Origin of the sequence: Paenibacillus agaridevorans (genome assembly GCF_003112455.1) — a bacterium.
Taxonomy (GTDB): Bacteria; Bacillota; Bacilli; order Paenibacillales; family Paenibacillaceae; genus Pristimantibacillus; species Pristimantibacillus agaridevorans.
The window spans coordinates 1-42,972 of the sequence record NZ_BDQX01000022.1 but is presented as its reverse complement, the minus strand read 5'-3'; the positions used below and the strand labels follow the sequence as shown (position 1 = coordinate 42,972).

The 42,972-nt window shown below is 50.6% G+C and carries 36 protein-coding genes; 29 read left to right on the top strand and 7 right to left on the bottom strand.

Annotation, left to right across the window (positions count from 1 at the left end; genetic code table 11):
- Window positions 1–567 precede the first annotated feature (567 nt).
- The 9 genes from PAT3040_RS01415 to PAT3040_RS01375 all read left to right on the top strand — a co-directional run bounded on the left by PAT3040_RS01415 (window position 568) and on the right by PAT3040_RS01375 (window position 16,155).
- Complete coding sequence (locus tag PAT3040_RS01415; RefSeq protein WP_181376385.1) at window positions 568–3,795, top strand: glycoside hydrolase domain-containing protein; 3,228 nt, start codon at window positions 568–570, stop codon at window positions 3,793–3,795.
- 121 nt (window positions 3,796–3,916) lie between these two features.
- On the top strand, window positions 3,917–5,572 hold the full coding sequence (locus PAT3040_RS01410; RefSeq protein ID WP_108991239.1) for an S-layer homology domain-containing protein: 1,656 nt from the start codon (window positions 3,917–3,919) through the stop codon (window positions 5,570–5,572).
- Window positions 5,573–5,740: 168 nt separating this feature from the next.
- Entirely contained in the window at window positions 5,741–8,032 is a 2,292-nt protein-coding gene (locus PAT3040_RS01405; protein WP_108991238.1) for an AraC family transcriptional regulator, read from the top strand.
- Window positions 8,033–8,253: 221 nt separating this feature from the next.
- Window positions 8,254–9,177 carry an ABC transporter permease gene (locus tag PAT3040_RS01400; RefSeq protein WP_258234780.1) on the top strand — a complete coding sequence of 308 codons (924 nt, stop codon included), beginning with the start codon at window positions 8,254–8,256 and terminating at the stop codon, window positions 9,175–9,177.
- Between the two features lie 47 nt (window positions 9,178–9,224).
- Window positions 9,225–10,103 (top strand): carbohydrate ABC transporter permease, encoded by an 879-nt coding sequence (locus PAT3040_RS01395; RefSeq protein ID WP_108991236.1) that lies wholly within the window; start codon window positions 9,225–9,227, stop codon window positions 10,101–10,103.
- Between the two features lie 69 nt (window positions 10,104–10,172).
- Window positions 10,173–11,792, top strand: a complete 1,620-nt coding sequence (locus PAT3040_RS01390; RefSeq protein ID WP_258234779.1) for an extracellular solute-binding protein — start codon at window positions 10,173–10,175, stop codon at window positions 11,790–11,792.
- A 131-nt stretch (window positions 11,793–11,923) separates the two neighbouring features.
- Window positions 11,924–13,555, top strand: a complete 1,632-nt coding sequence (locus tag PAT3040_RS01385; protein WP_181376384.1) for a polysaccharide deacetylase family protein — start codon at window positions 11,924–11,926, stop codon at window positions 13,553–13,555.
- 144 nt (window positions 13,556–13,699) lie between these two features.
- Entirely contained in the window at window positions 13,700–14,980 is a 1,281-nt protein-coding gene (locus PAT3040_RS01380; protein ID WP_108991234.1) for a DegT/DnrJ/EryC1/StrS family aminotransferase, read from the top strand.
- A gap of 611 nt (window positions 14,981–15,591) precedes the next feature.
- Window positions 15,592–16,155, top strand: coding sequence for a hypothetical protein (locus PAT3040_RS01375; protein WP_108991233.1), 564 nt, complete (start codon window positions 15,592–15,594; stop codon window positions 16,153–16,155).
- A 31-nt stretch (window positions 16,156–16,186) separates the two neighbouring features.
- Here PAT3040_RS01375 and PAT3040_RS01370 read toward each other — a convergent pair whose 3' ends face one another.
- Window positions 16,187–16,969 carry a class I SAM-dependent methyltransferase gene (locus PAT3040_RS01370; RefSeq protein WP_108991232.1) on the bottom strand — a complete coding sequence of 261 codons (783 nt, stop codon included), beginning with the start codon at window positions 16,967–16,969 and terminating at the stop codon, window positions 16,187–16,189.
- A gap of 625 nt (window positions 16,970–17,594) precedes the next feature.
- On the opposite strand from PAT3040_RS01370, the gene PAT3040_RS01365 reads away from it, so the two are divergent.
- The 9 genes from PAT3040_RS01365 to PAT3040_RS01315 all read left to right on the top strand — a co-directional run bounded on the left by PAT3040_RS01365 (window position 17,595) and on the right by PAT3040_RS01315 (window position 26,459).
- Window positions 17,595–19,208, top strand: coding sequence for an ABC transporter substrate-binding protein (locus PAT3040_RS01365; RefSeq protein WP_108991231.1), 1,614 nt, complete (start codon window positions 17,595–17,597; stop codon window positions 19,206–19,208).
- A gap of 79 nt (window positions 19,209–19,287) precedes the next feature.
- Complete coding sequence (locus PAT3040_RS01360) at window positions 19,288–20,238, top strand: ABC transporter permease (RefSeq protein ID WP_108991230.1); 951 nt, start codon at window positions 19,288–19,290, stop codon at window positions 20,236–20,238.
- 60 nt (window positions 20,239–20,298) lie between these two features.
- Window positions 20,299–21,150: an ABC transporter permease gene (locus PAT3040_RS01355; protein WP_108991241.1), complete on the top strand. Its 852-nt coding sequence runs from the start codon at window positions 20,299–20,301 to the stop codon at window positions 21,148–21,150.
- Window positions 21,151–21,181: 31 nt separating this feature from the next.
- On the top strand, window positions 21,182–22,198 hold the full coding sequence (locus tag PAT3040_RS01350) for an ABC transporter ATP-binding protein (protein ID WP_108991229.1): 1,017 nt from the start codon (window positions 21,182–21,184) through the stop codon (window positions 22,196–22,198).
- A complete protein-coding gene (locus PAT3040_RS01345) occupies window positions 22,188–23,180 on the top strand; it encodes an ABC transporter ATP-binding protein (protein WP_087572233.1) in 993 nt (330 codons plus the stop codon). Before PAT3040_RS01350 ends, PAT3040_RS01345 begins: the two co-directional genes overlap by 11 nt.
- Before the next feature lie 34 nt (window positions 23,181–23,214).
- Window positions 23,215–23,601, top strand: coding sequence for an OsmC family protein (locus PAT3040_RS01340; protein WP_087572234.1), 387 nt, complete (start codon window positions 23,215–23,217; stop codon window positions 23,599–23,601).
- Window positions 23,602–23,784: 183 nt separating this feature from the next.
- Window positions 23,785–25,038: a mechanosensitive ion channel family protein gene (locus PAT3040_RS01330; protein ID WP_087572235.1), complete on the top strand. Its 1,254-nt coding sequence runs from the start codon at window positions 23,785–23,787 to the stop codon at window positions 25,036–25,038.
- Window positions 25,039–25,123: 85 nt separating this feature from the next.
- On the top strand, window positions 25,124–25,618 hold the full coding sequence (locus tag PAT3040_RS01325) for a hypothetical protein (protein ID WP_108991227.1): 495 nt from the start codon (window positions 25,124–25,126) through the stop codon (window positions 25,616–25,618).
- 253 nt (window positions 25,619–25,871) lie between these two features.
- Window positions 25,872–26,459 (top strand): LysM peptidoglycan-binding domain-containing protein, encoded by a 588-nt coding sequence (locus PAT3040_RS01315; protein WP_108991225.1) that lies wholly within the window; start codon window positions 25,872–25,874, stop codon window positions 26,457–26,459.
- Here PAT3040_RS01315 and PAT3040_RS01310 read toward each other — a convergent pair.
- Window positions 26,456–27,292, bottom strand: coding sequence for a helix-turn-helix domain-containing protein (locus PAT3040_RS01310; RefSeq protein ID WP_108991224.1), 837 nt, complete (start codon window positions 27,290–27,292; stop codon window positions 26,456–26,458). The two genes, PAT3040_RS01315 and PAT3040_RS01310, sit on opposite strands and share 4 nt — an antisense overlap.
- A gap of 242 nt (window positions 27,293–27,534) precedes the next feature.
- Here PAT3040_RS01310 and PAT3040_RS01305 point away from each other — a divergent pair, with 242 nt between their 5' ends.
- The 4 genes from PAT3040_RS01305 to PAT3040_RS01290 all read left to right on the top strand — a co-directional run bounded on the left by PAT3040_RS01305 (window position 27,535) and on the right by PAT3040_RS01290 (window position 29,607).
- Window positions 27,535–27,894 (top strand): GIY-YIG nuclease family protein, encoded by a 360-nt coding sequence (locus PAT3040_RS01305; RefSeq protein WP_108991223.1) that lies wholly within the window; start codon window positions 27,535–27,537, stop codon window positions 27,892–27,894.
- 53 nt (window positions 27,895–27,947) lie between these two features.
- The gene (locus PAT3040_RS01300; RefSeq protein ID WP_108991222.1) at window positions 27,948–28,583 is read left to right on the top strand and encodes a hypothetical protein; all 636 of its coding nucleotides are present in this window, start codon (window positions 27,948–27,950) and stop codon (window positions 28,581–28,583) included.
- A 5-nt stretch (window positions 28,584–28,588) separates the two neighbouring features.
- Window positions 28,589–29,041: a GNAT family N-acetyltransferase gene (locus PAT3040_RS01295; protein ID WP_108991221.1), complete on the top strand. Its 453-nt coding sequence runs from the start codon at window positions 28,589–28,591 to the stop codon at window positions 29,039–29,041.
- Between the two features lie 89 nt (window positions 29,042–29,130).
- On the top strand, window positions 29,131–29,607 hold the full coding sequence (locus PAT3040_RS01290; protein ID WP_108991220.1) for a hypothetical protein: 477 nt from the start codon (window positions 29,131–29,133) through the stop codon (window positions 29,605–29,607).
- Between the two features lie 103 nt (window positions 29,608–29,710).
- On the opposite strand, the gene PAT3040_RS01285 is transcribed toward PAT3040_RS01290, so the two are convergent.
- Both PAT3040_RS01285 and PAT3040_RS01280 read right to left on the bottom strand, forming a co-directional pair.
- Entirely contained in the window at window positions 29,711–30,517 is an 807-nt protein-coding gene (locus tag PAT3040_RS01285; RefSeq protein ID WP_108991219.1) for a DUF4367 domain-containing protein, read from the bottom strand.
- A gap of 1 nt (window position 30,518) precedes the next feature.
- Window positions 30,519–31,088 (bottom strand): RNA polymerase sigma factor, encoded by a 570-nt coding sequence (locus tag PAT3040_RS01280; protein ID WP_108991218.1) that lies wholly within the window; start codon window positions 31,086–31,088, stop codon window positions 30,519–30,521.
- Between the two features lie 155 nt (window positions 31,089–31,243).
- On the opposite strand from PAT3040_RS01280, the gene PAT3040_RS01275 reads away from it, so the two are divergent.
- The 3 genes from PAT3040_RS01275 (at window position 31,244) to PAT3040_RS01265 (ending at window position 36,726) form a co-directional block, all read left to right on the top strand.
- Window positions 31,244–32,293, top strand: a complete 1,050-nt coding sequence (locus PAT3040_RS01275; RefSeq protein ID WP_108991217.1) for a M42 family metallopeptidase — start codon at window positions 31,244–31,246, stop codon at window positions 32,291–32,293.
- 580 nt (window positions 32,294–32,873) lie between these two features.
- Window positions 32,874–34,631 (top strand): ABC transporter ATP-binding protein, encoded by a 1,758-nt coding sequence (locus PAT3040_RS01270; RefSeq protein ID WP_181376383.1) that lies wholly within the window; start codon window positions 32,874–32,876, stop codon window positions 34,629–34,631.
- A complete protein-coding gene (locus tag PAT3040_RS01265) occupies window positions 34,618–36,726 on the top strand; it encodes an ABC transporter ATP-binding protein (protein ID WP_108991215.1) in 2,109 nt (702 codons plus the stop codon). Before PAT3040_RS01270 ends, PAT3040_RS01265 begins: the two co-directional genes overlap by 14 nt.
- A gap of 416 nt (window positions 36,727–37,142) precedes the next feature.
- Here the strand turns inward: PAT3040_RS01265 and PAT3040_RS01260 are convergent, their stop codons facing one another.
- Both PAT3040_RS01260 and PAT3040_RS01255 read right to left on the bottom strand, forming a co-directional pair.
- Window positions 37,143–37,997: an AraC family transcriptional regulator gene (locus tag PAT3040_RS01260; protein WP_258234778.1), complete on the bottom strand. Its 855-nt coding sequence runs from the start codon at window positions 37,995–37,997 to the stop codon at window positions 37,143–37,145.
- Window positions 37,998–38,045: 48 nt separating this feature from the next.
- A complete protein-coding gene (locus PAT3040_RS01255; protein WP_181376382.1) occupies window positions 38,046–38,918 on the bottom strand; it encodes an AraC family transcriptional regulator in 873 nt (290 codons plus the stop codon).
- A 112-nt stretch (window positions 38,919–39,030) separates the two neighbouring features.
- On the opposite strand from PAT3040_RS01255, the gene PAT3040_RS01250 reads away from it, so the two are divergent.
- The 4 genes from PAT3040_RS01250 to PAT3040_RS01235 all read left to right on the top strand — a co-directional run bounded on the left by PAT3040_RS01250 (window position 39,031) and on the right by PAT3040_RS01235 (window position 42,350).
- Complete coding sequence (locus PAT3040_RS01250) at window positions 39,031–40,566, top strand: sulfatase family protein (protein ID WP_108991212.1); 1,536 nt, start codon at window positions 39,031–39,033, stop codon at window positions 40,564–40,566.
- A 480-nt stretch (window positions 40,567–41,046) separates the two neighbouring features.
- Window positions 41,047–41,646 (top strand): DUF2087 domain-containing protein, encoded by a 600-nt coding sequence (locus tag PAT3040_RS01245; RefSeq protein WP_087569782.1) that lies wholly within the window; start codon window positions 41,047–41,049, stop codon window positions 41,644–41,646.
- 1 nt (window position 41,647) lies between these two features.
- Window positions 41,648–42,049, top strand: a complete 402-nt coding sequence (locus PAT3040_RS01240; RefSeq protein ID WP_108991211.1) for a secondary thiamine-phosphate synthase enzyme YjbQ — start codon at window positions 41,648–41,650, stop codon at window positions 42,047–42,049.
- A 19-nt stretch (window positions 42,050–42,068) separates the two neighbouring features.
- Complete coding sequence (locus PAT3040_RS01235; protein WP_087569780.1) at window positions 42,069–42,350, top strand: DUF2277 domain-containing protein; 282 nt, start codon at window positions 42,069–42,071, stop codon at window positions 42,348–42,350.
- A 191-nt stretch (window positions 42,351–42,541) separates the two neighbouring features.
- Here PAT3040_RS01235 and PAT3040_RS01230 read toward each other — a convergent pair.
- On the bottom strand, window positions 42,542–42,972 hold a 431-nt coding region (locus tag PAT3040_RS01230; RefSeq protein WP_258234777.1), incomplete at its 5' end, for a glutamate--tRNA ligase family protein.

The window sequence follows — 42,972 nt, the reverse complement described above, 5'->3', positions numbered from 1 at the left end:
GAATCCATTCAATATGCAGCTAGGGTATTTCTGAACGCGTTTATGCGCAACTGCTAGGTGGAAAGAATATCAAATGAGAGGTGAATGATGATAATGTTGAAGAAATTTAATTCTCGCATGTTCCTGTGCATAGTCTTGTGTTGCATGATTTGGATTGCAACCGCTTTCGCGGGAATGGCATCTGCTGAGGATTCACAAGCTCCAGCTTCTGCGGCGCCTTACATCAATTCTGCTAATCTGATTCCCAATCCAGGCTTTGAAGAGGTTTTAAGCGGCAAGCCTGCGAACTGGCTCGTATTCAACACCTCAACCTATCAATCGGCAACGGATTCCGTCTATCGAGGGAATTGGAGCGTCAAGCTCACGAATAACTATCTCGGCAATGGAGTTCGCAGTTCCAAAGTAGCAATAACACCAGGAATCAGCTACACCGCTTCCGTCCAATCGTATAATTTGAGCGGAACGTCGGAGCTCTATCTGGAATATTGGAGCAGCAGCAATAGCAGGGTCGGAGTCAAGTTAGCTTCGCACGCAACGCTCAATGAGTGGGGAGAGATAAAGGTTTCCTTGCAAGCTCCTCCAAATGCGGTTGCAGCAACTTTGCTGTTATATCAGAATGCAAGCAATAAAGGCGTTGCTTATTATGACGAAGCGTCATTAGTGATAGAACCTGCCATTCATGACTTCGCTAGTCTGAATGAGTTGTCTCGTTCTGACGGACTGGAAATCGTTCCTGTCGATCAAGCTTTGCTGTTTAAGGTTGTACAACCTGGACAATTTGCTGAATATGAGTTTCCCGTGACCGGAACGGGTTTATTCGATTTGCGACTTGAAGGGATAAGTTCTCCATTAGGAGGACAAGCGGAGGTATTCCTTGATGGAGCATCGATTGGACAAATGGATTTCTTTGGTCAAGGGAATGACGTCATTGAATTTAAAGCGGCCTTATCGTTATCAGCGGGACTTCATACGATCAAGCTGGTAAGCACAGGGAAACATACGGATTCGGGCGGCTTTGACTTGACTCTGAAGCAACTGAAGGTGTTTCTTGATTTAACGGCTCAGCTTCTACAGGAGGTGAACAGTAAACTTGACAGTGGTCTTGTCTTGCTGGAGGCTGCAGACTCAAAGCTTCTTCCAGGCAACGCAGCCGAGGATCAATATTTGCGACAGCAATCGGCAGAACTTGCAAATCGAATTCAGGTTATGCGAGACATCGCCGAACAGCCGGATATTGAATATGAAGCCGCCAAAGCATTGATTATCGATGCTGATGCGTTAGCATGGGAAATTAAGCGCTTTGCCAACTTTACGGAGGTGAGACAAGCTCGGCCCAATGGCAAGTTTGGCATAGCTACTTCCGATTCAATGAGCCTGGTCTATCCAATAGATCTGCCCTGCCAATGTTCTTCTGCTCCGGCGAGCTTATCGCTTGCACAAGGAGAATATGAGAATATACAAGCCGTTGTGATGCCTTATGGCGAGTCGTTAAACAATGTTGGCGCACAGATTGCAGCTGTAACGGGTCCAGATGATCAACCAGTCTCCCAGTCTTTGTTAGCCGTTACTGCCGCACCGGTTGGTTCTGTCAATGTCAAACCGTCCAGCCTCTATACACTGCCTGGATTGGTTAACAGTCCTGACAATTATTATGGATGGATTCCCGATCCGATTCGTTCGGATCTATCATCGGTGGACATCCCTGTCGGTACGATGCAGTCCTTTTGGCTTGAATTTTATGCAGACAAGCAGCTTGAGCCCGGTACTTACCAAGTAGCGATCGACTTTCAAGCGGAGGGAGCAGAACCTCAAACGCTAAATGTCAGCATCAAGGTCTGGCCATTTGAAATCGAGGATCGTCCGCTGCTTCCAACGTCCTTAACGACAAATCCGCTCAACATATTAGATGTATATGGTCTCAGTAATGAAGATCAAAAAGCGCAAATGTATGAAAAGTATGTTGATTTCCTGGAAACGTTCAAGATAGAGCCGGATAATATTTATCGCTCTACTCCGCCTACGGTAGAGGAGCTTTTAGCGCTTCAGAGCAAATGGGGACTTAAACAATTCAATATAACTTATATTGATCCGCGAACATTCGATCTTGCGCAACCTGCAACATGGCAGCCTAAAATCGATCAAATTATACAAACAATTGGAGATGCAATGACGGAATATGAGGCTGCCGGACTAGCTGACAAAGCATATGTATATGGCTTTGATGAGACGAGGGATCAATATTTCCCTATCGTGCTCAATATTCTTCAGCAGCTTAAAGCGAGTTTTCCGAATTTGCCTATCATGTCTACCATATTCGACGACTCACTCGGTACGAACACTGGATTTGCAGACTATATTGATATCTGGGTGCCGGGCGTGCACAAGATCAATGAAGGCGTGAAGAATGCAGCGCAGCAGCGCGGTGATCAAGTGTACTGGTATATCCATGCTGGAGTCAAGCAGCCTTACCCCAACTGGTTCAATGGGTATTCGCCAAGCGATACGAGAGTTCTCCTCGGTCCGTTGTCGCACAAAAAAGAAGTAGACGGTTTCCTCTATTATAATATCAACCGCTGGCTTGGCCGAGCTCCAATGAGTGATGATATCTTGAGCAGCTGGGATCCGCGAACTTATGCAAATGCGGATGGAGATGGGTCCCTGTATTATCCAGGACCAGACGGACCGCTTGCCTCTCAGCGTATCCAGAACTTCCGGGACGGAATGGAGGATTACAATCTTCTTGACCTATTGAAGAGTCGAATCAGTGATGCGCAAGGGGATCATGTATCGGTTGATCTCCTATCAGATGCCCAGGAGCTGCTTAATGCTAATACAGTAGCTGTGTCACAGACCAATTATACGAAGGATCCCGTTCTCTATCGCCAATGGAGAGAGAGTGTTGCCGCAATGATTGTCATGCTTTCGACGGACACAGGCGAAGGGTCTAGCATCGCAGCGCCGACAAATTTAATTGTTCATCCTGTTTCCGAAGCAAGGCTTGATCTGAGTTGGACAGCCTCTGAAAGCGAGGAAGTTGTGGGCTATAAGATTTATCGCGATGGTGTAGAGATTGGCGCTTCAACAACAACTACATTTATTGATAACCTGGAATTGATGCCTGGAACAACTTACACTTATACGGTAAGAGCACATGACGCAGAAGCCCTTCTGTCGGATGAAAGCAATGCTGTTCAGGGAACAACATTAATGGCGACAGGCGGCATGAGCGGACGATTGTCTGGTCCTGCGCAGGTGTTCCTGAATCGGGAGTTCGTTTTGAAGTTCGGCATCCAGGGATTAGTAGATGGCACTCATGAAGAAGTCAAGGCGATTGACCTTACGATACATTATGATCCGAATCTGTTGGAGTGGAAAGGAGTCAGTCCTTTAATCGAGGGTTTAACGATCATTCCGCAAGAGAGTCCGACAGCGGGAACGATGCGTATCCTTGGCGTTAAGATTGGCGATGTTGTAAATGCCAATAGCGACTGGCTTGAATTACAGTTCAAATCCAAATCATCCGCCGGCCAGGGACAAATCATGGTCGACCAGATTACGATATCCAATCCTGATGGAGATGAATTAGGCTTGAATCCTGCATCTGCGCAAGTAGCGATCATGAGTTATGATCTTAACGGCAACGGAAGCATAAGCATCGGGGATTTAGCTATTTTGGCTGCCGCCTATGGTTCAGTAGCTGGAGACAGTAATTGGAATCCGGCTGCTGATATGAATGTGGATGGTGTCATTGATCTCGATGATCTAGTCTTTTTGGCGTCGCTACTATTGGGTTAATTCATATCAAGCAATCATTTGAGTCGAAAAATAGGGAGGAATGACATGTCATTCCTCCTGATTTTCCATTCACGGGATTCGTTACATCTTGCTTGAGTGATATTGAAGGGAGTTTATCGTCATGAGTTTCCTATCCGTTGTGATGAAGTTTGGGTTAATATGCATTTTAATTTTTCCATTTGCTCCTTCAAGAACTTCCGCAGCAGAATCTCCTGAATTTACATTAACAGCATCTTCTGGGCCTATGAAAACGGGAGATAAGATTACCTACACGCTGGATGCCTATGGACTTCGGGATGCCTACGGCTATGAGTTTTCACTTGAATTCAACAAGGAAGTATTGCAATATGACTCCTTCAGTCCGATCGCGATAAGCGGATTCAGCTTTGTATCTAACCAAGCTGAGATTGCGAGCGGGAAGCTCGTTTTGGTTTCCACCAAGATGGGACAAGGTGGCGGCATAACCGGCTCGGCTTCACTGGCTGCGATTACTTTTACGATTAAGGCGGAAGGAACCGCAGTATTAAAGCTTGTGGAAGCAAAGATCGCAAATTCTCATGCTGTCAGTGAAAGCGCCGTACTCCATCTTGCAAGTCAGGTTGTGATAGGTGGTGGAATGGCACCGCCAGCAGGCAATACGAATTTAAATGGTCCGATTAACCATTCAATCAACCATCAACCTCGCAAAGTAGAGAAACGAGATTGGGAGTACATCCAGGGGGGCATTCAAGTCGGGATGCTGGATGGAGAATCGAAATTGGCTTTGCCTGTCGATATTTCTACACGATTTGATGGTCATATTGTGAGAATTAAGAAGGATTCTGCGACGTTAACGCTGCCCAAAGAAGTTTTGGAAGCGCTTGGGAACTTAGCTAGTTGGGAGCAAGAATCGTATATTGAAATCCAATTAAAGCCTGTAGAAGAGAACATGCCTCCTGTTCCATCAACTAATCATTCAGAGAAGTACAGGATGGTCCTGCCTTTGATGGATTGCAATCTGAGCTTGGTGCTGCAGGATGGTACGGTTAAGAAATTGCCTTCGTTCCCCGTACCCGTTGTACTCTCCTTTTCGCTTAATCAAAATACGGACAAAGATTTATTAGGCATATACCATTACAATGAACAGACTCGAAAATGGGGATATATAAGAAGTACATATTATCCAGCTGAAAATGAGATTTCTGCTTCATTATTTCACTTCAGTCCTTATACCGTAATGGAATATGTGAAATCGTTTGATGATGTTCCAGAGACGAATTGGGTATTCCGAACCCTGCAGATCCTCTCAGCCAAGTATATTGTGAATGGTGTGACAGAAACGGCTTTCCATCCAACTGGCAGCACTACGCGTGCTGAATTCACCGCAATGCTTGTAAGAACGCTTGGTCTTGATTCCGAATCCATTTCACTGCCATTCGATGATGTAGTTGAGGGCGTTTGGTATGAGAAAGATATTGCTGCCGCCTATAAGGCGAAACTAGTCAATGGCGTTTCTGTCAACCGCTTTGCACCTAACGCAAAGATGACAAGGGAAGAGATGGCTGTATTGCTCTTAAGAGCCTATCAATATAAGAATCCTATACAGGAATTATCCGATGAAACCTTATTACTGAGCTTCAAAGACCGGGATGAAATATCGAATTGGGCCAAAAAGGATGTAAGCAGAGCTATCGCCCTGGGCTTAATGCAAGGCAAAGGAAATGGCCGATTTGATCCGAAATCGGATGCTGCCCGCAGTGAGACCGCTAAAGCAATCTATAACTTATTAATGAAATAGTGCTTGAGTAAGTGAAAGATCGGTATAAGATCACTTTTATAGCGATCTTTCCTTATGACCCTGTGTCAGCCAATTGTAAAGGCACAATCTACTATTTCCAAAGGAGGCAAGCTATAATACATAGATAAGCAAATATATAGAGAATAGAGAAAGGAGAACGTGACGCTCATGTTTGCACGACTGCTCTCACGACTCTACTTTATACGCAAAACTTCGTTCAAGCGCAGAATGTTCTTCTATCTGCTTGCCGTTAGTGTTATTCCCGTACTTCTGCTCGGGGGGGCAGCTTCCTGGATAGCTGCGACTACAGTTCAACAGGAAGTAAACCGCAATCATCAAATTATTCTTACACAGATACAGGTGCAGGTGGATGAGTTAGTTAAACGGCTCGATCAAGTGGCTGTTCACTTGGCTAGTGACGAGCTAGTCATCAAAGCCGTTCAATTAGGACCGTCTCTGGATAGTGTCGGCAATGCGATGGAGATGGCGGAAAAAATTCAAAAGCAGCGTAATTATTCGGATATTCCCTTCCATATTGCCTTATGGCTCCGAGATTATCAAAAAGTGTTCACGACTTGGGACGGATTAATCAGCGAGGATGACTTCTCCTCTGCGCGATACATCAATCTGGCGCCAATGAATTTTATTTCGATGACGATTATCCCACCCAATTCCTATCCGAATCAATCAGAATACCTCCTCATTCGGCCAGTTCCAATGTTCGAGGAACATCCGGCTGGCATACTGGTCGTGAGACTCGATCAGAACCACATTACTGACATATTCAAACAGGCAAATCTGGGTAAGCATCGCAAGCTTCTTGTCGTCAATGGAAATGGAACCATTGTGGCTAGCCAACAGCAATCGGAGGTGGGGAGCAAGTTGACATCAACCTCTGAGCTGTATCGATTCTGGAACAATCCCGGCGACATCGGCGAAACACTGGAGTTAGGCGATAAGAAGTATAATCTATCCGCTCAACGATCAACGCTGAACGACTGGACCTATATCGCGCTTACGCCGTCGAAGGAATTGAAGGAGAAATCCAACTACATCCTAAATATGACATGGGGCTTCATTGGCATACTGATTGTTCTGTGGTTGATTGTGGTCTTTATCAGTTCCAACCGATTGTATATTCCCATTCAGCGGTTGACTAGCAAGCTGTCAGGGGGAGCTATGGATGAGAAGGCGCAAACAGGTGACGGGCTGAAGGAGATTGATTCCTATATTCAGCATATGGTTGTGACAAATGATCAGCTTCAATCGGTTATTGGCGTCTTGTTTCCAAGATTTCAAGAATCTTTGCTCCTTGGATTGCTGCGTGGGGAATTATCAGAACAAGAGATATTTTCTCATTCCAAGCTCTCTGAGCTCCCTATTTCCAGCAGTATGTTCTTCGTCTGCTTGGCCGAGATTGATGGTTATTCGGATTTCTCGAATACTTATAATGTGAAGGACCGTTCCTTGCTTCACTTCGCCTTTCGCAAGATGATTGAAGAACAGTTTGCCAATCACTTTGAAGTATTGACTGCTGCTCCGATGCAGGGACAGGTTGCGGCCGTTATCGGGCTTGAACATCCAACAGCAAGTACAGATGAGCAATTGCGAAGAATTGGACGCGATATATTGAAATTTGTCGCGGAATTCTTCTCCTTTGGTGTGTCGCTGGCAATCAGCAGCGCACACAAAGGATATCCGGGCATTCATAAAGCTGGCAAGGAAGCTGAGGGGTTGCTCAGCTATCGTCTGATGCTGGGAACCGGCAGGATGATCGCTCCTGAAGATATTGCGCCTGATTTAAAGCAATCGCGTTATGAAATTGTCAAGCGGCAGAAGCTGATCATTGAGAGTATCTCCGGCGGAGATCTGCAGGCAGCTCGAACGCAGCTAGCGGAGCTCGCAGATACCGTTGTTAATAATGTAAGAGATTCAAATACCGTTCGCGGCTTGTTCTCGCATCTCCTTGGAGAATTGGAATTTCTCATGCAAAGCTTGGGCCATGATACGGTGAAAGAGTTTGAGAGAGATCCCTATCGAGAACTTCATGAAATGACTTCAATTGAAGAGATCGTCAAGTGGTTCGACTGTCAGCTGTTCCCAGAGGTGATTAACCGCCTTCAGTCTCCAGGCAGACAAACGACATTGGTTCATCAGGCCATCTTATATGTACGAGATCATTTGGAATCCGATATTTCGCTCCAACTCGTCGCCGATGAAATTGAAGTTTCCACATCGCATCTAAGCAAGGTATTCAAAGATATAACTGGACAAAATTTCGTTGAATATGTAATTGAATGCCGTATGAAGCTTGCAATGAAGTGGCTGGCGCAGACTGATGTGCCTATTAAGGAAATTGCAGATCGCATCCGATATACCAATGTTCAAAACTTCGCAAGAACCTTTAAACAATACGCCCAGATGCCACCAGGTCAATACCGTAACCGTTTCCGAAGTTGAGCAAAGATAAATGCCTCCTGGTATGTCAGGAGGCATTTATCTTTTCTTGAACCGCATTCGTCATTTCTTGTCTCTATAGGGACCGTAAACTGATTATTGCGTGACAATAAGTCAAGATGAGATAGTTTGATCATCACAAGGAAACACTTTATGCAAACCGTTCAGAAGGGAGGTTATTAGCGATGGAATCACGAACGAATGTTTATTCGGGTCAAGCTAGTATGGAGCGAATAACATGGTGGAACAGGACCCGCAGAAGATGGTGGAAGGATCGTTATTTGTTCTTGATTGCTTTTCCAGGAATCTTATTCTATATCGTATTCAAATATGTGCCTATGTTCGGGCTTTCCCTTGCTTTTCTTGATTTCAATCCGTTTTTAGGGATATCGGGCAGCGAGTGGACAGGCTGGGATAATTTCAGACGAATTATCGATAATCCAGAAGTGTATCGTGTGCTTTGGAACACGCTGCTCATTTCTTTTCTACAAATCTTATTTGCTTTTCCCATTCCGATCTTGCTCGCTGTCATGCTTAATGAGCTGCGCAATGACTTTGTAAAGCGAATGATCCAATCTATTATTTACTTGCCGCACTTTCTATCATGGGTAGTCGTTGTAGGCATATGTTTCATATTCTTTCGTGGAGAAGGCATCATAAACGGTGTTCTCACAGGCTGGTTAGGCCTGGATGCCGTACCTTTTCTAACGGATCCGAGCTTCTTCAAGCCTATGGTGGTTGCCCAAGTCATTTGGAAGGAAGCGGGCTGGGGAACCATCATCTTTCTTGCCTCTCTTGCTGCTGTCAATCCAGAGCTGCATGAATCCGCTACCATTGATGGCGCAGGCCGATTTCAACAAATCTGGCATGTTGTGCTGCCAGCAATCAGGAGTACGATTGTGATTATGCTTATTCTAAGACTCGGCAGTGTTCTTGATTCAGGATTCGAGCAGATTTTCCTTATGCTTAATCCGTTTAACAGAGAAACGGGTGAAGTACTGGACACTTATGTTTTCACGAAAGGAATTGAATCATCTGATTACAGTTTTGCAACGGCAGTTGGTTTATTTAAAGGTGCTGTGGGGCTCATTCTTGTATTATCAGCAAATTCGCTTGCGAAGCGGTTTGGCGAGGAGGGGGTGTATTAGTTCGACCTCCATTTCCAAATTCATAGCCACTGCAAGGAGGTTCCCAAATGATCAAATACAGCTCGACCCGCGATAAGCTGTTTGACTGGACCAATATCGTTTTGCTTGTATTAACAGCTTTAATTATGCTTATTCCATTTTTATATGTCTTCGCGATTTCTTTCTCGACATATAAGGAATTTCTACAAAGTAATTTCATCCTCATTCCGAAAACCTGGACGGTGGAGGCCTATCAATTTATATTTGAATCTCGCGCATTCGTAAGATCGATCGGTGTCACTGTGTATATTACAGTTGTCGGAACATTAGTCAATTTGGCTATGACCGCTTCCTTAGCCTACGCACTCTCTAGAGATATTTGGGCGAAACGTTTGCTGTTATTCTTGGTCTTATTTACGATGCTGTTTTCAGCCGGCATGATCCCTACCTACATGGTGGTAAGAGAAACCGGCTTGTTGAACTCCATATGGGCGCTTATCTTGCCGTCGGCCATTAGTTCCTTCTATTTGATCGTAATGCGCCATTTCTTCTTAGGCATTCCGAAAGAAATAACCGAGGCGGCCATTATTGATGGAGCCAATGATCTTCAGATCGCCTCGCGAATCATTCTTCCATTGTCCAAGCCTGCGCTAGCCGCTTTCAGCTTGTTCTATGCGGTAATTCATTGGAATAATTATTTCTCCGGAATTTTGTACTTGAATACGCCAGAGAAGTGGCCGATCCAAGTGCTTCTTAGACAAATTGTGACGCAGAATGAAGCAAGTGCATCCTTGGCAGATGCACAAGTTTTATTAGAGAATCCGCCTCCGGCGGAAACCGTTCAAATGGCAGCGATTCTGCTGGCAACCGTACCGATTCTTATTCTGTATCCGTTTCTTCAGAAACACTTTGCCAAAGGAGTGATGTTAGGTTCGGTCAAGGGTTAACAATCCTGCAGTTCAGTAAGCAAGGTTGTCTACAAATTGAACGTACAATGAGTGAGAGGGGTAATCCAAATGAAAACGAATTTGAAACTCTTGGCTATGCTAGTTCTCATCACTGCAATCGTGCTCACCGCCGCAGGCTGTTCTTCAAATGGCAACTCGACTACCAACAAGAAGGATGACAACAACGTTGCGAACAGCAATGAGGGCAAGACTGCCGAAAATCCACCTGCAACTGACAGCAACAAAAAAATGACGATTACAGCAATGAAATTTGTTTATGGTAATATTCCGCCATCGGACGGAAAAGGGCTGGAAATGATCAATGAAAAATTCAACATTGAATATAAACCAACCCTGGTTGTGCAATCGGATTATGTGCAGAAGTTGAGCGCGGTCGTCGCATCAGGGAATATTCCAGACATTATTTCGATGGAAGCACCTGACTCTAATTTCTACAAATGGGCCAAACAAGGCGCCTTCTTGCCGCTCAATGATTTCATCAGCCAATATGAAACCTTCAAAAATGTGCCAGAAAACGTATTGAAGACATTTACTGTTGACGGGAATATTTATGCACTTCCGCATTACTTTCCTCTGACGTATACCTCTACGCCAATGATTCGTAAAGATTGGCTTGATAACCTTGGTCTGCAAATGCCTACAAACTATGAAGAATTAAAACAGGTCGCGATCGCTTTTACTACAAATGATCCTGACAAAAACGGACAAAATGACACATACGGTATCGCAATGTCTCAGAATATTAATCCTTCTATGGCGATGGGAGCATATTGGGACCCAGGTGCTTGGTACAACAAAGATGCTCAAGGCAATCTGATTCCTGGAATAATTTCGGATGCTCGTAAGGATGTAATTGCATGGTTTGCTGATTTGTACAAGGCAGGAGCAATCACAAAGGACTTTGCTCTTATGAATTGGGCGAATACAAACAAAGAATTCTATTCAGGCAAAGCAGGGATCTTCATTGCTACTCCACGCGGGATGAGCTCGGAATACATGTCCTCTTTAATTGAAGCTAATCCTAATGTGCAGTTGGAAATGATTCCTCCATTCGTTGCACCGGATGGCTCGCAAGGCTTCTCCTCAAGCAGCGGCTACTACAAGCAAGTTATGCTCAGCGCGAAATTGAAGGATGATCCGGAGAAGGTGAAACGAATTCTCGAGCTGCTGGATTATGGACGCAATTTCTATGCTGCGGATCAGATGACACAGGATAACAAGGATTTTGACTGGATTAATGGACTCTATGGCGTCGGGTACACCATCGAAGATGGTGTAGTCAAGAAGGAGAGTGAAGAAAAAGGTCTAACTCCGGCTGCATACTTCGACGCTATTCCCTGGGCGCCTAATGATGCTGCTAACGGATATTCGAAGCAATATAAAGTACCGCTTCTCTCGGAGCTTACAGCAAAAGCAGAAAAAATGCATGCGGAAACAAAACATTACTTGAATCCTGGTTCGCAGGTTTTCTCCGAAACGCGTGCAGCGAAAAGCACCGATTTGGATAAGAAGTTGTTTGATGACCAGACAAAAATGATCGTAGGCGAAAAACCAATCTCGGATTGGGACCAAATGGTATATGAATGGAAGAATATGGGCGGAGCGAAAATCATTACAGAAATCAATGATGCCGTCAAAGCAGCAAGTATTCAAGGCGAGTGGAAATAAACAATTGAAGCTTGATTGGAGAGGAGGGGATTTCGGTGGAGATGGCTCGCATCGGTATATTGCTAGATAATCGGGCTGCCGCACGAAAATGGGATTTTGGATTAAATGTATTCGAACGTTATGTTGGCGAGATGCTGTCGCATGCCGGAATCCCATTTCAATGGTTTGAAGAGATCGATATGTCGCAGATGAGTTCTTTCGATATGATAATCGTAGCGCTTGCCGATGAGACTGAACAAACACGAAACCAACTTTGGCAGTATGCTGTTTCAGGTGGGATAGTGATATCTTATGCCGAACTGAACGCTTTTGCCGGTAAACTTGGTTGCGAACCATCAAGAATCATTGGAGCTGGCTATGCGCGGATGGGATCTATGTATGAGAAGGCGGAAGCGCTCCGCTTTCTCAGCGCAGAGCCGTGGAGAATCTTGGCCACAACTGACCGATCAACGATTGCTGAATATGGAAGTCTCGTGCATGCCGGAACTGGTCAACAATCTCTAGGTGCAGCTCTCCAGAGCTTCAAAGTAGGCAACGGCTACTTCGAGCGTTGGGCGATAAACATGGCAAGCACGGTCGTCATGCTTCAGCAAGGAACTGGGCCTGTCTTGACAGACGGTGTACCAGCGCCCGATGGAACAGGTCCTGTTAACGATAATCTGCTTAAGGCCGATGATCGCATCGCGCAGGATTGGGAATACGATCGACTCCGTACAGAAACAGGTGCTTCTTACTTTGCCCATCCCTATGCGGATTACTGGCGTGAGCTTATGATCGGCCATCTCATTCGCACAGCAGCTCGCTTGGGCAAGATATTGCCCTTCATTGGATTTTGGCCGGATGGAGTGAAGCATGTAGCGCTGATCTCGCATGATTCTGATCTCAACGAGGATGTGCATGCAGAAGCAACATTAGAGCTTCTTAACGAATGTGATATTCAATCGACCTGGTGCATGCTTGAACCCGGATATTCCCCTTACCTCTATGAAAGATTGCTAGAGGATGGTCATGAGATTGGATTCCACTACAATGCGCTTGAAGCGGATGGCGGGGAGTGGAATAAGGAAGAATTCAGCCGTCAACTCGATTGGTTGAAGCAGGCTTCGGGAATAGAGACATGCTGCTCGAACAAAAATCATTATACTCGATTTGAAGGTTGGTCTGAGCTCTTCTCTTGGTGCGAAAATAACGGTTTGCAGCTAGATCAGACAAGAGGTCCCAGCAAGAAAGGGAATGTCGGATTTTTGTTTGGAACCTGCCAGCCATACTTTCCTATCGCATGGTCGAACGAGTCGAACCGTATGATTGATGTTGTCGAGCTGGGATTTTTAACGCAAGATTTGGATGTTTCTTCCATATGGGCGGATAGCAGCATTATTAACCCGATATTGGATGGGGTATGCAAGGTTGGAGGAGTTGCGCACTTCCTCTATCATCAGGCTCATATCCAAACGAAAGAGCCCGTGCGGAGGTCCTTTAGAAAGCTCGTGGAGGAAGCGAGAAAGCGGGATTTCAAGTTCTGGACGGGGGAACAGATTAATGATTGGTATCGCTCGCGACGGGAGCTTCGAATTGAATCATTGAATGAACATGGTTTAGCGGTAGTAAGAGGGCGAGAGCAATTACAAGCTGCAGTTGTCTGGATTCCAGTTATCATGTCCGAGGATGCTCAGGATGACAGTAACACGGATATACATTACGGCGTCAAGTGCAAAAAACAGCTTGTCGTCGTAGAAAATGAACAATCAACGATGACAACCTAAGCTTGTATCGAATGAACAAATGCGTACAGAGGTCATTTCACTTTGTGCGCTTTTTTCTACCGGCTAATTGGATCAAATCAACGTAAACAATTGAATTCACAGAGACTGAAGAATCAGGTCCCTAGTCATAAGGAGGACATATACATGAGCTCGAACAGTGATGTAACGGATTCGCAGCAAACTCTCGCGATTTTCGGCGGGCAAAAGGTAAAGAATACACCATTTGGCACAGGGAAGCGATTTGGCGATGAGGAAGTGAAAGAGCTTATTGAAGCATTGGAGCAGAATACGTTGTTCTATCATTCGGGGACGAAAGTCAAAACCTTCCTGAATGATTTCAATCATCTCTATGGAATAAAGCATAGCGTTGCAGTTTCGTCAGGAACAGCAGCTATACATGTAGCCTTGGGCGCTGCAGGCATTACGGTTGGGGATGAAGTTATCACTAGCCCTATTACAGATCAAGGTACTTTAGTTGGAATCTTGTATCAAAATGCGATTCCGATATTTGCCGATCTTGACTCAAATACGTATAATCTGGACCCGAAATCGATTGAATCCAGAATTAGCTCAAGAACGAAAGCTATTCTTGTTGTTCATTTGGCAGGGAATGCATGTGACATGGATCCGATCATGGAGATTGCCCGAAAATATGGACTTAAGGTGATTGAAGACTGCGCTCAGAGTTATCTTACTCGTTACAAGGGCCGACTTGTAGGTACAATTGGTGATTATGGCTGTTTCAGTACGAATGATTTCAAGCATATTTCAACTGGCGACGGTGGAATTGTAACCATAAATTCCGGTGACGAGCAACAATTCCGGAAAGTGCATGCATTCGCTGACAAAAACTATGAAAGATTCGGAGGCAGCGTCTCTCGTGATTTGCAGCTGCTTGCACCGAATTATCGTATGACAGAACTTCAAGGAGCGGTTGGAATTGCCCAGCTCAAGAAGCTTACAGATATATGTGAGAAGCGCAGCCGCTATGGAAACTTGATATCAGAGGGCATAGCAACTCTTCCCGGCATTAAGGCCCACAAGGTTGAGGAAGGAAATGAATGCACCTATTGGTTCTATATGCTGAGGCTTGATGAAGATGAATTGAATTGCTCGAGAGAGGACTTCTCGAAAGCTCTGGCAGCCGAAGGCATACCGAATCAACCCGGCTATATTCCCGATGTGGTTTATATGCAGCCGTTATTCCAACAACGTCATGCTTATCCTGATAGTACATTCCCATTTGATATAACTGGCGTCACTTATGAACGAGGTATTTGTCCGAATGCGGAGGCGATTTTGCAAACGGCTGTACGGATCGCCGTTAATGAATTTTTTACCGAACAGGATATTGATGAGATCATTCAAGCGATTCGAAAAGTATCCATGCATTACGCAAAGCAAGCTTATGAAAGAACCATTTGATCAGATGGGCAAAAGCCAAAGGAACAGGAAATTAGTGTGAGTCCGAAGTATCTGCGTTACAAGATACAAGCGCACGGGAAACTCAGGAGCGAGGAAGGGTATACGCTGTCCCTGAGATTCCGGCGTTGTCCGCTCCGAGGTCTGCCGAAAGTAAGCCTTGAGGTCGGGTGACTTCGCTCGCCCAATCTGCTCGAGAAGGAGGCAATAGATCAAAAATCAGAAATCAAAAATGGAGATGCAGGGATAACTTCCCGCATCTCCATTTCCTTTTTCGACCAGTTCCCGCCAAGCGAGCATTGATACTTTTGAGACAGCCTTGTCTTAAATGGCCTGCTTATAACCAGCTATCTCTTTTCCAATCGGCTGCTTAGGAGGTGGTGAAGGCGGTTCGCGAGCTCATCAGCATTTCTCCACCCAGTCTCGCATCGTCGTGCGAATTGCTGCTTGCTCACAACGGCGGCAAGCATAGACGTGTCGCACTTGCTCGACGACTTTCACTTCCGCCTGAATTGACAGAATGGCAGCAGAAGCGGTCGGCCTTAATTCGCCCAGTCGGCGCGAATCGTATAGAGGGCTGGACCCATGACAACAGACAGAGAGGATGAAGGTTAATGGACCCTATTATTATAACCGAAGAGGAGATGGTGTTGGAGACGGAGGAGTTCTCTAACGTATATCCCATTCTTATAAATCAAATTGATCATATTGAACAGTTGCGGGGGAAGCTCAACGACTTCCAACTGATGCTGGCCGTCTCGCGAGCAAAGGACGCCATGTCGATCTTGGGGTGGGAACGCCGGCAAACGGTGAATGCGATTCTGGAAAGATATGCGGGCATCTATCGGGAGTATGGCAGAGACAAGGCGGACGGTTGGGTACTAGCGACCTTTGGCTTCGTGCTCTTAGCGGGAGATGAGGGGGAGGAGAACGATGACGACAATGCGTTTCTAGAACAATCTGAAGCGACGGAGCGTCTTGAGCATGGCGATGAGGCGGAAGAACAAATAGAACAAGAAGAAAATGATCAAGAAGTCCAAGAAGTTCAAGAAGACCATGAACAAGAGAAGTTTATTCGTTTCACCATGCAGGAAATTTCCAGTCTGATCGCCGTCAAGGAGGCGGAGCTGCTCCAGCTCTATCGGGAATTCTATCGGTTGTCCAAGCCGAATTCCTGACAGCATCCGCCTACCTTCCGCTATGAACCCGCTATCTCTTCACGGCTGCAATCCGGATGCGCCGGTAGTCGGCGATCCATTCGCCGTCGCGGAACAGATGAGGGGCAAGATCATTAACGCATCGCGTAATAATGGCGTTCCGCTCTTCTTCCCGAAAGCCTTGCAGCAGCGGTCCCGCGAAGGCGCGCAGCCAATTGCGCATGCCTTCATCGCCGCTGCCGAGCGGGGTAGGACGATCATACAGCTCTGCGTAACGAACCTCGAAGCCTTGGTTCTCCAGCAGTGGGGCGTATTCGCCAACTGTGGGGAAATACCACGGAAACCGAGCCCTCCAATCCACGCGAGCCAGCTCCAGCTGCGCCGTCAGAGCCGCAATAATGGTACCGACATTGCCGCTGCCTCCGAATTCGGCGACGAATCTACCGCCTGGCCGAAGCGCTTGCCATACGGAGGAGATCACTTCCTGCGGTTTCAGCATCCAATGCAACGCAGCATTCGAGAATACGGCGTCGTACGGCTGTTCGCCCGCCTCTAATCGGAACTGCTCCCCGTCGGCTACGCGGAACGACAGTTCGGGGTATTTGCTCCTGGCGGCTTTAATCATATCCTCCGAGTAGTCGAGACCGACGCAAGCCGCGCCGGTATTCGCGATCTCTTGCGCAAGATCTCCCGTTCCGCAGCCAAGATCGATGATGCGTTCTCCTTGCTCCGGCTTTAGCAGCTCGATTAGTCCTTTACCCAGCCTCGATACGAATCCGATTCGATCGTCGTAATGTTTGGCATCCCATGCCTGGCCCTTCTCCGCCTGCCCCATATTTGCTCATCCTTTCCGTCTTTGATGTCTCTTATTATCTGCCTGCTTATGGCTAAGGGGAAATAGTTATTCGGAATGATCTTATAGGTAAAACGAATAAAGATAAGACTCTTTATTGAGAGAAAGAAAGGACTTCGCCACTTACTTAGTAGTTACTCAGTAGCCGTCGGAGGTTAACGTCGTCCGGCCTCTTTTTGGTTGGAGCAACAGTTATTGGAGAGCATTCACGAAATGGTCATGATTATGGAAAAGGTTAACACGTTTGCGCGATTGGGTCGGGTTACTTTCAAAACGGAAAGAAGTCCATAAAACATATCACGATCGAATCCACATCTTGTCAAGCCAATTAGATAGAATGATACAAGAATCCCATTATCTATGTGAATCATCAACAAAGTGAATCATTCGCATTGTCTCATTAATTCCATTATGAAATTAAGTTTAATTTAGTTCTAAAATGATTATATTTGAGCCAATAATATCGAAAATTCCGTCGTTGACAAGATCTATATCGTGTATTACGATTTCATCTATCTACTAATCCAACAAAACAGCTATGAATTATTGGTTTTAGCTTTTTCGGATGAAATAGGTTATCTCACATAGGATCGGGGTTGACAGAAGAATGACGAAGAACAGAAAAAGATGGGTGCAAGTATTAACGGTGGTCTTGTTGCTGGCAATCGCAACGGCTTGCTCCAAAGAAAACACACCATCTCCTTCGGCCACGGCCGCAAACGGAGGTCAGCAGTCGGAAGCGACGGCGGCGCCGGAGGAGAAAACATATCGCGATTCGCTTAACGTTGCATTGACGGCGCAGCCTCCGACATTGGATACGGCCATGACGGTATCCGCGGTGGCGCTCGATACGGCAGGGAATATTTTCGAACAATTGTACACGCTGAACGCGAATTACGAGCCCGTTCCCGTTCTTGCGGAGTCGGTGGAAATCAGCGAGGATGGTTTGACGTATACATTCCCTCTCCGCCAGGGAATCAAGTTCCATAACGGCAAGGAGCTGCTCGCCGAAGACGTGGTCGCGTCGATGAACCGTTGGCTGACGACATCTTCCCGCGCGAAGGTGCTGTTGACGAATGCCAAGTTCGAAGAAGTTGATCCGCATACGGTGAAGCTGACGGTGGAGACGGCTACTTCAGACGTACTCATTCTGATCGCATCGCAAGCCCAGTTCCCGTCGATCACGACGAAGGAAATCATCGATAACGCGCCTGCGGAGGGCATCACCGAATACGTGGGCACGGGTCCTTACAAATTCCAGGAGTGGAAGCAGGACCAATATATTCATCTGGTCAAATACGCGGATTACCAATCGCCCGAAGGCGAAGCAAGCGGCTTCGCGGGCAAGAAGGAAGCTCCGACGGAGAACCTGTACTTCCACTTCGTGACGGATCATGCCACGAGGATCGCGGGCGTTAAGACGGGCCAATACGACGTAGCCGACAGCATTCCGCTGGAGAGCTACGACGAGCTTGCTGCGGTCGAGGATCTGGAGCTGCAGTCCTTCCCGGGCGGCGCGCTGACGGCGTTCTTGAACACATCGGAAGGTCTGCTGGCCGACGTGAAGATCCGCCAAGCGCTTCTGGCCGCATTCAACAACGAAGAAATCCTGCTGGCGAGCTTTGCCAAGCCGGAACTGTATTCGCTGGCGCCGGGTTACCTGAATACGAACCAAACTTCGTGGTCGAACGAGGCCGGAGCGGAATACTACAACCAGTCGAATCCGGAGAAAGCCAAGCAGCTATTGGCCGAAGCGGGCTATAACGGCGAAGAAATCACTTTGCTGACGACGAAGGATTATAACGAGATGTACACGGCAACGCTCGTCATCCAGGAGCAACTGCGCCAGATCGGCGTGAACGTCAAGGTAGAGAACTTCGATTTCCCTACCTTCCTGGAGACAAAGGACGACCGGACGAAGTGGGATATTTTCGTAGCAAGCACGGGCTATCAATTGACGCCTCCGCAGCTGCTCGCGGTTAACCCCGACTGGGCGGGCTTGAACGACGACACCGTGAAGCAGGCGCTAAAGGACATTCGCAGCGCGGCGACGCAGGAAGCGGCAAAACAGGAATGGGAGAAGCTGCAAGGTTATCTCTACGAAATCGCGTCTTCGACCGTTATCGGACATTACAATGGCATCGTGGCCGTCAACAAGGCGCTGGAAGGCTTCGAATTGTTCGAGGCTCCGGTCGTATGGAACGCCAAGCTGGAACAATAAAGTCGGGAAGAGGGTGTTCGAAGTCGCCGGCGGCTGGAACGCCCTCTGCCGTTCATTAAAGCGCAAATGAGGGAATCAAGTGCTGGCTTACGTCGCTAAAAGGTTGTTGTCGCTCGTTCCTGTCCTGTTCGTCGTCACGATCGTGCTGTTTCTGATCATCCACGTGACGCCCGGGGGACCGGCCGCATCCATTCTTGGATTGGAGGCATCCGGGGAGGAGATCGCCGAGCTCAACCAGGAGCTCGGACTCGACCGTCCCATCGCCTTGCAATACGTCAGTTGGGTCGGAAAAGTGCTCAGAGGCGACTTGGGGAATTCCATCTTCATGAACCAGTCCGTCGCGCAGGCGATCCGGGAGCATGCCGGTCCCACGCTTTCGCTGGCGATTATCGCCCAATTCATCGCCATCGCGCTGGCGATTCCTTTCGGCATATGGGCCGCGTACAAACGGGGCACCGCCGCCGATTTCACGCTTATGGGCATCTCCTTGCTCGGCATGGCCGTTCCCGGTTTTTTGCTGGGGTTGTTCCTGATGCTGCTCTTCGGCGTCCATCTGCAATGGTTGCCGGTCGCGGGATACAAGGAGCTGAGCGCGGGATTCTGGGAGCATGTGAAACATCTGATCTTGCCGGGACTGTCTCTCGGGACGATCCAAGCGGCGCTCATTACGCGCATGACCCGTTCTTCCATGCTGGACGTGCTGAATTTGAATTATATCAAGACGGCGCGATCCAAAGGCTTAAGGGAGTCCGGCGTGTTGCTCAAGCATGCGTTCCGCAACGCGTTCCTGCCCATCCTGACCGTGCTGGGTCAAACGTTCGGCACTTTGGTCACGGGCGCCGTTGTGGTGGAGAGCATCTTCAACATTCCGGGTCTCGGCCAATTGATCCTGAATTCCATCGCGCGCAGGGATTATTCTGTTATTCAAGGCGTCGTGCTGGTCGCGACGCTCCTGTACGTGGGCATTAATCTGATCATCGATTTGCTGTACGGCGCCGTGGATCCTCGCGTGCGGCTGGACCGCAAATAGGGGGAGAAGCAACTGGAGACGACGGAAAGCAAGACATCTATAGCGGAATTGAGCAGAGCGATGCGCAGGGAGCAGAGGTCCTTGGCCATCCGCAGAATCGGCGGCAGCCCGGCGTTCGTCGCGGGAGCCGCGATCTTCCTTCTGCTGGCGGCGCTGGCGTTGTTCGCGCCATGGCTGACGTCCTACGGTCCTTACGATATGAAAGTGACGGAGCGGCTTAACGCGCCAAGCGGCACTCATCTGCTGGGGACGGACGAGTTTGGCCGCGATCTTCTCACTCGCCTGATGTACGGCGCGAGAGTGTCGATCGGCGTAGGGCTTGTCGTGGCGTTGCTGTCTTCGCTGCTGGGATTGCTGATCGGCGTTTATGCCGCCTATTACAAAACGCTGGACCACGTGCTGATGCGCATCTGCGACGGCCTGGTGGCCATTCCCGGCATTCTGCTCGCGATTGCGCTTATGGCGGCGCTGGGGGCGTCGGCGCTGAACGTGGTCATCGCGCTCACGATCGTGTTTACGCCCAATATCGCCCGGGTCGTAAGGTCGAGCGCGCTCATCGTTAAGGAACAGACCTATATTGAAGCCATGCGAGCGCAAGGAGCGGGCGATCTTCGAATCATCTGGCGTCATATCGTGCCCAATACGCTGTCGCCGCTGCTGGTGCAGGCTTCCTTTGTATTCGCGGAAGCCATTATCTCGGAGGCCGCGCTCAGCTTCCTGGGCGCGGGCGTTCCGGCTCCCGAGCCGAGCTGGGGCAACATCCTTCAAGCGAGCAAGCTCGTCATTTACAAGGCTTGGTGGATGGTCGTCTTCCCCGGCGCCATCATCGTGCTGTCGGTGCTGAGCCTCAATCTGCTTGGCGACGGGCTGAGGGACTGGCTGGACCCCCGGGTGAAGGGGAAACGAACTTAAACCGCGCGAGCGGACAAAGGAGAGGGGACGCATGCCGACGCCGCTGCTTGCCATCAATCAACTGAAAACCCACTTCCATACGGAGCGCGGCAAAGTAACCGCCGTTAACGGCGTAAGCTTCTCCGTGAAGCAAGGCGAAATTATAGGAATCGTCGGAGAGTCCGGCTGCGGGAAAAGCGTCATGTCGCAATCCATCGTCCGGCTGCTGGACCATACCGACGACATCAGCTACGAGGGGGAGGTCCTGTTCGACGGAAGGGATTTGCTGCGGCTGTCCCCGGCGGAGCTGAGAGCCGTTCGCGGCAACGACATCGCGATCGTCTTTCAGGATCCGCAGGCCTCGCTTAATCCGGTGTACACGATCGGAGAACAGATCGGGGAAGTCATCCGTCTGCATCAGGGACTGTCCAAGAAGCAAGCCCGGCAGAGAACGATCGACATGCTGCGTCTGACGGGCATACCTTCGCCGGAAGTCCGCGTCGACGATTATCCTCACGAGCTTTCTGGCGGGATGCAGCAGCGGGCCATGATCGCGATGGCTCTCTCCTGCGAGCCGCGCCTGCTGATCGCCGACGAACCAACGACGGCGCTCGACGTCACGATACAAGCCCAAATATTGGATTTGATCGTATCGCTGAACGAGCGGCTGGGGATGGGCGTGTTATTCATTACGCACGATCTGGGCGTCGTCGCGGAGATCTGCACCGGGGTCAAGGTGATGTATCTGGGGCAGATCGTCGAAGAAACGACGACGGAACGGCTTTTCGAGTCTCCGCTGCATCCGTACACGCAAGGGCTGATCGCGTCCATCCCCAGATTGGACGGAGACAGACGTGAGAAGCTCCATGTCATCGAGGGTTCCGTGCCTTCGCTGGCGAACGCGCCGAAGGGCTGCGGCTTCTCCACGCGTTGTCCTTACGCGGACGGGAAGTGCCGCGAGACGGAGCCCCCTTTGCGGCAGCACCGAAGCGATCACGGCGTGAAGTGCTGGCATTACGAAGCCATTGCCGAAGGCTGGAGAGAGGAGGCGGCAGGCCATGGTCGATAACGGCGCGGTCGAACCGAAGGTTCTTCTGGATGTGCAAGGCCTGGAGAAGAAGTTCCCCGTCTACGGGCCGTTCGGGAAGTGGCTGGGAACGAGCTCGCACGTCCATGCGGTGACCGATGTATCGTTCCGTTTGCACGAAGGGGAGACTTACGGCTTGGTAGGAGAATCCGGCTCGGGTAAAAGCACGACGGGAAGAACGGTGCTGGGACTTCTCCCCCCGACGGGCGGACAGGTCCGTTACAGGGATCGGAATCTGGTCGAGCTGTCCAAGGCAGAGATGAACAAACTTCGCAAGGAGATCCAGCTGGTATTCCAGGACACGTATTCATCGCTGAATCCTCGCAAGCGGATCGGCTCGATTCTGGAAGAACCGCTTATCATTCATAAGCTAGGAGACAAGGCGGAGCGACGCCGGCGAGTCTTCGACATTCTGCGTACCGTGGGGCTCCAGCCGGAGCATTATTACCGGTATCCGCATGAGTTTTCGGGCGGCCAGCGCCAGCGGCTGGGACTGGCCCGTGCCTTGATCCTGAATCCCAAGCTGATGATTTGCGACGAACCGGTGTCCGCGCTCGACGTCTCCATTCAATCGCAAATTCTGAACATGCTGCGCGACCTGCAGAGGGAGCTTGGGCTGACGCTCCTTTTCATCACGCACGACATCGGCGTCGTTCGTTATATTTCCGACCGGATCGGCATTATGTACTTGGGCCGAATCGTGGAAGAGGCTCCGACGGAAGCGCTGTTCGATCGGCCGCTTCACCCATACACCCGGGCCTTGTTCTCCGCCGTGCCCGACTTTGCGCGCAAGACGCTGAAGAAGCGCGTTATTCTGCAAGGGGAAATTCCTTCCCCGCTTTCGCCGCCGTCGGGGTGCGTGTTCCATACGCGATGCCCGCATGCGACCGAGACCTGCCGGAGCGAGGTGCCGGAGCTACGGGAGCTTGGCGAGGGGCGACGGGTAGCCTGCCATCTGGCTTGAGCGGATTAATCATACACAATGGGAGAGAGTAACGATGACAACGATCAAAGTAACCGACGGTCAAGATCACATTTTTAACGATGCCGGACTTCAATTAATCGGCAGCCGGTCTCCCAACTCGGAGGGGCTGTCGCCGCGGGAGCTGCTGGAAGCATCGCTGGCGTTATGCGTATCCATTTCTCTGCAGAAAATCATGGATTACGATGGCGTCGACTACGACCGCAACGAAATCCTGATCGAAGTTTCGGCGACGAAGCCGGAGGATAAAAGCAATCGCTTCAGCGATTTCAAAGTTACGGTAACTCTTCCTTCCGGTCTGGACGGGGCTTACAAGGAGAAGCTGAAGTCGGTGACGGAGCGGGCTTGCACCATCGGCAATACGCTTCGCGCGGGAGCGGTTGTCGAGTTGGTTGAGGTTTAGGATTTGAATACGACGGCGGCATGGGGGAAATCCTCGTGTCGCTTTTTTGTATGCTCTATATTGCCGAGAGCCTGGCCGAATTGACGCGGAAGGCAGGTTTCGTTAGGATAAAACGATACGGCATCGACGAGCCGAGTGCTTCGCGCAACCAGATTAGAACGTTCAAGTAGTAAGGAGGCAAACATGTCATACATTCTCGATTTTCTCATTGATTTAGGCATTCAGAAGAAGATGGCGAGTTATCTCGCGACGATTATCACGATTGCGGGGATCGCGCTGATCTGCATGTTGGCCAATTGGCTGACCAAGAAGGTCGTGCTTCGCGTAATCACGCCTTATGTAGGCAAGAGCAAGCTTCAGTGGAGACGTTTTTTGCTGGAACGAAGAGTCATCCATAAGCTTTCGCACATTGTTCCGGCCATCATTATTTATTATTTCTCATTCAGCTTCCCGACCTATCAGCATTTGATTGCTAAAGGCGTCATGATTTATATGGTCGTCGTTATGTTAATCGTCTTAGATGCCCTATTGGATATGCTGAACGACGTATACACCACTTACGATATTTCCAAAATGAGACCGATCCGAGGTTACATTCAAGTGGTCAAAATCGTCGTCTTCATTGTCGGGGGCATTCTGGTCATCTCGAGTCTGATCGGCGAAAGCCCGATTATTCTGCTTAGCGGAATCGGCGCCTTGTCGGCCGTTGTCATGCTCATCTTCAAGGATTCCATCCTGGGACTCGTGGCCGGCGTCCAGCTCACCTCCAACGACATGGTACGCGTGGGCGATTGGATCAGCATGCCGAAATACGGAGCGGACGGAGACGTTTTGGACATCTCTCTGAACACCGTCAAAGTGCAAAATTGGGACAAAACGATTACGACGATTCCCACTTACGCCCTGATCTCGGATTCCTTCATCAACTGGAGGGGGATGCAAGCATCCGGCGGCCGCCGCATTAAACGTTCCGTCCATATCGACGCCGCCAGCATCGGCTTCTGCACGCCGGAGATGCTGGAAAAGTTCAAGGGCATTCATCTATTAAGCGACTATATCCTCGACAAGGAACGGGAAATCCGACACTACAACGAGGAGCATGAGATCGATACGGCGAACAGGGTAAACGGAAGAGCTCTTACGAACATCGGCGTATTTCGGGCTTATTTGCAGCGTTACATCGAAGAGCATCCTAAGGTGCACAAAGGCTTGACCCGTATGGTTCGACAATTGGAGCCAGGGGAACATGGACTGCCGCTTGAAATTTACGCGTTCTCTAACGATACGGCATGGGCGGTCTATGAAGGCTTGCAATCCGACATTTTTGATCATATTTTTGCCGTGGCGCCCGAGTTCGGTCTTCGTATCTTCCAAAGTCCTTCCGGTGCGGATATGAGGGGAATGCTGCAGGGAGAACGATCCTCCACAAACTATTAAACAGAACGTTTGTTCCCTTTTTTGTTGACAAAAAAAGGTCGAATTATGGTATACTGGATCCAATCGCAGAATGGAGGTCAGGGTCATGTCGGAGCAGCTCACTCGAATCGAATCGTTGTTGGTCACCTTAACCGAGCAAGTCATGGACAAGTTCGACAAAGTGGATGTCAGGTTTGAAGCAATGGATCAGAGGTTTGAAGCAATGGATCAGAGGTTCGATGCAATGGATCAGAGGTTCGAAGCAATGGATCAGAGATTCGAAGCGATGGATCAAAAGTTCGAAGCTCGGTTCCAAGTCATGGATAACCGTTTGGATGAGTTGGATGGTGAAATGAAGCACCGCTTTCAGACGATGGATACTCGGTTTGACTCCGTGCAGGCTCAGCTCGATCGAATGGAAGAGGCACAGGCCGAGGATATTTTGGGCATTCTCCAGATGACCGACGCCAAGCTCGATACCGTGAAGGCGCTGTGCGAGCATACGTTAAAGGAACAAGCTTTGCTAAAGTATGAGCTGGACAGGCTGAAGCCATCCATTTTTTCGCAATCCAACAAGCTGTTTATGAACGATTTGGAATAATCCATTGATGATGAATGCAGTGAAATATAAGCGGGCAGACGCCTCCGACGTCTGCCCGCTCTTTTCTTTTTATGCGCGGTTGGAGTGGGAGGCTCGGGACGCAGTCCTTACGCCCCGAGTTTTGGGGACGTGTCCGGGCAGCCTGTTACGATTGGATTATTTTCCCGGGACGCTTGCGAAATTTAAAGGATTCTTGCCGTATGGCGGCGAAAGCAGTGAGCCCCAAATAATATGGCAGAAGGTGTGATGAAGGATGACGAGAATGCGAAAATGGGTCATTAGTCTGGCTGTACTCGCGCTTGCATCGTCGCCGAGTTTCGTTCAAGCGAAGAGCGGGCAGGCCGATGCGGGGATTAGCATTTATTACGGGGTCAAGGCCGGGGATACGTTATACGGCATATCGAAGCGGCATTATTTGACAAGCGACTACGTTAAGGTAGCGAAGCAGAACGGTCTCGATCCCAAGGCCAAGCTAAAAGTGGGCGCAAGGCTGAAGCTGAAGGATCCCCTTGTGCTGGATCATTATACCGTGGCCAAAGGCGACACTTTGTTTGCCATCGCCGGCAAATATTTTAGCCAGAGCAATTATATCGGCATCCTGATGCAGGTTAATGGCTTGACGGGAACCACGGAACTTAAGAAAGGCAGGACGCTTAGTATCCCCATGCCTTCCGGACAGCGTTCGTATCAAGTGAAAGAAGGAGACACTCTGCAAAGTATCTCCGCCAAGTATTATAAACAGTCGGATTACGTGGCCGCGATTGCCAAGAGCAACGGAATCGACGGCGTCTCCGGAACGATCAAGCTTGGGCAATCGCTGCTAATTCCGAATCCGTTCTAAAGAGAGGAGAGAGCCGCGACTTTCTTCGCGATGATCGTTGACATCGCATGTTGATGGGGAATGCCTGACGAGTTGCAGTCGAACACAATCTCGGAGCTGTCTTCGATATACCAATCGCGGTAGTGGGACAACAGCTCGCCGGAATGCCATTTGTAGGCGTAAGGCTCCTTCTCGGGCGGCGGCGCAATAAACGGCTTGTCGACAAACACGTTAAAGCAGTGCATGCCGTTTGGACTCGTGAAACGTTTGTAATTGTCGAAGATATCCTCTCTGAAGTCCGGCTTTATATAATGGAGCACGCCGCTGGAGTACAGAATGTCGTAGTGCGCATTCAGGCGGTAATCCAGAATGTCGGCTTTGAACACATTTACTTGGACGCCTGCCTGCTCGGCGAGACGTTTCGTCTTGCCGATGCCGGCGTCCGTCACATCGAACGCGGATACATCGTATCCGTTCCGCGCAAAGAAAACGGCATCTTTCCCTTCGCCGCAGCCAATATCCAGCAGCTTAAGCCTTTTTACCGGAGGCATCGCTTTTAGCACCTCGTAGCAAGCCGCATTCGGCTCCGTCCCCCAATAATAGTTTCCCGATTGATATTCTTCCTCGTAGATCGTAATCGATTTCTCCTGCAAGGCGTAACCCAGCAGCTTGTCAATGCTGACCTGAAGCGTCCTCGACAGCTCCGGCAGCAGGGCCACATCCGGCATGGATTGAGCGTTTTCCCACTTGGACACAGCCTGGAACGACAGGCCAAGTCTCCGGGCCAGCTCCTCTTGCGTCAAGCCTCTTTCTTTACGGTATATACTGATGTTTCTCGCCAACATTTCCTTCATGCAGTACGCTCCTTCTTTTGCTTTGTTCTCATTGTAGGCGAGAAGGATCTCCGGAACAATAACCTGTAAATTGAGCTTTTCGAAAATTCAACCCGGAGTTGAGTGATCATCTAAAGATTGATGGATTGACGATAAGAGGAAGTCGTTTTATAATAAACGAGTGATTTACTAAATTACTAAATTACTAAACTGAAATCCGGAATGCGATATGAGAAGGATAAGTAAGGAGGCTGGGAACTCTAATGGATCGGAATAGGCGGAAGGAATTGCAGGAAGCATATAAGGAAATGAAGACCTATATGGGCGTCGTGCAAATCAAAAATAAGGAGAGCGGCAAGTTGTATATTGCCAGTTATCCTAATCTCAAAAATAAATGGCCGAGCATAAAAACGCAGCTTGAGATGGGGAGGTTCAAGAATCTCGAACTGCAGAAGGATTGGCGCGAGCTGGGGGAAGCGGCGTTCGCGTTCGACATTCTGGAACAGAAGGATACAAGCGACATTACGGATATAAAGTGGGCGTTGAAGCAGTTGGAGAAGCCGTGGCTTCAAAAGCTTCAGCCATATGGCGAGAAAGGATATAACAAGCCGCCTCGAGAATGAGGACTGGAGCAATGCGGCCCGGTAGTGATATGATGGTAGTGGGTGATGCTGACATGTCTAAAGAGACGACCGAGCCGGAAACACAAGCGTCCGGCAATGACAATCAAACAAATGACAACAACGAAAAGATGGTAGAGCTGCTCAAAGCCGTATATCATAACGGCATGACGGCATTAAAAATGTTTTTCGAAGAGGTTGCCGGCCAGATCGTCAATCAGGAGCGATACGGGCCGATCTTCGTATTCCAAGTGCGGGATGCTTCAAAGAACGTGTACGCATGCGGATTTTTTCTGCAGGAGCTGATTCAGAGATTCCAATCGGGCAATGACCCGGCGCAGTGGCTGTCTTCCTTCTTCTTCGAGATGATGAAGCAGGAAGGCGGCAAAGGGCTGCCGAATCCGCCGTCGGGCGAAGAAGAGACGAAGGCGTTGATCGACAAAACGCTTGTCCCGCATTGTATTGCGGCCGTGCGCGAGGAATTCGCTCCAGAGCAGGTTCATGCGGGTTTGGGCTTCGTACCTGAACATGGCCCCGTATTCGAAGCGGGATTCCCGTCGATTAAAGATGGCAACAATGTATGCGCCATTCCGCTGCATGTTCTGATTACGCATCATCTGCTAAACCGCGATCCGGCAGAGATTCTGATCCAGGGACTGTATAATATTCGGGAGCAACACGGTCTGGAGTAACGACTATGATTCATCAGCTTGAGCACGGGAATTCAACGATCGCTGCCGCTATTCTGGACGTACAGTTTCCTGCTTATCGGATAGAGGCGGAGCTGCTCGGATTCGACGGCATTCCCGCGCTGCGGGACACCGTCGCGGATATTATGGCATGCAACGAAACTTTTGTCGGATATCGCGATGGGGAAAATCTGCTGGGACTTATTGCTTATGAGAAATCGGGGCCGGAGCTCGACATATGCCGACTGGTGGTCCATCCCTCGTCCTTTCGAAGGGGCATCGCAACGAAGCTGCTGGAGCATGTGCTGGAGCAGGAGGCGCCGGACCGTGCGACCGTAAGCACAGGCAGGGAGAACGCTCCCGCGATCGCATTGTACAAGCGTTTTGGATTTACGGAGAAGAGGGAGATAGAGGTTGCTCCGGGATTTTTTATTTCATCATTAGTTAGAGAGATGAAATAAAATATTTTTTGTAATTTTTACAACCTAAACCATGATTGCGGTGTTATACCATTGTAGGACTATTCTCATAAGAGAGAGGGATGGTAAACATGGCAACAAAGGGTCTTCGTAAGTCGTTTCTCCTAATTCTGGTCGTGCTCGTTACGCTTATGGCAGGTGGACAAGCTGTCTTCGCGGACAACGGGGAAACAAAGCCGCTCACAGCACCGCCGCCCGACATGATTCAGCCGCTTGCGCTCTATACCGGGTATACTTATTTGCTCGGCTCGTCGATTGCTGTACAGGATAATACCGGATCTATGCGTATCTCGGTAACGACTTCGTCGAAGAGCAGCGTGACCACTATAGGCGCGACGGTCCAATTGCAGCGTTATACGGGAACGGCCTGGATTGACGTCGGCTCATCGACAACGCGTACGGCCAGCAATACGAGTTATTTGACCGATTATGTCGACAAGGTGGTAAGCACAGGTTATTACTACAGGGCCAAAGTCACGCATTACGTCACGCATGGCAGCGTGAATGAATCCGAAATCGAATATTCGGTCACGGTTCTAGCTAGTTAACAGAAGGACTGCCCCGAAGCATCGTCTGCTCCGGGACAACTTTGGCTGGCCGATCGTTTGGAAGCCTCACGAAATTTTTTCGTGAGGCTTGTCTATTTTTTCGCTAACGCCATCGGATATTGCTGCCTATCTCCAAGATCACTTCCCGGTCCAAAATGCCGAAAATATTGACAAGCAGATCGTTCGCGAAATACTGAAGGCTCGCATATCCTTCGTTGGTGATTTGGAGAAAAGCCTCGTATCCGTTAATTGTGGTCATTTCCGATTCAATGTCGGGGTCGTCCGATGAAAGCTTCATTCGCTGATCTTTTTCCAACTTCCGGATGGAAATGCGATATAGGCCGCTCTCCCCCGACTCCCGTTCGTACAGAAGCGACAATAGATCGCCTTTGTTCGAATCTTGATGGCGGTAGGATATAATTTCGGTAAGCGCAAACGACTCCGGAACATGACCGATACTCGGCAATGCGAAATTCAGATGCTTCGCCGCTGCCTTAAGCGTATCATGTCGAATGGGATTCGTACCGCGGTACGAAATATCCTGGCCGTCGGACTTAATCGATCCGCCATCCTCCGCAATGCCGGGAGGGGGAGCCGTCTTGGGAAGCGTGCTGTTTGCCTTCGGTTGTCCGATTGTCATTTCCAGGACCCCGTCCTTGATTGTGGTAACCGCTTCGATGACGGGCTTGAAGGCAGTGGTTACAGCGGGCGTTCCGAACAGGTATGCTCCCAGCAGGAAGGAGGCGGCGATATAAGGTACAAGTTTTAAACGGCGTTTCAATACGGCCCTTCGGGCCAATTTCTTCTGAATTCTGGCCCAGGAAGGCCCGGGGTCGGGTACAAGCTGGGAGCTGTGCGCAGCTTCGTCGAAGGCTTGATCGAATAATTGATCGAATTCCTCGCGATTCATTCTATTCCCCCCATCTTTTCGCAAAATGTTTTTTCATCGCTTCTCTGGCCTTGTATAACTTGTACTTCACTTTGTCCTCCGTCGTATCGAGCTCGGCAGCCATTTCCTTGTAGCTGAGCTGCTGCTTCCACCTTAGCTCGATCAATGCGCGGTATTCCGGCTTGAGCTCCGTCAGGCAGGAGGAGAGCTCCTCCGCCATCAGCTTGATTTCGATCTCGTCCTCCAGCGCAGAGGAATCGGTTGCCAGTTCTGCATTTTCTTTAATATAAACACTGTCAGAATCGATTACGTTGCGATTTTTTTTATGTTTTCGAAAATAATTATAGATTTCGTTTTTGACGACGACCTTCATCCAGCCTTTGAGCTGCGCTTCGCTCTCAGCTTGCGGCACGTTCCGAATGATTTTCATAAACGCGTTCTGGATAATGTCCTCCGTCGTCGCATGATCTTGTACCATATAAATAATATTGGGGTATACGTATCGGTAATATTCTTGATAGATCTCCCTCTGGATATTTGGGGATAACACTTCAAAGCGTGCTGTGGTCAGGTGGAACATCGTGCTTTGCATCTAGCCTGGATACCCCCCTCTTTGGCATAGGCCGCTTCTCTGCGGCACTCTATCTTCCGTCATTATAACGTATCCGATCCCACTTGTGAGCGTAGATTTGCGTCCGTCAGATCGTGGCGATACAATGGAGGCTGATAAGAGGAAGGAGCGAGCCTATGACGAATTCGCTAAACCCAAGTTTAGACGGAGAATATATGGTGCGGCAGCTTGTAAAGCTTCTTGGTATTCCAAGCCCAAGCGGTTATTGTATGGAGATTATGAATGATGTGGGAGAAGAGGCGAGGAGACTCGGGTATGAAATGGAGCTGACGCCCAAAGGCGTGGGCATTATTACAATACCGGGCGAAGATGAGTCGACTGTAATCGGCATCTCCGCGCATGTCGATACGCTCGGCGCTATGGTGCGGTCGATCAAGCCGAACGGCATGCTTCGCTTTACGCCGATCGGCGGTTATTCGATGAACAGCGTGGAAGGCGAATATTGCCTTATTCATACGAGAGACGGGCGCAAGTACGAAGGTACCGCGCTGACGACGAAGCCGTCGGTTCACGTCTATTCGGATGCGCGCGACTTAAAGCGCGAGGAAGCTCATATGGAAATCCGGATCGACGAATCCGTGAAGACGAAGGAGGAAACAGAGAAGCTCGGTATCTCCGTCGGCGACTTTATCTCCTGGGATCCTCGCACGAGGGTGCTGGATAACGGCTGGATCAAGTCCAGGCATCTCGATGACAAAGCAAGCGTAGCGGCATTGTTCGGACTTATGGAATGGCTGAAGCGGGAGGGGAGAACGCCGAAGCATACGCTGAAGCTGATCATCTCTACGTATGAGGAGGTCGGCCATGGCAACGCCTACATCCCGCCTGACATTACGGAGCTGCTGGCGGTCGACATGGGAGCGCTCGGCGATGATCTATCCGGCTCCGAGCGGCATGTGTCGATCTGCGCCAAGGACTCCGGCGGGCCTTACGATTACGGCATGACGACCCGCCTGATCGAGCTTGCAAAGCGCGAAGGGCTGCCTTATGCGGTCGATATCTATCCGCAGTACGGCTCCGACGCCACGGCCGCGTTACGCGGGGGAAGCAACATCCGAGCGGCGCTGCTCGGACCCGGCGTTCATGCGTCGCACAGCATGGAGCGCACGCATAAGGAAGCCGTCATTAATACGGCGGCGCTGCTGCTCGCTTACGTCATGGAATAAAGGTGAAACGGCAGTCGCCGCCTTCTGGCGGCTCAGTGCGTAACATTTATGAGAATAGTAGGCCAAGTATGGAGAACATCTAACTGTCCTATTATTGCACGATATACGGTTAAGCCCGTTAAGGGTTTGGCCGTTTTTTGTTTTTCTTGCTCGGTTGGCGATAAACCTCTTCCCGTTAAACGTATGGATAATCCGAAAATAGAGGGAAAAGCTCCATCAAATCTTAAAAAATCGCGTTGTCGGGATGTTATAACGGGAAAAGCTCCCTATAATCGCGTGGGTTCTGTCCGAATGCGCTGATTCCGCCTGAATTAGTGGGAGGATTCCCCTCTAAAGCCCCCCAAGATGGTGAGGATGGGGAAATTAAGAGGCATTTTTCCCCTAATCCATAAAGAGCGATGATGACCTTCGAAAAGGAAGAAATCGCTATTGTTGGGAGCGGCATTTTGTGTCGAACAGCCAGCTTTTCCAGGTTCGAGTGAGCAGAATAATCCATAAAAGTGAGCTTGAATATCCATGTTTTATGAGGGGGATGAGGAGTAAACTTAATGCAATAGCAAAGAAAATAGGGGGCGTGACGGTGAAGTCCAAGCCATTGTTCAAAGAACATCTGATGAATCACAAAATGCAATACGTCTTTGGCGCGGTATTATTGTCCATATCATGTCTGCTGCAGCTTGTCATTCCGCAGCTGCTTGGGAGCTTCGCCGACCTCGTGCAAGAGGGCATCACGGCGGGTCAAATCCTGTCTATCGCCTTGTGGATTGTCGTCGTCGGATTTTTGGCGGCGTTTTTCCGTTCGACAGGGCGGATCTACTTGTTCCGGCTGGCGAGATTGCTGGAGAAGCATATCCGGAAGAGATTGTTTATGAAGTGGGAGAGCCTGCCAAGCGAATACTTCGGCAAGCAGCGGATCGGCGACCTCATGAGCCATGCCGTGAACGACATTAACATTATGCGCGAGGTAGGCATGATGGGTGTTTTCTCCACCATCGAGGCAACTGTGCTGATCGGCGTCGCCATCGCCGCGATGGCGGGCACCGTCCATATCGGTCTAACGCTGCTGGTGCTGCTGCCGCTTCCCGCGCTGACCTATCTTGCGTACCGGTTCCGGGGCGAGATCGAGCAGCGAACGACGCTTGTGCAGGAAGCGGTTGGTCAACTGACGAGCCGCGTGCAGGAATTTGTTGCCGGCATTCGGGTCGTGAAGGGTTACGTTCAGGAGCAGCCTGAGATGAATAAGTTCAAGGAAGACAACCGGAACAATCTGGAGACGAACTGCAAGCTCAACAAATCCAATTCTTTTTTTACGGCCATAAGCTCGGCGATTGTAGGGGTCAGTTATTTGCTGTCCGTCGTATTCGGAGGCTTGCTCGTGATGAGGGGAAGCATCGGCATGGGCGATTTTGTCGCTTTCAACACGTACCTTACCATGCTTGTCGCACCGGTCGAGAACCTTGGCAAGGTCATTAACATCTTGCAGCGGGGCAAAGCGGTCGACGTGAGGCTGCGGCATATACTCGATACGGAGCCTGCAGTGGCCGATGCAAAGGATGTTCATTCCGTAGAGGAAATGCGAGGCGCCATAAACGTGAAGGGATTGACCTTCCATTATCCCGGACAGAAGCGGGCAGCGCTCGACAACATTCATCTGAACGTGCCGGAAGGAAGCAGTCTTGCCATCGTAGGCAAGGTGGGAAGCGGCAAGACGACTCTCGTCAATCTGCTGCTACGGCTTTATAACCCGCCAAGAGGCACAATCGTGATCGACGGTCACGATATCATGGATATTCCATTGCGGCAATTGAGAGAGTCCGTCGGCTTCGTGCCGCAGGAGCATATGCTGTTCTCGACGACAATCGGCAAGAATATTGCTTTCCATCCTGGAGGTTACGGACAGGAGCACATTCAGGAAGCGGCAAAGGTCGCGCAGGTCTATGACAATATCGTGGAATTTCCCGGGAAATTTGACACCTCCCTTGGAGAGCGCGGCGTATCGTTGTCCGGCGGTCAACGCCAGCGTGTCAGTATTGCCCGGGCGCTAATCAAGGAGCCGGCCATATTGGTGTTCGACGACAGCTTGTCGGCGGTGGATGCCGAGACCGAGGAGCGGATTCTGGAAGGGCTAAAGAAAGCGATGAAGGGACGCACAACCATCATTACGAGTCATCGCCTCTCGGCTATCCGTCATGCGGATCAGATCGTCGTTATGGATCAGGGACGTATTGTGGAGCGCGGCGATCATGCCTCTCTCATGAGGCGCGGGGGACTCTACGCTTCGACTTACAATAAGCAGACAATGAAGACCGGAATGGAGGGTTCGCTTGGATATTCATAATGAACGACGGTTAACCGGCGTGAAGGACGGATTGTTATGGCGCAAAATGATGGCCTTCGCCGTCCCGTATTGGCGAAGCCTCGCCGTCTCGCTGCTGTTCGCTCTTCTTGTCGCAGGCGCGGCTGTCACACAGCCGTTGCTCGTAAAGTCGGCCATTGACGACCGGATTAACGGGCTTATGAAGCCGATGGTTTATGTAACGGATGCCGCTTCGTCGGCTCGATTGGCAGGGGATGAGCGCACGCAGGGCAAGCCGATCGTACTGGGAGAACGGACGTATTACCGCGTAAGTCAGAGCGGGGAAACTTGGCCGGAGGGCATTTATCCCGCCAGCATCTCTCAGCGCGACGGCGCTTATTATTTGCAAGAAGGCCGGAGCGGGGAGTCGGGTTCTGCTGCAGGAGGAGAGGGCTATGCGCTTTCCAAGGAAGAGATTGCGGCGTTCCGCCAGCAGGACTATTCAGGTCTGATCATCCTTGCGGTGCTCTTTGTACTGAATGTGGCGGTAACGGGCATCTTTACGTATGGGCAGTCCGTCATTTTGTCGAATACGGGGCAAAAAATTATTTTCGACATGCGCAATGTAATGTTCAGCCACTTGTCGAAGCTGCAAACCTCCTACTTCGATCGCAACCCCGTCGGACGGCTGGTGACAAGGGTGGCGCATGACGTGGAAGCCGTCAATCAGCTGTATTCCCAGGTCATCGTCAATCTTGCCAAGGAGGTTCTGATGCTGGTCGGCATCGCTTCCATTATGCTGGTGCTTAACGTCAAGCTGGCGTTGGTATCGTTCGCCGTTATTCCTTTGCTGGTTTTGGTAACCTTCTACTTCAAGGGGATCATCAGGGAAGCTCAGCGCGTATCGCGGCTCATGCTGTCGAGATTGAATTCCTTCCTTGCGGAGAGCCTCAGCGGCATGACGATTGTCCAAATGTTCACCCGGGAGAAGCAGCAGCTCGATGAATTCGTGAAACTTAATGACGAGCATTATCGCGCCGGGATGCGGGGCAGCGTCAATAACTCCATCTTTAACCCTATGATCGGCTTCGTCGGAAATCTGGCCCTTGCGCTTGTTGTCTGGTACGGCGGCCATTCCGTACTGGCTGCCGGAGTCACGTTCGGCGTCGTGTACGCGTTCACGACTTACGTTAGACAGTTTTTCCAGCCTTTGACGGCGCTGGCCGACCGTTACACGCAGATTCAGACGGCGCTGGCTTCGGCAGAGAGAATTTTCGAGATGTTGGAGGAACGCCCTGACATCGTGGACAGAGAGAACGCGAAGGAGATCGAACGGCCGCTTAAAGGAGCCATTCGACTGGAGCGCGCCTGGTTCGCCTATAATAAGGAGGAGTGGGTGCTGAAGGATATCAACATCTCCATTAAGCCGGGCGAGACGGTAGCCTTCGTTGGCGCGACGGGAGCGGGCAAAAGCTCCATTATCGGGCTCATTAACCGATTCTACGATATTCAGAGGGGCAGTCTGATGATCGACGGCGTAGAGGTGAAGGACTACAAGCTGGATCAACTGAGGCAATCCGTCGGCGTTATCCAGCAGGATCCCTTCGTCTTCACGGGCAACATCTACGACAATATCCGGATGAACCGGGCGGACTTGAGCGACGAAGACATTCGCCACGCGGCAAGGGAGCTGGAGATGGACGAATTTATCGAACGGCTGCCGCAAGGGTATGAGACGCCCGTAGGCGAACGAGGCGTCAAGCTGTCCTCCGGACAGCAGCAGCTGCTGGCGTTCCTTCGCGTCTACGTAAGCGACCCCGACATTCTTATCCTGGACGAAGCGACCTCGCATATCGACACGGAGACGGAGGAGACGCTGCAGCGCGGGCTCTTGCGTTTGTCGAAGGGCAAGACGACGCTGATCGTGGCGCATAGGCTGTCGACGATTCGACATGCGGACAACATTATCGTCCTGGACAAGGGACGCGTGCAGGAGATGGGCGATCACGATACGCTGATGAGACGCGACGGGCATTATCGCAAGCTTTACGAGCTGCAGAACGATGAAGGGCCGAAGGAGCAGCGGGGCGCGGCTGCGAGAGCTGGCGGAGCGTTAGCCGCGACGATCGCGAAGTAGCGATTAGTCCAGGCGGAGCGTTAGTCGCGACAATCGCGATGGAGCGATGGGTCCAGGCGGAACGTTAGCCGCGACAAATGCGAAGTAGCGATGGAAGGTTGGGCGTGACGATCGCCGCGAAGTGGCGATAATCACCCTTACGGGTGGTTCGATCTCTCCGTTGTGCGAGGCTGTCCTTCTAACGGACAGGAACGTCGCTATTCTTCAATTAGATGATGTTTCAAAATCTTACGGACACGCACGACCTTATCTGCATCATCCGCACAACTTTCGGCTATATTTTGGCCATATAATGTCGCTCCTGTCCGTTAGCATTTAATCTTGGAGTAAATCGGGCTAATAGTGCCGCGTGAGTCCGTTAGATTCCCAATCGCTTGGTCTGTCCTATACGTGAACAAAGCCGTACCGGCAGCGGATTAGCTGTTCGGTGCGGCTTTGTGCGTTTTGGCATATTGCGAGGGCGATTGCCCCGTAAATTTCTTGAACAAGCGGCTGAAGTACAGCTCGTCTTCGTATCCGATGCTTTGGGCGACGGCCTTCAGCTTGTAATCCGACAGAATGAGAAGCTCCTTAGCCCGGTCCATGCGCAGCTGGGTCAAATAATGAATGGGGCTCGCGCTGACGTATTTCTTGAACAGCCGGGAGTAATGGCTGCTGCTCATCCCCGCCATGGCGGCCAGCTCCTCTACGGTCATGTTCTCGGCATAATGATTAACCATGTAATCGATGGTCGACTCGATCATCGTATTTGTATGTCCCGTCACGGCCTGCGAGCGCAAATCCGAGATGATCTGTGTCAAGATCTCGAGAAACAGGATGCGTTGCCGCATTTGGACGATCTGGCCGCGATGTTTCATCAGCTTCATAATCCCTTCGAACGTATTGAGGAGCGGAGGGATATTCGTGATGGCATAGCTTCCGGACAAGGGGAACGGCAGCTCCCTGTCACTCTCCAGCGTCCAGCTTCCATCCTCCTCGTAGGCGGCAACGGCGTAAGCGAAGCGAACGAAAAAAAATTCGATGGGGCCTTCGCCTTCATTGATCCGCTCGACGATCATGCCGGGGGGGAGAGAAAACAGCTTGCCCGGCTCGGCCGTATAGGAGGAGCCATTGAGCACAAAGGTTGCTTTTCCTTTTGTAATCAGCCACAGGCTGTGAAAGCGATGCGTGTAGGGGCCGTTTCGCCAGCCCGCCGGCTTCTGGGAATGTCCGGCCAGCATAACTTTGAAGTTCATTCGGTTCATGTCCCGCATCATTTCCCATGGTTTCATGATGAAGTAAGCCTCCCGAGATTAATTAGTTTGTTTGCATCATCTTTTCTATCTATCCAGCGCTCTCTTCCGATAAGCCGAGGGCGGCATGCCGGCATATTTGGCAAACGCTCTGCTGAAAGCGAAAGGATTGCCGTAACCAAGCGAGTAGGCAATTTCGGTGACCGAGGCGGCGGTGCTGTCCAGAAGCTCCGCCGCCTTGTCCATGCGTACCTTGCTTATATATTGAAGAGGAGACAGGCCGACTTGCTCCGCAAATGCCGTCGAAAAATAATTGCGGTTCATGCCGGTGAGCGCCGCCAATTGCTCCACGGACAACCCCTCAGCCGCATGAAGCTCGATGTAGCGGATGCTCTGGCGTACCCATTCCATAGTAGACGGGGCAGGCTGTTTCTCCAGCGTAGTTCGGTTAAGGCTTGCGAAAAACTTAAGCAGCAAGCTTTGCATCTCGAGCGCATAAGGCAGACTGTCGCTGCCCGGCGTGTTCCGGATCAGTTGAAACAGCTCCGTTAGCGCCGCTTGCAAAGCGGCGCCGATCCGGCCTCGCAAATACGGAACGCTCGGCGTGATGCCGGCAGATCCTAGCAAGGACTCTGCGCCGGGTCCGTCGAAAGCGAGCCAGGACAATGTCAATCTTTTGCAATGAGGATCACGATGATAGGTGTAGGATCGCCCTTTGAACTTGCAGAACAAGTCCCCTCCCAGCAGTTGAATCTCACGCTCGGCTTCCCGCAGAATAAGCCGCCCTTCCGTCACGAGATGGAGACTGTAGCAGTCCATGCGCCTCGGACCGGCCTGATAACCGGGTTTGGTTACGCTTTGCCCGCCTCGCACGACCCATACCGATTGTTCTTGCTCCCAGCTGCCGGGCGTATGATAAAGAAACTCCGCATGCTCATGGCCGTAATCCTTCCAATACAAGCGAATCCTCCTCCTCCAACAATCTGAGAAATTGATAGGTTTCCCCAACATCGAGACATGGTCATTTCTGTTGATTCTTATTTATAATCTTAGCATAAGAGGAGGATGAACGATGAAAAAACCTAACATTCTGTTGATTACGAGCGATCAACAGCATTGGAATACGATCGGCGCGTTTAATAGAGAGCTTCATACGCCTAATCTCGACCGGCTGACGCGGGAAGGCACGACTTTTACGAGGGCATACTGTCCCAACCCGACCTGTACGCCGACGCGCGCCTCCATTATTACCGGGATGTATCCCAGCCAGCACGGAGCCTGGACGTTAGGCACGAAGCTGCTGGAGGACCGCCATACGGTGGGAGAAGATTTCCTGAAGGCGGGCTATCGGACCTCCTTGATCGGCAAAGGCCATTTCCAGCCGTTGAAATCGACGAAGGAATATCCATCGCTGGAAGCCTATCCCGTGCTGCAGGATCTGGACATGTGGAGAACATTCGACGAGCCGTTCTACGGCTTTGAGCATGCGGAGCTGGCCCGCAATCATACCAACGAGGCGCATGTCGGGCAGCATTACGCGTTATGGATGGAAGAAAAGGGCTGCGCCAATTGGCGTGATTATTTCTTACCGCCGACGGGGAATATGGATCCTAACCAGACCTACAAGTGGCCTATTCCGGAGGAGTATCATTATAATACCTGGATTGCGGAACGGAGCAATGCCATGCTGGAGCAATACGCGAAGGAAGACGAGCCCTTTTTCCTCTGGTCCAGCTTCTTCGATCCGCATCCGGAATATCTGGTGCCGGAGCCGTGGGATACAATGTACGACCCGGACAGCTTGACTATTCCAAGCACCGTTCCGGGCGAACATGCCAACAACCCGCCGCACTTCCGCATGACGCAAGAGGAGAACCCGGACTTCACCGCCTGGATGGAGACGGGAAGAGGCATTCATGGCTACGGCTCCCATCATTACTCTATCTACGGTGACAAGAAGAGACTGACGGAAGAGGACCGGAAGAAGCTGGTGGCCGTCTACTACGGCATGATCAGCATGATGGACAAATATATCGGTTCCATCTTGGATAAGCTCGACGAGCTTGGCTTGGCCGACAATACGGTCGTCGTGTTCACGACGGATCATGGCCATTTCTTCGGACAGCACGGCTTGCAGCAGAAAGGCGGCTTCCATTACGAGGATCTGATCAAGCTGCCGTTCATCGTGCGGTATCCGGGACAAGTGCCGGCGGGCGCTCAATCGTCCGCGATTCAATCCCTGATCGACCTGGCGCCGACTTTTCTATCACTCTGCGGCATTCCGGTTCCGCACGCCATGACGGGCGTCGATCAGAAGGATGTCTGGCTCGGCCGCCGAGGAAGCGCCAGGGATCACGCGCTCTGCGAGTTCCGCCACGAGCCGACGACGATTCACCAGAAAACGTACGTGGACGAACGTTACAAGATCACCGTCTACTACAATCAGACCTATGGAGAAATCTTCGACCTGCAGGAGGATCCCGGAGAGCTTCGCAACTTATGGGACGATCCCGCCAGCGCCGGACTTAAGTCGGAGCTCCTGCTTCGGTATGCTTGGGCGGAGCTGGGCAAGGAGTCCATGCCGATGCCGCGTATTTGGCATGCTTAATGATTGACGGGTTTAATTGAATGCAAGGCGCTCCCGACCGAAAGTTTCGGTTGACGGAGCGCCTATTTTTTGTTTGGGAAATTATGCGGCATATCGGGCTGTGGATAATGAGCCTGCAGCTATAAGGGACTTAAACGAAAGTGCCGATGGCTTGGAAAGTAACTCTGATGAGCGTCCATAGGCATAAATAACGTCTATGGCTCCAAAAATTAGGCGAACGAGCTGCTGTAGGCGTTAAAAACGCCGATGGCCCGGAAAGTAACTCGGATGAGCGTCCATAGGCGTATAAAACGTCTATGGCTCCAAAAAGTAGGCGAACGAGCTGCTGTAGGCGTTAAAAACGCCGATGGCCCGGAAAACAACTTGGATGAGCGTCACGTGATATTGCTTTTTGGATTGACAATCCAATCCCAATACTGTATTTTAATAAATATCTAATTAGATAAATATCTAATCAAATATCAAGGGAGGCGTCACGCCATGCAATTGGACAAAATCGTGCAATATCACAAAGCCTTGTCCGACGCGACGCGGATACGCATGCTGGCCCTGCTCGCCGAAGGCGAGCTAAACGGGCAAGTGCTGGCGGAGAAGCTGGCTCTTACGCCTGCGACGATTACCTTCCATGCCGCCAAGCTGCGGGAGGCGGCGCTTATTTACGAGCGAAGAGAAAAAAATACGATCTACTTCTCGTTAAATCCTTATTTCCTGAAGCGAGGAGCCGAAGGGGTATTGGGGCTTGTATTTCATAAGAGGGGCGATGCTGATATGATGGAGCAAGACGAATATACGCGGCTGAGAGATTCGGTCATTCGCAACTTCTTCGACGCGGAGGGCAGGCTTAAGAGCATTCCGAGCCAGATGAAGAAGAAGCTGATCGTGCTGGAGCATCTGGTCTCCAGGCTGGAGAACGGAAGGAAATACGGGGAATCGGAAATCAACGCCTTTATCAAGCTGGTTCATGATGATTTCGCGACGATTCGACGGGAGTTTATTATGCACCAGTTTATGTTCCGCGAGAATGAGACTTATGAGCTTAATCCGCGAGAGCTGTGGACGAAGTGGGAGGAGCTGAAGTAGGATGATGAGAACTTATGAGTTGTCGACAACAGAGCGGGATGGAATGATCGACGTGACATCGTTCGTTCGCGAGGCGGTGGCCGAGAGCGGCGTGCGCGAAGGTTACGCAATCGTATATTGTCCGCATACGACCGCCGGCATGGCCATTAACGAAAATGCCGATCCCGACGTGATCAGAGACGTGCTGCGCCGGTTCGACGAGCTGTACCCCTGGGAGCATCGTCTGGATCGGCACGCCGAAGGCAATACGGCCGCGCATCTGAAGGCCATTACGACGGGAACGAGCCAGACGGTGCTCATCTCGGGCGGAAGACTGGTGCTGGGCACTTGGCAGGGCATCTACTTCTGCGAATTCGACGGACCGCGGAGACGGAAATTCCATGTGAAAGTGATCGGAGATTAGTCCATAGGAGGCGAGAGACATGTGCAGGAACATTAAGCAGCTGTTCAATTTCGAGCCCGCTGCAACGCCGGACGAGGTTGAGGCGGCGGCCCTTCAGTACGTGCGCAAAATATCGGGTTTCATCCAGCCCTCCAAGGCGAACGAGGAAGCGTTCCGCCGCGCCGTGGCGGAAGTGACGGAAGTATCCCAGCGGCTGCTGGAATCGCTTGTTACAAACTCGGAGCCCAAGAACCGCGAGGTCGAGCGGGAGCGGGCGCGCGAGCGCAACGCCAAGCGGTTCGGCGTTAAGCCTGTCGAGTAGCCTAGTTGGTGTCCAACTAGACATATGGCGTTCCAAGCTAACAGTCCACTAAAGCAAAAGAAAAAGGCATCCATCTCCTTGATATAGGGATGGGATGCCTTTTTTCAATTTGACTGACTTACCAGAAAAGAAAAATGCAAGTTCTGCAGCGGCCTCGTCTCAGTGAGCCGGGCGTTTTACTGCGTCAGGCACTAACTCCGCAGCCATCGCAACATATTGTCACTGATGGGCAGCGGCTGATCGCCAGTCCGAATCGGCGCGAAGCAAGAGACAAGCTCGGACGCGCGCACGGACTCCGGCATGTCGAGCCAACCGGCGATATGCCCCAGCAGGCCGACAAGCCGTTCGGCCATGACGCCTTCGCCGCGAAGCGCGGCCAGCGTTAACGATTTGTCGCGCTTGGAGAAACGCTCGCCGCCGGCATCGCCAAGCAACGGCACATGGGCGAAGGCTGGCGGTTTCAAACCGAGCGCATCGTAGAGCGCCAGCTGCCTGGGCGTGGAGTCGAGCAGATCGGCGCCGCGCACGACATCGGTAATGCCCATGGCGGCATCGTCAACGACGACGGCGAGCTGGTAGCCGAACATGCCATCGGCGCGCTTGACGACGAAGTCGCCCAGCG

Bases quoted from the DNA above. Each gene is read 5' to 3' on its own strand.
- PAT3040_RS01290 (WP_108991220.1), top strand. From the start codon at position 29,131: ATGGCAACAAAGGGTCTTCGTAAGTCGTTTCTCCTAATTCTGGTCGTG.
- PAT3040_RS01305 (WP_108991223.1), top strand. From the start codon at position 27,535: ATGGATCGGAATAGGCGGAAGGAATTGCAGGAAGCATATAAGGAAATG.
- PAT3040_RS01355 (WP_108991241.1), top strand. From the start codon at position 20,299: ATGCGCAGGGAGCAGAGGTCCTTGGCCATCCGCAGAATCGGCGGCAGC.
- PAT3040_RS01400 (WP_258234780.1), top strand. From the start codon at position 8,254: ATGGAGCGAATAACATGGTGGAACAGGACCCGCAGAAGATGGTGGAAG.
- PAT3040_RS01295 (WP_108991221.1), top strand. From the start codon at position 28,589: ATGATTCATCAGCTTGAGCACGGGAATTCAACGATCGCTGCCGCTATT.
- PAT3040_RS01395 (WP_108991236.1), top strand. From the start codon at position 9,225: ATGATCAAATACAGCTCGACCCGCGATAAGCTGTTTGACTGGACCAAT.
- PAT3040_RS01410 (WP_108991239.1), top strand. From the start codon at position 3,917: ATGAGTTTCCTATCCGTTGTGATGAAGTTTGGGTTAATATGCATTTTA.
- PAT3040_RS01365 (WP_108991231.1), top strand. From the start codon at position 17,595: ATGACGAAGAACAGAAAAAGATGGGTGCAAGTATTAACGGTGGTCTTG.
- PAT3040_RS01350 (WP_108991229.1), top strand. From the start codon at position 21,182: ATGCCGACGCCGCTGCTTGCCATCAATCAACTGAAAACCCACTTCCAT.
- PAT3040_RS01245 (WP_087569782.1), top strand. From the start codon at position 41,047: ATGCAATTGGACAAAATCGTGCAATATCACAAAGCCTTGTCCGACGCG.
- PAT3040_RS01300 (WP_108991222.1), top strand. From the start codon at position 27,948: ATGTCTAAAGAGACGACCGAGCCGGAAACACAAGCGTCCGGCAATGAC.
- PAT3040_RS01380 (WP_108991234.1), top strand. From the start codon at position 13,700: ATGAGCTCGAACAGTGATGTAACGGATTCGCAGCAAACTCTCGCGATT.
- PAT3040_RS01250 (WP_108991212.1), top strand. From the start codon at position 39,031: ATGAAAAAACCTAACATTCTGTTGATTACGAGCGATCAACAGCATTGG.
- PAT3040_RS01325 (WP_108991227.1), top strand. From the start codon at position 25,124: ATGTCGGAGCAGCTCACTCGAATCGAATCGTTGTTGGTCACCTTAACC.
- PAT3040_RS01315 (WP_108991225.1), top strand. From the start codon at position 25,872: ATGACGAGAATGCGAAAATGGGTCATTAGTCTGGCTGTACTCGCGCTT.
- PAT3040_RS01390 (WP_258234779.1), top strand. From the start codon at position 10,173: ATGAAAACGAATTTGAAACTCTTGGCTATGCTAGTTCTCATCACTGCA.
- PAT3040_RS01240 (WP_108991211.1), top strand. From the start codon at position 41,648: ATGATGAGAACTTATGAGTTGTCGACAACAGAGCGGGATGGAATGATC.
- PAT3040_RS01345 (WP_087572233.1), top strand. From the start codon at position 22,188: ATGGTCGATAACGGCGCGGTCGAACCGAAGGTTCTTCTGGATGTGCAA.
- PAT3040_RS01370 (WP_108991232.1), bottom strand. From the start codon at position 16,969: ATGGGGCAGGCGGAGAAGGGCCAGGCATGGGATGCCAAACATTACGAC.
- PAT3040_RS01235 (WP_087569780.1), top strand. From the start codon at position 42,069: ATGTGCAGGAACATTAAGCAGCTGTTCAATTTCGAGCCCGCTGCAACG.
- PAT3040_RS01385 (WP_181376384.1), top strand. From the start codon at position 11,924: ATGCTGTCGCATGCCGGAATCCCATTTCAATGGTTTGAAGAGATCGAT.
- PAT3040_RS01310 (WP_108991224.1), bottom strand. From the start codon at position 27,292: ATGAAGGAAATGTTGGCGAGAAACATCAGTATATACCGTAAAGAAAGA.
- PAT3040_RS01280 (WP_108991218.1), bottom strand. From the start codon at position 31,088: ATGCAAAGCACGATGTTCCACCTGACCACAGCACGCTTTGAAGTGTTA.
- PAT3040_RS01375 (WP_108991233.1), top strand. From the start codon at position 15,592: ATGGACCCTATTATTATAACCGAAGAGGAGATGGTGTTGGAGACGGAG.
- PAT3040_RS01405 (WP_108991238.1), top strand. From the start codon at position 5,741: ATGTTTGCACGACTGCTCTCACGACTCTACTTTATACGCAAAACTTCG.
- PAT3040_RS01260 (WP_258234778.1), bottom strand. From the start codon at position 37,997: ATGAAACCATGGGAAATGATGCGGGACATGAACCGAATGAACTTCAAA.
- PAT3040_RS01275 (WP_108991217.1), top strand. From the start codon at position 31,244: ATGACGAATTCGCTAAACCCAAGTTTAGACGGAGAATATATGGTGCGG.
- PAT3040_RS01330 (WP_087572235.1), top strand. From the start codon at position 23,785: ATGTCATACATTCTCGATTTTCTCATTGATTTAGGCATTCAGAAGAAG.
- PAT3040_RS01340 (WP_087572234.1), top strand. From the start codon at position 23,215: ATGACAACGATCAAAGTAACCGACGGTCAAGATCACATTTTTAACGAT.
- PAT3040_RS01285 (WP_108991219.1), bottom strand. From the start codon at position 30,517: ATGAATCGCGAGGAATTCGATCAATTATTCGATCAAGCCTTCGACGAA.